This window comes from Bacillus cereus group sp. MYBK14-1 (assembly GCF_051916885.1).
GTDB classification, from domain to species: Bacteria; Bacillota; Bacilli; order Bacillales; family Bacillaceae_G; genus Bacillus_A; species Bacillus_A cereus.
Genome location: NZ_JBQAHM010000006.1, coordinates 1 through 57,671 on the forward strand (window position 1 = coordinate 1; position 57,671 = coordinate 57,671).

Here is a 57,671-nt window from a genome sequence, read left to right on the forward strand (position 1 = left end):
CGGTTCTTTCGGATCTTCCGGTTTCACTTCTGGTTCCTTCGGTTCTTTCGGATCTTCCGGTTTCACTTCTGGCTCCTTCGGTTCTTTCGGATCTTCCGGTTTCACTTCTGGTTCCTTCGGTTCTTTCGGATCTTCTGGTATCTTAAAATCTTCTTTTGTTTTCGGTAAAATTGTAACTGTAGGCTCAAGTGGCGGATTTATTTTATCGTCCACTACTGCTTTATTTGTTATCCCTTTACTCGGCGCTTCTTTTACCTTCGCTTTAAAAATAATATTACGTTCTTTCGTATCTGTAATTTCTAGATACTTGGCGATTACTTTTCCAAACTCCATTTTTAACTCTATTGGATTTGGCTCAGCCCCTTCAAATCTAATACTACCTTGCACGTATTCTAAACCGGCTGGAATTTCATCTTCTATTGTAACTACATCTAGTTTTCCGTTTTCCACCGTATTTTTGAAGCTAATTCGGTATTCTACTTCTTCTCCTAGCTTTGGCTCTTTATTACTTACTGTCTTCGCTGCTGTTAACTTACCATCTTTATATTCTGGCTTTATTTTCGCTGTCGGTTCTATAACTGGATGTTTCGGATCATCCACTTCAATAATCGCTTTATTTGTTATTTCTCCTCCAACTTTTGCTGTTTCTTTTACCTTTACTTTAAAGATGACACTTCTTTCTTTCGTATCCGTAATTTCTGGATACTTCACTGTTACTTTTCCATTCTCTACTTTAAGTTCTGTAGGCACAGGCTTATCACCTACGGCCTCCAGACTATCTTTCACATACTCTAAACCAGACGGAATTTCATCTTCAATCTTTACATCAACTAACTTCCCGCCATCTACTGTGCCGTTAAAAGTAATTCGATATTCAATTTCTTCCCCTAGCTTTGGTTCATGATTACTTACTTCTTTCCTTGCCTCTAGTTTCCCATCTTTATATTGCGGTGTGATTGGTATAAGTGACTCAACTGGCGGAGTCGTCGGATTATTATCATCAACAATCGCCTTGTTTACAATCTCTTTTCCTACTTGTACCGTCTCTTGTACTCTCACTTTAAAGATGATACTTCTTTTTTTCGTATCCGTAATTTCTGGATACTTTGCTGTTACTTTTCCATTCTCTACTTTAAGTTCCACCGGATATGGTTCCGGCCCATCAGACTTTATACTATCTTGTACGTATTCTAAACCGGCTGGAATTTCATCTTCTACCTTTACCTCAGTTAGTTTTCCGTTCTCTACCGTATTTTCAAAGCTAATTCGATATTCTACTTCTTCTCCTAACTTTGGTTCATGATTACTTACTGTTTTTTCTGCTTGTAATGCACCATCTTTATATTGAGGCTGAATAGAGATATTCGGTTGCTCTGGTGGATTTATTGTATCTTCCACAATCGCCTTGTTCACAATCTCTTCGCCTACTTTAGCTTTTTCTTTCACTTTCACTTTAAAGACGATACTTCTTTCTTTCATATCCGTAATTTCTGGATATTCCGCAAGGACGATTCCGTTTTTCACTTTCACATACAACGGTTTCGGATTCTCTCCCTCGGCTCTTTCACTACCTTCTACAAACTCTAAGCCAGTTGGTAATTCATCCTTAATCTTCACCTTCGCTACTTTTCCATGCTCTACTACGTTACGGAAAGTAATTCGATACTCTACTTCTTCTCCTAATTTTGGAGCTGGATTATTTACTGTTTTCTCAGCTTTTAGTTTTCCGTCCTTATACTCCGGCGTAATAATCGCTTCTGGTTTTTGCGGTGGATTCTTCGGATTGTCATCATCCACAATTGCCGTATTCACGATTTTCTTACCGACTTTTGCTACTTCCGTTACTTTCACTTTAAAGATAATACTACGCTCAGCTGTATCAGTAATATTTTCATACTTCGCTGTAATTTTCCCAGCTTCTTCTTTTAACTCTACTGGCGCTGGCTCATTACCTTCTGATTTTAAACTATCCTTCACATACTCTAAACCAGTTGGTAATTGATCCTCAATTTTCACTTCTGCTAGTTTTCCGTTTTCTACCGTATTTTTAAAACTAATTCGGTACTCTACTTCTTCTCCTAGCTTTGGATCTTTTTTATTTACCTTTTTATCAGCTTTAACTTTACCGTCTTTATGCTGCGGGGTAATTTCTACTTCTGGTCGCTCTGGTGGATTTTTTGTATCATCAACAATTGCTTTATTTACAATTGCTTTGTCCACTTCAACAGAATCTTTCACCTTCACTTTAAAGATAATACTTCTTTCTTTCATGTCAGTGATATTTTCATACTTCGCACTAACCTTACCAGCTTCTTCTTTCAACTCTACTGGTGCTGGCTTATCACCTTCTGCTTTTAGACTATCTTTCACATACTCTAAACCAGACGGAATTTCATCCTCAATTTTCACCTCTGCCAGTTTTCCATCTTTCACCGTATTATTAAATGAAATTCGGTATTCGATTTCTTCCCCTAGCTTCGTTTTATGATTATTCACCTTTTTATGAGCAGCAATTTTACCGTCTTTATATTGCGGTGTAATTTTTGCTGTCGGATCAATTACTGGATGGTTCGGATCATCAACATGGATAATCGCTTTATTTGTGATGTCTTTACCTATTGCAACTGAATCTTTCACCTTCACTTTAAAGACGATACTTCTTTCTTTCGTATCCATAATCTCTGAATACTTTGCCATTACCTTACCATTTTCTACTTTCAACTCCACTGGTTTTGGCTCTTCACCTTCAGCCTTTTCGCTTCCTTCTACAAACTCTAATCCAGCTGGAATTTCATCTTCTATTTTTACCTCTGCTAGTTTTCCATCTTTCACCGTATTATTAAAAATAATTCGATATTCGATTTCCTCACCTAACTTCGGTTCATGATTACTTACTTCTTTTCTTGCCTCAATTTTCCCATCTTTATATTGTGGTGTAATCGGTACATAAGGCTCTTCTGGCAGATTCTTTGTATCATCTACAATTGCCTCATTTACGATTTCTTCTCCCACTTTTACGCTTTCTTTTACCTTCGCTTTAAAGACAATACTTCTTTCCTCTGTATCTGTAATTTCTGGATACTTTGCCATTACCTTATTATTTTTCACCTGTAGCTCTACTGGTTTCGGTTTAGAACCTTCTGCTGTGATGCTGCCTTCTACATACTCTAAACCATTTGGTAATGTATCCTTTATATTTACCTCTACTAGTTTTCCGTTTTCTACCGTGTTTTTAAAACTAATTCGGTATTCTACTTCTTCTCCTAGTTTCGGTTTATGATTATTTGCTACTTTCTGCGCAGCAATTTTACCATCTTTATATTGCGGAGTAATTTCCACACGAGGCTCTTCTGGCTCATTTTTTGTATCTACTACGATTGCTTTATTAACAATCTCCTTGCCTATTTCTGCCTCTTCTTTTACTTTCACTTTAAAAATAATACTTCTTTCTTTTGTATCCGCAATTTCTAGATACTTTGCCATTACCTTGCCGTTTTCAAATTTCAATTCTACCGGACTTGGTTTAGAACCTTCTGCTTGTAAACTGTTCTCCACGTACTCTAATCCAGCTGGAATTTCATCTTCTACTGTAACCTCTACTAGTTTTCCGTTTTCTACCGTGTTTTTAAAACTAATTCGGTATTCTACTTCTTCTCCTAATTTCGGTTTTTTATTGTTTACAAATTTCTCTGCTTTAAGCTTACCGTCTTTATATTCTGGCGTAATTGTTACTTCTGAAGTTGTTGGATCTTTTGTATCATCAACAACTACTTTATTGACAATGCCTTCACCAACCTTAAATTCTTCTTTTACTTTTGCTTTAAAGACGATACTTCTTTCTTCTGTATCCATAATTTCTGGATATTTTGCGATTACTTTTCCATCTTTCACTTTCAGTTCTACCGGATCTGGCTTAGAACCTTCTGCTCGTAAACTATCTTTCACATACTCTAATCCATTTGGTAAATCATCTTTTATTGTTACCTCTGCTAGCTTTCCGTTTTCTACCGTATTTTTAAAACTAATTCGGTATTCCACTTCTTCTCCTAACTTCGGTGTTTCATTATTTACCGTTTTCTTCGCTTCCACTTTTCCGTCTTTATGCTGTGGAGTAATTTCTGCCGTCGGTGTTTCTGGCTCATTTTTCGTATCATCAATAATTGCTTTATTGACGATTTTTTTACCGACTTTCACTTCATCTTTTACTTTCACTTTAAAAGTGATACTTCTTTCTTCTGTATCCGTAATCTCTGGATACTTCGCCATTACCTTACCATTTTCAAATTTCAATTCTACTGGATCCGGCTTAGAACCTTCTGCTTTCACACTGTTTTCTACGTACTCTAAACCTTCGGGTAAAGTATCTTCTATTTTCACCTCTGCTAGTTTTCCGTCTTCTACCGTGTTTTTCATACTAATTCGGTATTCTACTTCTTCTCCTAACTTCGGCGTTTCATTATTTACCGTCTTCTTCGCTTTCACTTTTCCGTCTTTATGTTGCGGAATAATTTCTGCTGTCGGTGTTTCTGGCGGATGTTTCGTATCGCTCACAATCGCTTCATTAACAATTGAATCGCTCACTTTACCTTTTACTTTCACTTTAAAGGTAATACTTCTCTCTTTTGTATCTGTAATCTCAGGATACTTTGCCATTACCTTACCGTTTTCAAATTTCAATTCCACTGGATCTGGCTTAGAACCTTCTACTTTTACACTATCTTTCACATACTCTAATCCATTTGGTAAATCATCTTCTATCTTTACCTCTGTTAGCTTTCCATGTTCTACCGTATTTTTAAAGCTGATTCGGTATTCCACTTCTTCTCCTAACTTCGGCGTTTCATTATTTACCATCTTTTTCGCTTCAAGTTTTCCATCTTTATACTGAGGAATAATTTCCGCAGTCGGATTAACTGGCTTATTTTGCGAATCATCAATAGTTGCTTTATTAATGATTTTTTTACCGACTGTTACTCCTTCTTTTACTTTCACTTTAAAAACGATACTTCTTTCTTCTGTATCCATAATTTCTGGATATTTTGCCATTACCCTACCGTTTTCAAATTTCAGCTCTACTGAATCTGTTCCGACACCTTCTGCTTTCAAACTATTTTCTACATACTCTAAACCTTCTGGTAAAGCATCCTCTATTATCACGTCTGTTAGCTTTCCGTACTTAACCGTGTTTTTCATACTAATTCGGTATTCTACTTCTTCTCCTAACTTCGGTGTTTCATTATTTACGCTTTTCTTCGCTTTAATTTTTCCATCTTTGTGTAATGGTGTGATTTTTGCTTCTGGTTCTTTCGGATGTTTCATATCATCCACAATTGCCTTATTGATGATTTCCTTACCTACTTCCGCTTCTTCCTTCACCTTTACCTTAAAGACAATACTTCTTTCTTTCATATCCGTAATATTTTCGTATTCAGCAATGACTTTTCCATCTTTCACACTTAACTTTAATGGAGCTGGTTTATCACCTTCAGCCTTTTCACTGCCTTTTACATACTCTAAACCGTTAGGAATTGTATCCTCTATTATTACCTTTTCTAGTTTTCCGTTTTCTACCGTGTTCTTAAAGCTAATTCGGTATTCTACTTCTTCTCCTAGTTTTGGTGATGGATTATCTACTGTCTTCTTCGAATCAATTATTCCATCCTTATGTTGCGGAGTAATTCTTTCCTCCGGCTCAATCGGTGGATTTTTCGTATCATCAACAATTGCTTTATTGACAATCTCTTTATCTACTTTTGCTTCTTCCTTCACCTTTACTTTAAAGACGATACTTCTTTCTTTCATATCCATAATATCGATATACTTAGCTTTGACTATCCCATTTTCAACAGCTAATTCTACTGGTCCAGGTGCTTCTCCTTCGGCCTTGATGCTATTTTCTACATATTCAAGACCTTTTGGAATTGTATCTTCCACTCGCACCTCTTCAAGTTTTCCGTTCTCAACCGTATTATGAAAACTAATACGGTACTCGATTTCTTCGCCTAACTTTGGCTTCTTATTATTAACTACCTTTGTAGCAGCAATTTCACCTTTTTTACTTTGCGGTGTAATAACAACCTTTGATTCAACAGGCTCATTTTTCGGATCTTTTGCAATTGCTTTATTTACGATTGCCTCCCCTACTTTTGCCGAATCTTTTACTTTCACTTTAAAAACAATACTTCTTTTTTCTGTATCCGTAATTTCTGGATACTTTGCCATTACTTTGCCGTCTTCCACTTTTAGTTCTACTGGCTCTGGTTTTATACCTTCAGCTTTCAAACTATCTTTCACGTATTCAACACCTTTAGGTAGTGTATCTTCTACTAGCACCTTTTCTAGTTTTCCGTTTTCTACCGTGTTCTTAAAGCTAATTCGGTATTCTACTTCTTCTCCTAGTTTTGGTGTTTGATTCGTTACACTTTTTTCAACATCCACTTTACCGTATTTATAATCCGGCGTAATCTTTTCTTCTGGATGCTCAGTTTGTCCATTCGGCTCACTCACAACCGCTTTATTAACAATCGTTTCTCCGGCTTTTGCCTCTTCTTTTACTTTCACTTTAAAGGCAATGCTTCGCTCTTTTGTATCCGTAATCTCTGGATATTTTGCGATTACCTTACCATTTTCTACTTTTAACTCTACTGGATTTGGTTCAGCACCTTCAGCTCTCTCACTGCCTTGAACAAATTCTAAGTTAGCTGGAATTTCATCTTCTATTGTAACTGCATCTAGTTTTCCGTTTTCCACCGTATTTTGGAAGCTAATTTGATATTCAAATTCTTCTCCTAGCTTTGGCTTCTTATTTGTTGCTTTTTTCTTTGCAGCAATTTTACCGGCCTTATGCTGTGGTGTAATCTTCTCTTCTAGATTCTTTGGTGGATTTGTTTTATCACTAACGGTTGCTTTATTAACAATTTCTTCACCAATTTTTGCAGTTTCTTTTACTTTTGTTTTAAAGACGATACTTCTTTCTTCTATATCCATAATTTCTGGATACTTTGCAATTACTTTTCCATTTTCAAACTTCAGCTCTACTGGCTCTGGTTTTGCACCTTCTGCTTTCAAACTATCTTTCACGTATTCAAGATTGCTTGGTAATTCATCTTCAATGGTCAATACATCTAGACGTCCATCTTTTGTCTTATTTTTAAATGTAATACGATACTCTACCTCGTCACCTAGCTTCGGTGTTTTATTAGATGCTATTTTTTTAGCTTCTATTTCTCCAGGGATCTCTTTTGGAGTCGTAACCGTAATATCTGCATCATCTGCAGTTTCATAATTTACCTCGCTACTATCTTGTCCCTTTACAACAACGATATTTTTTACTGTTGTATCTGATTGTACAGAAGCTTTCACTTTTACTTTGAATGTAATAACAGCACTTTCACCAGGCTTTAAAACACCGCCGTCTTTAGCATTTGCACCTTCACCAATACGGAAATCAATTTGATTATTTACAAACTCTGCTTCATCATCGCTTGCATTATCTGTTTTATTTCCTTTATTACTTCCAGACACATATTGAATAGATCCCGGAACATACTCTAAACGATCATCTAATTTATCAAAACCTTTTACATTAGATACAGGGGCTTGGTTATTTTTCGTATCATTTTTCACTTCAATTTGATACGTAAACTCTTCACCAGCTTTAACGTCCTTAATTTCTTTCCCAGCACTATCTAACGCCTTTTTATCAACTTGTAAGTTTGGCGCATTATGTTCTGTAACAAATGTAGCGTTATTTAATACGTAAATATCACCGCCACCACCATATGCTCTAAAACGCATTTTTGCTTCTTTTAAATCATTTTTCACTTGAGTAGGTCCTTCAAGGTGATACGTATGAATATCTGTACTGAAAGAATTTGTCCAATCTGGATTATATCCTGGGTATTTTTTCGTAACAAATTCGTTAGTGCCATCTACTTGTACTTCTGTCATAGATGAGTCATTAACATCATTATCTTTACCTTTAATATTTTTAAACTTTTGATACCCTAACCCAAAATCATACTCTCCATAATCATAGGCATATCCATCATTATCAGCTGGATCACCTTGCGATGAAAAATAACTAAATTTCGCCTTAAAAGCGCCTTCTTTTGGTGTGTTTATTTTATTAACACTAATATCTGTCCAGGCTGTACTTTTTTGAGAGACTAGCCCTTCCCAAATCTTCATGTCTTTTACTGTTTCTTTATAGTTTTCATAAACTAATATAAGATTCCAGTTGCCCCAGTAGTAGCCACTGCCTTTTTCAAATTTAATTTGTGGTACATTCGCAACTGTCACCGTTTGAGAAATACTTTGTTTTGCAATCACATTTGTTACGTCAGCATATGCAACATATCCTGCGCCACTGCTATAGTGATTTGCAATATACGGTAAATAATCCGCTTTTCGTATACTATCAGCACTTATTTCAGCATATTGCTTATTTCCCATCTTCATTTTAACGGGTTCTCTTACATCTTCATCGCTAACTCTATAATCTGTCCTTGCATCACTTGGAGTCCCCATAGCTGCTGTCCAAAATAAATATGCCTTTTTCACTTTACTTCCAGCAGGAATGTTAGGAAATGCACCTGTTGATGAATTAAATGTAGTATCATCATTATCAACATCTACAGCTTTTTTATTGGTTTTGCCACCAACACTTTGCCTAGTATAATGATTATCTGTCAAACCAAGCGTCACATTACCAGTCTGTACTAAATTACCAGGAGCAATTATAGAATACAACGGGTCTCCAAATCCTTGTTTATCTCCTGTTTGGATTTGAACCTTCGAAGCATTTTCTGACGCAGCTTGTACTTCTGCAACACTCTGCTTTACTGCCTCTTTTTCTGGCTGTTTCTCAGCTTCGGTTACTGGTTGTTCTGGTAGTTCTGTTTTTGATGTAGGGTTATTTTTATCTTCTACAGATACTTTTAGCTTTTCATCAACTTTTTTAATTGTATTATTAGCTGATGGGCCAACTTCTTTCTTACTACTGTCAGCCTCCTCATCGGCATTAGCTGCTACCTTTTCTTCAGAAGGGATTCCCTCAACATCTACAGACATGTTCCCTATTTGTAGTTGATCCTTTTGCACACTAATTTTTTGCTTATACTCATTATTAAAATGTTGTGCACGACGAGCTTTTATTAACACAGTCATTTTTTCATGTGATTTTAAATCTTTAATTTTAAGATTAGAAGAAAGAACCTTTCCTCCCTTATCTTTTTCTTCTACATAGAAATCCGCTACCTTATTTTCAGGTAACTTCTCTCCGTTTACTTTCACAGATTGCGAAGGGAACGTAATTTCATTTTCATTATTTTGTTTAAGCACCAATTCTTGAATTGGTGTAGCTCCCGTATTTTCAATCGTATATTGAAATACGTGCTCCCTCTCTGCTACTTCTCCCTTATATATTTCAGCATTTACTTGCTCTGCCTTAATTTTCACATCATTTCCTTGTAGCTCATCCCAGCTTTTTTTATTTATCTCTGTAGCAAAAGCACTGGGTGAAGGCAATATGATGGATAGGAGAAGTGTGATCATCGTTACGACATTAAAACACTTCAATACTTGCTTCATATTTTCTACCTTTCTCCTTTCTATATACTTGCTATCCGTCTACTTAATTTCGTAGCCGTATACATAGCAATATATATCCACTCGCAACAATCCGACCTACGAAAATGTATCGTTGAAATCCCAATGTCAACAATATAAATCTCATAGAATATTACTATTTTAATTTATCAAAAATAGCATATATATATCGGACACTTATACAAACCTTCACCATTTTTTAACATAGTAAAAAATGCCCTATTGTATAGGTTTATATAACAGTTTAAGGATACATAAAAAGCTTAACATATCTCTTAATCTATTCATACATACAATAGAAATTTTACCATTTTTAGTCATTTCAGTTTGTTATTTATGATTAAAATTTTCAAAAAACAATAACCGTTACATGTAAAAATATGTTATATTATTAAGGAACATATGTTCTTATTTTAAAGGAGGAATTTGTAATGATAAACGAACCCATTATCGTAAAAAAAGAAGCTTTCCAAGCAATCGGCGTTTCGATTACGACGACTAACGAAATAGAGGCATCTACTGAAGGAAAAATTCCCGAGCTCTGGAACCGATACTTTCAAGAACAAATGATGCATCACATCCCAAATCAAAAAACGAAAGAAACATTCGCATTCTACTCCAACTATGAATCAGATGAAACTGGTACATATACATTTACAATCGGTACGACCGTTTCTTCATTAGAAGACGTTCCTGAAAATATGACAACTTTAACAATACCTGCTGCTACATATGCGGTATTTACAACGAGAAAGGGACCAGTTGCTGAAGTCGTTTGCGAAGCTTGGGAATATATTTGGCAATGGTCGAAAGAAAATAAACGTGCCTTCACAACAGACTTCGAGCTTTACGACGAAAGAGCATTAGACCCAAATCATGCACAATTGGGTATTTATATTGCGTTAGCCTAAAAAAAGATGCCCATTCGGCATCTTTTTTTGTCGTTAAATAGCTACTGGGCAAATTCATTATTATTGTCTACAATGAGAAAGTGCAGTATAGAAATATTAGAAACTGTATAAAGTGAAACTATAATTAGTGGGGGCATCTCCCATTAAGTATTAGCCCTCACCAATCGGACGTTTACTGGTTTTTTAGTTTAAATTTGTCACATAGAAAGGAAGCAATATGGAGGAACTACAACAAAATAAAACTGCTTTAGAAGGAAGCGGAAAACCGTTATTAAAAAATACAAATTTCCTTTTTCTTTGGGCAGCTACTCTTTTTTCAAGCTTTGCTTTAGCCTTTTTTACTTTTTCACAAACGTGGTACATAGCAAAAACATTAAACCTTGAAGCTTCACTCGGTGTTGTTTTCGTAGCCCTTAGTGTTCCAAGGCTTATTTTTATGATTGTCGGCGGCGCTGTAGCTGATAAATTCCCGAAAAAAAATATTATGTTTTACTCCAATATCATTCGAGCGATTCTTGTCGCAACCATTCTCACATGGTTTATCGTTGGTGATGTAACGCTATATACATTTGCTTTATTCGCTTTATTCTTTGGACTTGCTGATGCTTTCTTCTGGTCAGCAGATGGATCTATCTTACCGGAATTGGTAGAAAAAAGCCGGTTAACACAAGCGAATTCACTCACACAAATGACGAACCAAGCATCGGTCATCTTAGGCCCTGTACTTGGCGGAATTCTCATTAAATTTACGAACTATGAGACAATCTTTTCCATTACGATTTTATTACTGATTGTCGCGGCCATACTCGTTCAAAAAATACAATTTACGATGCCAGAACAAAAAGATACAGATAAAGGTATGTTCACTTCCATTAAAGAAGGAATCTTATATGTAAAGGAATCGCCATTCCTTTCAACTTTCCTTATTTGTAGCGCTTTTTTAAACTTATTTTTAATCGGTCCGATGCAAGTTGGTTTCCCGCTTTTTGTTAAAAACGTGCTGCATGGTGATTCGCTCCAGTTTAGTTACTTAGAAGCATCTGTAGGCGGCGGAATGGCAATCGGTGCTGTCATTGTCGGTTTAAAAAATATTAATCGTAGACGCGGTCTATTTTGTATTATCATGATGCTACTGTCTGGTGTATTCTTCTTATCCATCAACTTTAGCACCGTACTTTGGCAAGCATTATTAGCCGGCATGTTTTATGGTATTACAATCGCAATGGCTATCGTTCCGCTTATGGCGATGATTCAATCGACAGTAAAAGAGGAAATGATGGGACGCGTAATGAGCTTACTTATGCTATCATCAATGGGCTTTATCCCGCTCTCTTATGCATTCACATCCATTGCACTTGCAATAGGAATTCCAATCGTAACCGTTATGAAAAGTGGTGCAATCGCCGTTATTGTCTTCGTACTCTTTGTAGCGATTCGTGTTCCAGTTGTAAGAAAGTTTGATTAACTACTTGGAGTCATGCATTTACGCATGGCTCCTTTTTAAAAGGATCAAATAACGGTATCCCCTTACTTCTTCTCACAGCTGCTCCCCATTCTAATCCAATCTCTAAAAATAAATCCCGCACTGTACTATATAAAAGTGCCTTCACATTTTTACGGATTTCCCCGTATTTATACGCCCTCACAACACTTTTCACGCGCCAAATGAAATTCCCATACACTTCTTCATCAGCTAATATTTGCTCTAGTAAAACACCTTGTTCTAGTAACCCGCTCTTTTTATATGCAAGCTCGACCTTACTCCAAAATATATTAATTTTCTTCGGATTACTCGTCATCGGCACCAGTGCGTATATAAAAGGCTTTGGTATATCGTGACGGCAATACGTCTCATCAAGCTCGTACGTTTCTTTTCTATTCTCTTTTATTTGTGGAATGTTTTTAGAAAGAATTGTTTCACCCTCATTTTTTTGCACATTTTTACTACAGCCAGATGCACGATCCTCACTTTCACATGCGGACATTTTCATACGGTCATCCATGCGGTCAATTGCAGATGTAAGAAATACATATAAGTTCGCACTATATCCGCCGCGCCTATGTCTTTCTTTTGTCGCAACACGCTTTATAATTCCTAGTTCCTCTAACTTTGCAATAGAGCGGCGTACTGTACGAATACTCTTTCCAACATTTGTAGCAATCGTCTCCATTAATGGACAAGCAACCCCCACTGTTTTCTGTTTCTCATTCACTGCATACTTTCCTAAAAAATGAATAATGGTAGCATCCGTTTTATTTAATTGAAATCGATAATGTTTCAAAACTTGTTTTTGATATGTATTAAACTCTTCTTTACTTTGAAATTCACTATATGGTTTCATTAAATTATATAAGCTTCCCATTTTTATCACCTCACTTATAAATAAGAGGCAGGAAGAAAAATTGGCGTGATAGTTAATATTTTTTTATTGGAGATGAAAATATGATCGTAATTAGTGCTTGTTTAGGTGGTATCGCTTGTCGGTATGATGGAAATGACAATCTCGTTTCAAAAATAGAGGAGCTTTTGCAAAAAGAAGATACAGTCCTCATTTGTCCTGAAGTATTAGGGGGATTACCAACACCTCGCCCCTCAGCTGACATTATTGGCGGGAATGGCGACGACGTTTTAGACGGAAAAGCGAAAGTGATGACGAAAGATGGTGAAGATGTTACAGAAGCTTTCGTAAATGGCGCTTATAAAGCATTAGAACAAATTAAAAATTTACACCCAGAATATATTATTTTAAAGGAACGCAGCCCATCTTGTGGTAGTTCTACGATTTACACTGGAGAATTTAACGGCAATAAGCAAACTGGTTTCGGAGTGACAACTGCTTTATTTAAAAGACACGGATTTAAAGTCATTTCAGAAGAAGAATTTGAAAGCAAAAAAAGGAATTGACCCTGTTCGTCAATTCCTTTTCTATCTGTCTTATTTCACGCCTAATTTTTCTTTCACTTTCGCTGGAAGCTCGTCTTTCTTTACTTCTTCCCAAGCTGATACACCTTTTTTATCTGAGTGATATACGCGTAGGAATGCTTCTTTACGAAGATTTTTTTGAGCTGTAAATTCTAATTCTTTCTCTTTACCGTCTTTATCAAAGCCAGTCAACTTATATTCATAATCTTTAAATTTTTGACCATTATCAGCTTTACTATGAACTTCTTTTCCATCTACTGTAATTTGAACGTAGTACTCATCTTTACCCATACGGTTTAAATCACAACCAACTAACAAGCTTGCGAATACAACTAAAATACTAAATAGTGCAATGTATCTTTTCATTTCCTTCACCTCATATGTTTTTTCTTATATTCTTATCTTAAAGCCCAGAGCTTAAAGAAGAAATTCAAAAACATGACATGAACATTACACTTTTGTAAGATAATAATTATTTCTTCACTTTAGAAATTGTCATTCCATCACCAATTGGAACGAGTACAGATTGTAAATGCGGGTCGATTTCTATCATTTCATTAAACTTCTGTATAATGTTTTTGTTTCGCACGCTTCTCAGCTACACTACCGCCAATAACGTCTTTCACGCCAATTTCGCCACTTATCACGTAATTTCCTTATACCGTTTATTACGCCTTCTATTATACCCTCAATTATAATCTCTATTACAAGGTATCTTATTAAACTAATAATAGGTTTAATTACGTATTTCCTTATGAATTCAAGAATATCCTCCATCATATTTCCCTCCTTTTTTCAAAAGGAAGCTGCTACTCCTCCGCGTCCTTTTACGTCCAATTACAATTGCTGCCCTACTGCGGCATATATCAACAAAACTAATACGTCAACAACATCCACAATAACGCTATTGAATTTGGAAGAAACTTCGGTAAATACTAATACTATAACATGGCTAAGAGAATTATTTTTTCATCTATATTTGGGGATGCTCCCAAAAACTTTATAAAATCAAAGACAACTTTACTACAACTCTTCCCGTAACTAATTTATTATCGTGGTAAACCGTCTTCCACTACATCCGTAACAGTTCCATTCGGTTCAAAGATTACACGTAATGATCCTTCTCCACCATAACCAGTATAGTCATATACTGAATAAGATTTATATTTCTCAATCACATGTGGCTGTCCAATTGCAGCTTTTACCTGATTCGCGGGCATACCTTTTTTGATTTTCAAATAGTGATTGTAACTTACTGCTGCCGAATTGTTATTTACATCTTTATACCACGGTACACGATCGTTTTTTTCTTCATATTCCTTTACAGGCTCTTCAATACGTTTCATAGATACCTCATTCTCTTTATCTGTACCCTTTATAGCAGTACGTTCAATATTCACAACGTAACCATATGTATTTAATTCAACCATAATTTCATATGTACCATCCGTATCTTTTTCAGTATAAAATACGCGTTTTTCATTATTATTATAATGTTTTATATTCTCACCACCGTAGTCAATCGTATTAAGAATATCCGTATACGTCATACCTTCCTCAATCTTTTGAGATTCGTCATGAGAAATATAACGCTTCTTTGATGATGGAGCATCCTCATTTTTAATACTTTCACGTTTACTCGTGGTCATAGGTGTTTTCTTCTGATCTTTTAATACTTCTTCACCTTCGGCCTTCGCTGGTTGCTTTGCTCCTACTTTTGTTAATACGTCTGTATCGCTAGAACAAGCCCCCAAAATCGATACTGTAGTCAACGCCACCCCTACTATAAGTACTTTCTTAAATAACTTCATTCTAATCCCCCCGGTGTTTTTTAATATCTAGTAATCAACGTATTTTAATGAATACGGAACTATTCAGTTCTATACAATTTGCTATAGCCTTCTCCCTCATACACCTTTTTTATATAAAGTGAAACTTTAATCAGCCCTCACCAATCGGGCTTTTATGGGATAAATCTACCTATTAGTAATAACCGGTGAAACTACAGCTAGTTCGAACACGATCGCCAATCATCTTCGTTACAAATATTAACATTAAATACAACTAATAAATAGTATATTTCTTCTATTTATTTACATTTCCGTTACGAAATCTTATCTTAAAACGAGCAATATGAAACTGGAATTCACAATATAAATCACATATCCTATATATAATAACATTTAAATTAAATTCCAAAGTAACTTTACATGCATTTTCTGTTTTAATGCCAAAAGAAAAGACCTTTCTAACGATTTTATTCCATCGCTAAAAAGGCCTTTTCTATTTCGTCTAAAAACTTAGCACTCTTCTGGTTTACCAGCATTCGTCGCTGTACGGAAAGATGATCCACATCCGCATGATGCGATTGCGTTTGGATTGTCGATTGTGAATCCACCGCCAAGCATAGATTGTTTATAGTCAATTTTTACTCCTTTAACAATTGGAGCACTTTCTGTATCGATAACAAATTCAACACCGAAAAACTCAAGAACTGTGTCGTCTTCTTTTGGTTCTACTTCAAATCCTAAGCCGTAAGAAAGACCGCTACATCCGCCGCCGTGTACAGCAAGGCGCACATACTTCTCTCCATCTTCAGCATCTTTTAACATATCTTTAATTTGAAAAGCTGCTTGTTCTGTTACTTCAATCATGAAATACACCTTCCTTTCTGTTCTTAGTCCATTATACATCTTTACGCTTCTATCTTGTACTCATACACTCCGCGGCAAATTACTTCCGCAGGTCCTTTCATCAACACATTTCCTTCTTCAGTCCACGCAATCATTAAATCGCCACCAGCTAAATGAACAGTAATTTCCTTACCGCGTTCCATCTTTCCATTTAAAATAGCAGCTACAACTGCAGCGCACGCTCCTGTTCCGCAAGCTTGCGTTACACCAGATCCACGTTCCCAAACGCGGAAGTTCATCTCGTCATCATTCAAAATTTCGATAAACTCAACATTTACTCGCTCTGGAAACATTTCATGTGTCTCGAGGACTGGTCCAAGTGTTGTAAGAGGTGCTTTTTCTACATCATCAACCAAAATAACCGCATGCGGATTTCCCATTGAAACAGCTGTAAATGCATAACGATGATTATTATATAAGAAGTTTTCACGAATAAATGGCGTTTCACCTTCACCAAGCATCGGTATTTCTGCACGTGTTAGACGCGGTGCCCCCATATCAATTTTCGCTAATGTCACGACACCATCTTCTACTGTTACTTCAGCCGTTACAATACCAGCTAACGTTTCAATTGTGAAAACTGTTTCTTCTACTAGTTTATGCTCATACGCATATTTCGCTACGCAGCGCAAACCATTACCACAGCTCTTTCCTTCAGAACCATCATTATTAAACATGCGCATTTTCACCGGAGCTACGTCTGAAGGGCAAATTAAAATCATCCCGTCTGCTCCAATACCAGTATTAATATTTGAAACCTTTCCCGCCACAAGAGCTAAATCTTCTTCAGGAATTTGCTCTTCAAACATATTTACATATATATAACTATTGCCAAGACCATGCATTTTTGTAAAAGAAAATTGGCTCATTTGTATTCACTCCAAAAATAATTTGTTATTTTAAGTATAGAATGCATGCTTTTAGAACACAATATGAATGTCCCCCGTTTCTCATATTTGACAACGTTTGGCGATGAGCCACTCTTACACAATTTGTGTAAGAAAAAAGCCCTTCTAAAAAGGGCCTTTTTTTATTTATCCCACTATTTTCAATTGGGGAAGGCTAATAATCAGCATTAGTCTTCCCCACAAAATAAAGTTTTATCTAATGGAAAAGGTGCTGCTAATTCGCAACACCTTAAAACATTGGATTTTCATCCAAATACTCATATACATTATTAACAAGCTCTTCTACTGTTGCACCTTGTACAACTTCACCATTTACAAGTGCAAACGGTCCTTCAAAACAAATACCACAATACCCTAGACAACCGTACTCCATTACATCTAAATTCGGATCTTTTTCTAATTTTTCTAGAGCTGCTTGTGAACCACTTGCAAGGTTACCTACACAAAATTCAATTAATGGTTTAATCAAAATTCTCCCCCCTGTACTACAAAACAAATTACCTTTTCACTTTATCTATAAGAAGAAAACTAAGCTGTTTCTTGTTGTTTTCGTTACACAGTCTAAACTATTTAGTTACTTCATTACTTCACTTCAAAGTAGATGACTTCTTCTATATAACATGCTACTTCCAATGAAATAGTAACTACAAAGGAAAAACAGTTTATTTTACTTTTCTTCTTATTGTACAACAGAGTATTCATTCATGCATTGTTATTTGTTCACAAATTCGATATAATTTGATTGAGTAAAGTCAAAATATTTTATTAATATAAAATTTTATGATTAGGGGATATTTCAACAGAAAAGGGGTAATCCATCATGAAACACCTCGTAATACTAGGTGGCGGCTACGGTGGAATGAGAATTCTGCAAAGGCTACTTCCAAGCAACCAACTTCCAGATGATGTACAAGTGACATTAATCGACAAAGTACCATATCATTGCTTCAAAACTGAATATTATGCATTAGTTGCGGGTACTATTTCAGAAACGCATATTCGTATACCGTTTCCTGAACACCCACGCCTCAATATTCAATACGGCACAATAACAAATATTGACCTCGAAGAAAAAGCTGTTCATCTCGATGGCGGCGAAGTAATCCAATATGATGACTTAATTATCGGACTTGGCTGTGAAGATAAATATCATAACGTTCCTGGGGCTAGGGAATATACACATAGTCTACAATCAATTGAACAAACACGTAAAACATATGAACAATTAAATAGTCTAGAACCAAATGCAACAGTAGCTGTTGTTGGTGCTGGCTTAAGTGGCGTTGAAGTAGCAAGTGAACTTCGTGAAAGCCGTTCTGATTTAAAAATCTATTTATTTGATCGAAAAGATAGAATTTTATTCCCGTATCCAGAGAAATTAAGTAGATACGTAGAAGAATGGTTCGTAAAACATAAAGTTAATATTATAAGAAACTCTAACATTACAAAAGTGGAACCAAATATTGTGTATAATCACGATGAACCACTTGAATGTGATGCAATTGTCTGGACAGCTGGTATTCAAGCAAATGAAGTTGTTCGAAACCTTCCAGTTGAACAAGATGGTAGCGGACGGGTTGTCTTAACGAAATATCACAATATTCCAAACAACGAGCATGTTTACGTTGTAGGAGATTGCGCAGCACTTCCACATGCACCATCTGCCCAACTTGCTGAAGGTCAAGGAGAACAAATTGTCCAAATATTATTAAAACGTTGGAATAATGAACCACTCCCTGATGAACTACCTGTTATTAAATTAAAAGGTGTTCTAGGATCTCTTGGTAAAAAACACGGATTTGGTTTACTCGCAAACCAACCGTTAATGGGACGTGTACCGAGATTATTAAAATCTGGTCTTCTTTGGATGTACAAATATCATAAGGGTTAATACTTTACAGGCTGTCTACTATGTAGGCAGCCTCTTTGCATCAGTTTTTAAAAATTATCAGACACATCTTTCTCAATATTTATAATGATTTATTTTTCATTTTTATATTAAAAACTACGGATAAACAGTGTATGCTATTTGTAAGTTGTTTTATTATTTCCTTGAAGACCGAATTCATTCGGTCTTATTTTTTATGTGATAAATACTTTTGTAGGAGGCATTACATTCCACTTATGAACTTATCGAAACTAAACAATCGAATAGAAGCGAAAAAGAAAGAGTTAATCTATCTCGTTGAACGATACGGATTGACTCATGATAAAGTGATTTCTTTCAGCCAAGAATTAGATCGTTTACTTAACTTATTAATAAAACTCAAGACGAAGAAAAAACGTTGCTCTTTATAACCGTTATCTTCTCTTTTTTGATACGATATAACTAGAATCAGAAAGGAGCGATTTATGTTTACATTAAAAAACGTTATATATAAAGATATACTACACATTCCTTATTTACAGATTCAAAAAGAAAAGATTACTTGCATTATCGGTGAAAGCGGAAGCGGAAAAAGCACGTTGCTTCGCATGTTAAACGATTTACAATCTCCAACATCCGGCACAATTGAATATAACGGAAAATTAATTTCTGATTATCATCCTATTCAATTACGTCGTGACGTAGTTATGCTTGGGCAAACTCCACCTATTTTTGATGGAACCGTTAAAGACAACCTATTAATGGGACTTCGTCTTTCTGAAAAACCATTTCCAAATGATGATGCCCTGCGGAGTGCATTACAAACCGTTAGCTTAGACAAGCAATTAGAAGATAGCGCCTCCTCACTATCTGGCGGTGAAAAACAAAGACTTGCCTTTGCACGTATCGTACTTATGGATCCGCCTGTCTATTTATTAGATGAACCTACTTCAGCATTAGACAGTGATACAGAACGCCGCGTTATGAAACAATTTACTGAACTAGCACGAAAAAAGAAAAAAACAATTATCTTCATCACACACTCACAACAACTTCCAGAAGAAATTGCAGACGACATTATTGAGATTAGTAAAGCAAACGGTGCAACTAGAAAGGAAGTGCTCTCTGTTGAAGGGCGTTATTGAACTCCAAATTTGGCAACTTGCAGCTGCCTATATTTTCATTCTTATTTTAATTGGACTTGTAAAATTAAAAGGAATACCTCGCGAAAAACAAATCGCTCTCGCAACATTCCGTATGACGATTCAGCTCGTACTTGTTGCATATGTCCTTACATACGTATTTGAAAACAGTAATCCATTTTATACAATTGCTCTCATTACTTCTATTACTACCTTTGCAATTTTTAATATTTATAAACGAGTTAACATCCCAATGTCTAAAGAATTAAAACGAGTAGCCGCCCTTTCCATGGTCGCTGGATCAATTGGGCCACTTCTACTATTTATCTTTGTTATTATCGGACATGATCCGTGGTATGCTCCGCAATATATCGTCCCTATTACAGGAATGTTAGTTGGGAATGCCATGACTGGTGTTTCTCTCGGCGCAAATACGTTCTTAAACAATATGAAATCGCAAAGAGGTCAAATTGAAGGTGCACTTATGCTCGGCGCAACACCGAAAGAAGCAGCTGCTCCGCTCATTCGAGACGCTTTTGACTCTGCTATTTTACCAACAATTAATTCTATGGTCGGAATGGGAATTATAAGCTTACCAGGCATGATGACTGGTCAAATATTATCCGGTGTATCACCATTCACAGCCATTCAATATCAAATCGCCATCATACTCGGTATTTCTGGAAGTACTGCCTTTGCTGTCATTATCTTTTTACAGCTTGGATATAAAACGTTCTTTAATAAGCGATGTCAATTGAAAGAAATTGACTATGGTACGAGGTGAATGGTGCGTAGTTCACGATGAATGAAATTATATTAACGATTTTTTCAATATATCTATCATAACTTGCAATATATCAACGATTTTTCAAATATATCTATCATAACTCAGAATATATCAACAATTTTGTACGAAATATCGATTTACCGACAAAAAGTGACATAATAAAAAGAGGAGGCTATTCGCCTCCTCTTCTATTTACTTACGCCTTCTTAACGAACTGTGATTTTAACTTCATAGCTCCGAAGCCGTCGATTTTGCAATCGATATCGTGATCGCCATCAACTAGACGGATACTCTTTACTTTCGTACCGATCTTCACAACTGAAGAAGTTCCTTTTACTTTTAAATCTTTAATAACAGTAACTGCATCGCCGTCTTGAAGAACGTTTCCGTTCGCATCTTTTACAACTTTCGCACCATCATTATTTTCAGCTTCTGCTTCTTGGCCCCACTCATGAGCACATTCTGGACATACGAAAAGAACGCCATCCTCATACGTATATTCTGAATTACATTTTGGACAATTTGGTAAAGTAGCCATAAATTCATTTCCTCCGTTCATTATTTATACGTAAAAATCAAAATTGATGTTTACATCTCGATAAATAAAATTTGTATAGCATTTCTTTATAGTGCCATAGTCTCACGTTATTGACAAGCCTACCTCAAATTCTCATTTTTTATTGTATTTTACAAAATTTCAATTTGTATGCCGTTTTTCTATTTGCTCTTCTACTAATTTTAAAAATCTTCGTTGTGCATTTTTATTTTTTACAAGCAATCGAACTCTTAGCTTACTTTGTAAATATGAGCGAACTTTGTAGTTCGTAATAAATAACTTTCGATACTTTTCGTCTTCATATATCATTCGAAACCATTCATACTGCTGCAAGTAACGTATGTTAGCATCAATCTTTTTCGTGTGTAAACCCGTACTTAAACTAATCGATCCTATTAGAGCTTCTATTAATACTGAAATCATTTCTCTCCCCCTAATAAACAAAAGAAGAACCTTCACAAGATTCTTCTTTTCAAAATGAACGAGTTCCCTCTAGAAACCCCAATTATTTTCTTCAATGTAAATTTGATATTCTTCTACTTCTTCTTCACTTAACTTCTTATTATTTTCATATACCTCTTGCCACTCGAAATAATCTTCATCGAAATAAACAGCAAATTTAATTTTCACGTTTTTCTTCTCTGTATAATCATAACCAGTAAACTCTACTACGTCATAATCTTTTTCTTTCTTCACAAACTTCCAAGTTGGATTATCAGTCATAATCTCTAAAGTAACCCCTTCGCCACTTGAACGAACAACGTTTTTAATATTCGGCTCAGTTGGTAAAAAGGACAGCCCGAACGCAGCTAATCCATACACAATCCCGACTATAATCTGTAAACCAATCATACCAGCAATACTCACGCCGCCCTTTGATTGTAAGAAATACGCCTTCTCATGATCAGACGCATCTTCTCCCTTACGAAAAACACGAACAGCCTGCTTATAATATAAACGGTTTCCTTGCCATCCAGTAAATATCATCATTCCTAATTGAAGAGCTAAACTAAATGTTACATAAATCCCATCTGGAATATCTATAAAAGGGGGTATAACTATACTAGGTATAGCCAATAACGCAAATATAATAAATAACTTATACATTTTACGATAAGCTAACCAAAAAGTTGGGAAGAAAAAGGCTACCCAATTCCATGTATTCCCTTGCGCTGGATTTTCTACTTTACCCCACTTAAAGTCATAATAAGCTGTATTCTTTTGAACAACTTTATGTAATTCTTGTGGAGAAATCGTTTCTTGTAAAACCGTGTCCTTCACGTACATCATCCTTTTCTTATTTCTATATACATTTATTGTATATGGACAAAATGAAGGAATCTAACAAAAAGTACACATATTTCATAAAAGTGAACGGAAATCGAATATATTCCGACAATTATCCGTTTCTTATTTCATTTTACTTTTAAATATATTAAAATAATCGTGTATCATACCTTTAATACACTAAGTTAATTATTTTATATATTCACTAAAAAGGATGCATCAAAATCATTTTTATACATCCTTTTTAGTGAATATATACTACATTTCCTCCCTCTTAATCACATTGAAATACTATTTTATTTCCCCCACATTCCCCTTCACTTTCTCAATAATATCTTCTATACGTTCCGCTATACATTCCAGCTCCCATTCTCCCTCACCGTGCATAGCTGTATAAACTGGACAATTCTCATCATTACTATCTACAAAAATCGGGTCTCCAAGATATGAATCTATCCCTATTACAATCCATCCTTCTTTCCAATCTCCTTCTTCATTCCCGACTAAGCTTTGTCCTTCTTCATCAAAACTATAACCAAGTTGCCCTTCTTCTATTTCTTCACTATTAAACAATTCTATCGTCATAGGTTCAGATTCATACTCTAGCTCAATTTCATTATCCTCAGCACGATCTACATGTGCTAAAAGTTGTTTAATTTTATTATGGTTAATCATGATATCTTCTCCATTCTATCTTTTAAAAATCTAATTTTATTCATAATGAGCTGCCGCAAGTAACATTTGAGCAATAAACTTCCATGAAATATTTTCTGGAAACTTCTCTCCTTGATTTATATAAACCGATTCACAAGAACCTAACCAACTATTTAATGCCTCTAAATAAGTCTCTACCTCTACATTCTCCCATTCATCTTTATTCACTTTAAAATCCTTTTGGAGGTATACAAGAAATTTTAATAAATCTTCTTTAGAATTTACGTGATCGAGGTATTCATACACATCCATACTCCGTCCCTCCCTCTATTGCGTGTTATCTAAACTAACTATAATATATGACATAAGATTCTTAAAACTATTATTTGAGGTGACCGAATATGAAGAGTACAATTTGGGCAGACGATGACTATTTAAAACTAGCACCCATTAACGATGAACTAATCAAAAAAGCAGAAGAAGTACTGAACGTAAAGCTTCCAGAATCATATATAACCCTTCTAAAAGAACAAAATGGGGGAACTCTTCGTCTCGATGTTCACCCTACTTCAAAGCCAAATTCTTGGGCAGACGATCACGTTAATGTATCTGGTTTATATGGTATTTCTTTTAATGAAAATGAATCTAGTATTTTAGAGAGCCGCTATTTAATTCGAGAATGGGAAATGCCTGAGAATATCGTACTTTTATCTGGTGATGGACATACATGGATTGCATTAGACTATCGAAATGTAGCTGAAAATCCTCCAGTTATATTTATCGATAATGAGTTTGAGGAAATTATTGAATTAGCACCTAACTTTGAAAGTTTCTTACAAAACTTAACTACTTATGAATATGACGAAGAATAAGCCTGGCTCTAAAAAGGAGCAAGATTTTATTACAAATTTACACGCCACTTTAAAACCACTCGGCTTTAAGAAAAAAAGACATACATTTTTCAAAGCTGAAAACGGATTTTATAAGCTCATTAACATACAAAAAAGCCAGTTTGGAGATGATTTTTATATAAATATAGGAGTTCACCCTATCGGTCTCCCGCAGCTTATTACGAACCAATTACAAATAAAAGAAAACATTTCAATATTCGCTTGCATTCTACAAACAAGAATAGAGCCTATACATATCAAACAGAACCAGCTATTGCACAATGTTTCACATGAAACTATCAACATTCCGAATTACCTTTCTACTATTTTCGACTGGTTTCAAACGTGGGCATCTTATGAAAATTTAGTGGAAATAAATATACATTCCATTACTCCGGTACTAGCTGTCGTTCCAATATTAGAAGAAAAAGCGTTTCTACTTCTTACCTGTTTTTCTTTCTACAAATTAAAACAGTACGAACAAGCTAATCGCTACTTACAGCAATATTTACATTGCACCGTGCATCTGAATACCGAGGAAAAAGAGCCCATATTCTTTCACGAAGTTGATATGTATATGAAAAAACTAGTAGAAAGTACAATGTAATTTCACATTGTACTTTCTACTAGTGCTTTATATTCCTCTTGTAACTTTTTAAATCGGAAACATGTTATCCCCCTACAACTCCCAAGTAATATTCATTTCTTCAAATGAATCCTTACTAACTTCCAATCCTTCGCTATCTTCCGTTCCAATCATTGCTACTTCTTCTTTAGACAACTTAATTTCCTCATTTGGACTTTGGATTTTTTTCTTATACACGAGTTGTAAAAGCTCTATTTGTTCCTCTGTCAGTTCATACTCTTCTTCTAGTCTTTCTATTGCTGATTCTGTATCAAGTAATGGAATTTCTAATAAGAATCCGCCGTGCTCTTCCATCTCTTCAAATGAATCAATTTAATACGCACCGCTATCCTCAATCCAAAATGCAGTTGTAATAAAAGGAACTGTTTCGCCTTCTACTTCTTCTAATACGTATTGAAGTGCTTCTTCTTTCGCAATATCTATTACTTCCGAAGGTGCCCCTTCAAAATAATTTTTCGCATCAATCCACTCATCAATTCTCTCGCTATTCACATCTTGAAGACATACAATCGTGTAATTCGGATGAAACGTAATTGTCCCTTGTCCGCCTTGGCTATCTTGCATACTATAGTTAAATCCATCCCATGAACTTTCATGTGAGAAATCTGGACAATGCGCTACATTAATTGCATGGGCAATCGAATTTAAAACGCATCCTTTCCATAATTGTTCTCTATCTATATGTAATTTATATTTACTCATCATCTTCCCCCATGCGCATATTTTTTTCTATTATCTTTCCTCTACACAATACTTGTAAATACTTTTCTATCTACTACAAAATAAAAAAGACAATACCCCCCACTGTATTGTCCATTTTCTTCCCTACCATTTCTCTCTACACGTCTCAATTAAATGCAGTAAATACCTCTTCGTCATATCTGCTCTTCTCCACCTTGAGAGCATTCTCTTTTCTTTTGGATTGTGCCGTATTCTCGCTACTTCTTTTAATAAAAGCTCCCATTCTTCCGCTGAACGTTCTGACAAGTATTGCAATCCTCTATCTTTTGAAACGATTGTTTTATGATCTAGTGTATATAAAATACGTCCCATCGTAACGACAGCTGATTCTACCCACTCTTCTATAAAAAATAAATATGGCTTCTTCGCCTTTTCACTCCAGTACTGTTCTACGTTGTATTTCATCGTATTTACTACATCATTCCATTGTATTTGCAGCGGAAGATCTTCTGCTTCTTTTCCTGTAACTGTAATGCCTTGATTTTTCAACGTCCACCATGTGACCGCATTAATGTCCCAATGACCAACATTAGCTTTACCATCTGCACAATACACGTACTCGTTCATTTCATCATTGTATTTCCCTAAGTCAGCAAGCGGAATATACATACCGTCCATTCTTTTACCTAGCGTATTGTCACTAAGTTTCTTATGTAGTTCCACAAGCTGCTGTTTTTCAGCTTCATTCACGGAATCATTTATCACTGTAACAAAATCAACATCGCTCGTTTCCTTATGAAATGCACCTAGTGCGATGGATCCGTAAATATATACCCCGACTATTTTTTCATCCAAAAAAATTTCTTTTAATTCTACTGTGTACCGCTCCATTAACTGTTGTACTTCCGTTGGTAACGCATGCTTCACTCCATTTTTCATATCTATCCCTCCAATAAAAAAGCCTTTGCAAATTCGCAAAGACTTCTTGTTTTATAAATATTTCTCGATTTCTTCATAAACATCCTTCAAACGAGGATTTCCTTCTCCAACAATTTCTCCATTTACAAGAACGACCGGATAAAATAAATCTTCTTCCACTACGCGCTCAGCGAATGCTTTTTTATCTGCATCTTCTTGTTCTTCTTGGAAATCAATATACTCGAAATTAAATTTATTTTCTTGTCCTTCATATTTACGACCAATTGCCGCTTGTAACCATTCAAACGTTTCTGTTGAAGATGGCATTCCGACGCAGCTCGCACAAATTACTTTCGTCCCATACACTTGAACATTAACCATTTCTTCTCCCCCACTTCTTGTCCCAACAGTATATTCAGATGTCTTATTACATAAGCACATCATTTTACAAACTTATTCCATACCCCTATACTGAAAAAACACGATACAATATTTCGACAATAAAACAAGAAGAGAAAAAATAGATTTTCCCCTCTATCTTGATTATAATAAAACTGATGAAAGGAGTCGATAAAAATGGAAAACCCACATATGCAAGAACAAGTATTAGAAGTATTAGATAAATTACGTCCATTCTTACTTCGCGATGGCGGAGACGTTGAATTAGTAGACATTGAAGAAGGTATCGTAAAACTACGCCTTATGGGTGCATGCGGAAGCTGCCCAAGTTCTACAATCACACTAAAAGCTGGTATCGAGCGCGCGTTACTTGAAGAAGTACCAGGCGTTATCGAAGTAGAACAAGTATTTTAATTAAAAGCGGAAGCGGCTCGTTCAGAACAGGAGGTCATTGGAGCTCCTGACGAAGAGGCGCTTTTTGCCTCACAGGAAGGCGCGAAATGGCCGACTGTTCTAGCCGCTGGAGCTAGATATTAATCTAAAAGCGGAAGCGGCTCGTTCAGAATCGCCTTCTAAAAGGAGACCAAATTTGGTCTCCTTTTTTTATTCAAATCACATTTATCCGTTAACATCATAAAACAAAATTGGAAATCCTTCTCAAAAAATGCGATAATTAATACTATATAGTGAATCGTTCACACATATACAGTAAAAAAACATAGGGGGGACGACAGATACCAAAAATGGGGAACACTTTTGTAACAATCCAAGAACTAGAAAAGAAAAAAGAGTATTTATTAGGCCTTTCATCCGTTATACCAACATGGAATACAAGCTATCAATTTTTATTTAAAGAAATCCAGCAAGAATTATTGGGTAAAGTAAATGAAAAGCTCGAAAGGCATCAATTCGTTTTAAATATATGTACAGATCAGCAGGTAGGGGCATAATGTATTACATAAAATTGTGGTATATAAAAAAGAGACCTCACTCGGTCTCTTTTTTATATTTTTAAGATAACCAATCTAATTTTCTAATCCCAAGCTTATCTACTGGTAAACGAAGTGAGCCATAAAAGTGCTTCATAAATTGCTCTGAGCGGTTTACATCGTGTAAAATGGCTTCTAAGCGATCTCTATATATGCTTTTTTGTTCTTCGTTTCCAGTTTGATAATATCGTTCGACCGTTTCAAAATAGTGAAGCGGGAACAGGAGCCTTGCAAATAATAAACGCCAACCAAATGAGGACAGCGAGTAATTCCGTTCATAATCTGTAACAAATTGAACGATTGTTTGATCCCAGTCTTTCTTTTTTTCAATCATCATATAGCGAATCCATTCTGCTATATCTCGAGTTGGGTGATCATACACCCAATCAAAAGGGAGTTTGAGACGCTTCGTTTGATGCCATAATAAAGGTGTGAATCGTTCTTGGCAAATTGTCGCTGCATCCGTTAGTTGCGGCGTATCATCCATTTCTGTATCAACAACATATTGAATGGCATTTTCTGCAACTCCTAAGTAATACGGGAAGGATTCAATAAACAATTGATCGAATACGTCTGTAGGGTGGTTCATCACTTGTGATTGCCAAAACTTTTCTAACTGATCGAGTCTCTTTTCCCATAACGCTTTCCATTCACCAATGCGGCTTAATTGCTCGATTTCTTCTGGAAAGAATGCACCTCGTTTATGGAATATAGAAAGTTCACTTCCTAATGACGTAGCATGTCGTTCTAACGCTCGCATACCTTTTAATAAGCAGTAATTTTGTTCTTCTATCTCACTTACATAGTAGCCGTGTATAGTTGGAACGAAAGTCGCTACAGTTATATCCCCTTGCTGGTTCATATAGTCACTGAGCTTTTTCATCTCTACAAGTACTTCTTCCTCCATTTCTCCAATTGGAACAAGTACATAAATTTTGTTGCGAATCCAAAAGCTTTTATAGGGGCCAAGGGGGATTAATTCTTTAACATGCATGTGATAATGCTCATAAATATGCTGAATCATCGCAGTCGCCACCTATGGTTTTTCTATATATATATGAGCTTGTGCTCGCCTTTCATTCCTATGCACAGGATAAAGCAACGAAACGTATACAAATACTAAAAAGAAAAAAAGGTGATAAACATGAAAGAATCAAATCAACTACAAGAAAGAGCATTACAACTATTACAAGAACGTGGTGTAACAATTGACGATATTGCTGAACTTGTTCATTTTCTTCAAAAAAAATATCATCCAAATTTAGAGATGTCAGAATGCCGTTACAATGTAGAACGTGTACTATCAAAACGTGAAGTACAAAACGCACTGATTACTGGTATCGAACTCGATGTCCTTGCTGAAAAGGGAATGCTAAGTGAACCGTTACAAGATATTGTAAAACGTGATGAAGGCCTATACGGAATTGATGAAGTTATCGCACTTTCTATCGTAAACGTGTACGGCTCTATCGGTTTCACGAACTTTGGATATATTGATAAATTAAAACCTGGTATTTTAGAATACTTAAATGATAAATCAACTGGAAAAGTACACACATTCCTTGACGATATCGTTGGCGGAATTGCTGCCGCAGCTTCAAGCCGTTTAGCGCACCGAGCTGAGCACTCAGAATAATAATGTTTTCTAGGCCGTCAGTTTCATGCTGACGGCCTTTCGTATTCCATAAGCATAAATTCTCTTCCGCGACTCAAAAAAATAGTCCCTTGTTTAAATCCGATATTTTTATATAACGTAATCGCTCTTGTATTAAATGTTGCTACGCTTAATCGAAACATTTTTGCATTAAGCTCTTTCGTGGCAAACGCTATTCCAGCTTGGAAGAATTCTTTCCCTATTCCCTTCCCAGTTAACGCCGGCTTCATGCCAAGTCCGATATCAATCACATCTTCTCCACCATATAAATTAGCATCTCTTCCACCTGGCACTTGTGCATTTGCTCCAAAACAAAAATAACCGATGAGGTCTCCTTGATCGTCACAACAGCCATAATACGTTCCATCTAATAGCTCTTCTATTACTTCTTTCTCGCCTGAAAAACTATATAAACTATAAGGTTCCTCGTACGTCCACGTATTTATCTTCTTTGCTTCTTCTATCGTTAACTTATGTATATCCACTTTCTCTTTCCCCCTATTATATTTCTATTAACAATATTCGATATTCATCTTATAATTCATCTTTCTCAATATATTTTTTAAATTTATCGCTTCATTTTTATGGAAGATTTTTCTTATTATGTTACGATTAAACAGAATCATTACAAATAAGGTGGTGACAATTTGAATTACTTTTCTTATCTCTCCTCGGAAGAACGGCAAAATTTTTTCTATAAAGAACCTCTTAGTTTTTCAAAAAATATAGGGAAAGAACAACTAGCTTACGCACTAGGCGCCACACTATATACTCCTGGCACGAAAGAAACGATTGCGGAAGATATAATTAGAAAGAAACATGTGGATGCTACCTCAATTATTCTTTGTCTAGAGGACGCTATCAGCGATGAGGAAGTAAAACTTGCAGAGCAAAACATCGTCGTTCAAATACAGCAAATCGCTAACTTAGTCAGTGCCAACATACTAAATCAAGCAGACATCCCGCTTCTTTTTATTAGAGTTCGACAGCCAAGTCAACTGAAGACAATTGTTACTGAATTAGGTAGTGCTGTTCATTGTTTATGTGGTTTTGTCTTTCCAAAATTCACACCGATTAACGGAAAGACTTATATCGATCAGCTTGCATATATAAACGAGTTATACTCATTATCGCTATATGGCATGCCGATTTTAGAATCCCCCGAAATTATGTATAAGGAAACACGGGCAGAATCATTATTACAAATAAAGGATTTACTAGATTCTTATCACGATTACATCTTAAATGTACGTATTGGTGCTACTGATTTTTCAAGTCTATTTAGTATTCGGCGCAATAAATACACACCTATCTATCATATTACCGTTGTCCGTGATTGTATTTCAGACATTATTAACGTTTTCTCAAGGGCAACAAATGAATATATTATTTCAGGATGTGTATGGGAATATTTTTCTAATGATCATGAAGAAGGGCTTATTCAAGAGGTATCACTTGACCATGCAAATGGCTTAATCGGAAAGACAGTTATTCACCCATCTCATATTAAAGTTGTACAGGCAATGCACATTGTCACAATGGAAGATTATTTAGATGCGAGATCAATTTTACAAAATGCAGATACGTATAATGGAGTGCTAAAAAGCAGTTTTTCTAACAAAATGAATGAAGTAAAACCTCATTATGGCTGGGCTCGCAAAACCATTTTAAAATCTAATATTTACGGGGTGCTACATGAAAACAAACAATTCACCGATCTCCTTATTACAAACGCAAAGCAACACGTATAACGTTTTAAATAATATACAAGTCCATGTAGAAGTACGTGATAATCCATATAATTTAGCGCTAGACAATCTTTTTCAAATGGCTGCGAGAATAAATAAGAAACGTAGTTTTTTATTTGTGAGTACAATCCTTGGAAAGCATCTTCCTATTAAACCTGCAGTCTCTCTATCAAGTGGAGTTGCTCTCGCTGCAAGATATTTGGAAATACTACATAATATTTCTCATCCATTTCAAAAAGAAATTTTAAATCTCATTTCATTAGAAATTGATGAAATCCCAGAGGAAGTATTTCGTTATCAATATCCTCTGCAAGAAGAAGTTGTGTTCATCGGATTCGCTGAAACAGCGACAGCACTTGGTCATTCTATGTTTCAATGCTTTCAAAATGCAAAGTATGTGCATACAACTAGGGAATCGATACCCCACCTAGAATCTGTCATTACATTTGAGGAAGAACATTCTCATGCAACATCGCACCGTTGTTATGTAGATGAAAGCTTTTTTCAAAACAACAACCCGATTGTTCTCGTAGATGATGAGATGACAACAGGAAAAACAGCATTAAATATTATTAGATCTATTCAAAATAAATTCCCACGAGAAGAATATATAATTGCTTCTTTATTAGACTGGCGTTCTCATACTAATAGAAAACAATTTAAACAATTAGAAGAAGAACTTCAAATTAAGATTCATGTTATTTCTTTATTAGAAGGCAGTATTCATAAAACTGGTCAACCATTAAATATTGCAAAAACAGATATTCAAATTAAAGAAACAAAACCTGATTTCAAAAAGCATACCCTTACCTGTCCAAAATCACCCTATACATCAAATTATATAAAATATACTGGGCGATTTGGCATTTCAGCATATGAACAAAAGCACATTCATTCTTTCGCTCAAGAAGCAGGAAAAACTTTAAAAAGAGAAAGAATGGGAAAACGAACACTCTGTCTCGGAACGGGTGAATTTATGTATATCCCAATGAAAATTGCTGCTGAAATGGGTGAAAATATTTTATATCAATCTACAACAAGAAGCCCTATCCATCCTGTTTCAAATGATGTAAACTACGCCATTCATAATCATTTCTCATATCCAAGTCCTGAAAATTCTACTATTACAAATTACTTTTATAATATTTCACCTCATGATTACGATGAAGTATTTGTTTTTATTGAGCGTGATTTAGGAGAAGAAGCCCTGTTTCCTCTTCTACAGCAGTTACAAACAGTTATTCCTTTTATTCATATCGTCTCATTTTCAAATAGCATAGAAAAGGAATGTTGATAATTATGGTAAAAGTAAATTCTCATATTAGTAGTTACAATCCAAATGATGCTATTTTTCTATTAAAAGATATTAGTGATTTAATGAAAGAAAGTTCCACGGAAACTAGAGAACAAGCAATTCAAGCTGGCACACATTATTCCGAAATGTTACCAATGGAATATAAACCATCTAAAGCGTATATGGATTTATTCTTTTCTTCCCTGCAACAATATAAACACAAACTAGCCATCGCTGTTGGAGTTGTCGCCGAACAGATTATACAAACTAAAGGAACTAACCTTGTCCTCGTTTCATTAGCTCGTGCTGGTACACCTATTGGCATTCTTATCAAACGCTACATACGCTATCAATACAACCTTGATGTACCTCACTATTGTATTTCTATTGTTCGCGGACGCGGTATTGATGAAAATGCACTCCATTATATTTTGGAACATCACCCTAAAGAAACAATTCAATTCATTGATGGGTGGACTGGAAAAGGTGCAATAAAAAAAGAATTAGAATATGCAGTACACACATTTAACGAACGAAATAATACACACATTTCTCATTGTATGGCTGTGCTTGCTGATCCCGGTTACTGTACTTCAATTTACGGTACACGTGAAGATTTTCTTATTCCTAGCGCTTGCTTAAATGCAACAGTCTCTGGACTAATTAGTCGCACTGTACTAAATGACACCTATATCGGTCCAAATGATTTTCATGGTGTTAAATATTATAAAGATCTAGAACAAGAAGACTTATCAAATTTCTTCGTTGATGAGGTAACAGAGTTATTCCCTTCTGTTCATTCTCATATAGATAATCAATTACGTTATATTACTTCAACTTACACTGATCCCTCTTGGCAAGGATTAAAAGATATACAGTCTATCCAAAATCACTTTGAAATTGACGATATTAACTTAATTAAACCAGGAGTCGGTGAAACAACTCGTGTATTACTCCGGAGAATACCGTGGAAAATTTTAATACGTAAGCAAAACAATCCCGATTTAAAGCATATTTTACTTCTCGCTAAAGAAAAGAATGTTCCAATTGAAATCTATGAGAATATGGCTTATTCATGTTGCGGGCTCATTAAGCCTCTTAGGAAGGAAACAAGATGATTTTCGCCAGTGATCTTGATCAGACGCTTATTTATTCCCGGAAATCGTTTCGTGCCCCTATAGAAGATGAATCAATTCAACTCATTGAAACTATAGATGGGAAAGAAATTTCTTTCATATCACATAAAACCATTTCACTACTAAAAAAATTACAACTGCACTCACATTTCATCCCAGTTACAACAAGAACTATTAAGCAGTTTCAGCGTATTGCTTTATTCCAAAACGAAATCATTCCCGAATACGCCATTACAAGTAACGGCGGCAATATCCTTCATAACGGGAAACAAGATGGTACTTGGAACAGGAAAGTAAAAGAAAGACTATCGGTTGAATGTATAGAGAGAAACGACATACTAAAGGAATTTGGACAAATAGCTCATAAGGATTGGGTTATATCGCAAAAAACAGCTGATGATCTATTCCATTATTGCATTATTAAACGGGAGAACATTCCTTATGATGAATTATCATCCTTCACTTCCTGGTTAGACAAACAAGGCTGGAATCATTCACTTCAAGGTAGAAAGCTATACTTTGTACCAAAACCAATTAATAAATGGGACGCCGTGCAATATATAAAAGAAATTTTGCAAATAGATACGATTATTACAGCTGGGGATTCTTTACTTGATTTATGCATGCTTGAAAAGGCGAACCATGCCTTCGCACCACTTCATGGTGAGTTAGGGGCAATGCATGATAACTTACAACCCCATATTTTAAAAACAGACGCAATCGGCATATATGCCGCAGAAGAAATCGTAAATAAATCACTTCAAATTATTCACAGTTCATTACCTACCTCATGATCATCATATGCACAATTGCATACGCACCGCGGTTAAACAGATGGTACAATTTATTTGAATCGCTGTTGCTACACTTCTTGATTAGAGAAAAGGCGTTAAAACGGAAATTAGCGTCTTATCAACCTCAAGCAATTGGCACATTTTGTCATCTTAAAAGACACTCGAACGAGTGTCTTTTTTTCTATATCCAACAAGGACTTACTCATTTCAAAGTATAAATACATAAAATAATGTAAATCATGACACGCATGAATCACTTTCTAAAAGTTATAAAGTAGATTCAAAATAAAAAAGCACTCTTAACTAGAGTGCTTTTTACTTTCAAACAAGGAGGCTACATATATGGATAGTACTCTCGTATTTAACTTTGGCATTGGTATTGTTATCATTTTATTCGTCTTCTTTGTACTTTGTATGAGCGGGGTATAAAAAGGCGATTTTCGAGCGTCTTTTTATACATACATATGTATTACTTGACTTCTATAAAAGTAGTAACCATAATAGTTACAGAAATACAAATAGCTATTCACATATCCACAAATAGGAGGAAGAAAAATGAAACATGTAATCGTTTATGCACACCCGAATACAGAAAGCTTCAACCATGCGATTTTAGAAACGGTAAAAAGTGAATTAGAAGGAAAAGGTCACGAAGTACGCGTTCGCGATCTATACGAATTAAACTTTAATCCAGTATTAGGCGCTTCCGATTTCATCTCATTTTCTCAAGGAAATACACCAGAAGATATTAAAGAAGAACAAGAACATATCTCTTGGGCTGACAGCATTACATTCATTTATCCAGTGTGGTGGGCGGGACTTCCTGCTATTTTAAAAGGATACGTTGACCGTGTATTTAGCCATGGATTTGCTTATGCTTACGGTGAAAACGGCATTGAAAAGTTATTAAGCGGTAAAAAAGGATTGTTATTATCTACAATGGGCAATACGAAAGAGGCATACACAGCAGGCGGCATGTTTGATGCAATGAAGAAAACAGCGGATGTTGGTATTTTTGAATTTACAGGTATTGAAACACTTGAGCATACATTCTATACAAGTGTCCCTTCTGTGGATGACAGTGTGCGTAAGCAATATCTTGAAGAGGTTAAAAACGTTGTGAATCGTGCATTCTAATAAAAAAACTCCGGCTTTAACAACCGGAGTTTTTTTATTTCATCATTAATTTCGGAATATATCTTTGAAGAATGCTTTCTAATTCATTCATATCTTCCTGTCTAATAAGTAAATTCACATTGTCATTCATTTTTTCTCGCCCGCGATATAAAAATATATTTTCTTTTGGATTTTCCCATGTTGATGTTTTATAGCCTTTCAATTCTTCATATGAATAAAAGTTTAATCCATCTATTACACCTTTTTCATATATTTGTACACTTTTAATAAGATGTATAGCTATTAAAGTCATAAAACAACTTGCTACAGCATGAATACCTAGCTGAATAAAAAACTGTTCAACTGTATCAATATCGCCACTTACGTACTGAGCATATATATACATACATTGTCCAATGAAATATGCTGGTCCAAGTAATGCAATCCAACGTCTTTTCACCCGAGGATACATTGCAATAAGTTTTCCTGCGCTTTTTTTCATTTCATTTATTTTATATATTTTCCATAGAACAAAGAACAAAACGCATAATGTAAAAACAAGCATAATACATGACATCCAGTACATTCTTATTCCTCCCTTATATCAATACATTTGAATTTTACATTCCGTATACCTATAGTACATATGCAATTATGCATAGAAAATGCAGGTAACCTCTTCCGGCTACCTGCATTTCATTACATCTTCTCAATCCACTCCGTCAAGTTATGCACAACCTGCGTTGGTTGTACTTCGTATTCTGTTAACTTCTCCACAGTTGTGACTCCAGTGTGGACAAGAAGGGTATGCATACCAGCATTTATTCCTGCTAAAATGTCTGTATCGTAGTTATCCCCAACCATTAATGCTTCATTCTTTTCTATGCCAAGCACTTTCAAAGCTTGTTCCATAATGATTGATTCTGGTTTTCCGATAAAGATTGGATCCACACCTGTTGATACTGCTACAACTGATGTTAATGAACCATTACCTGGTAATAATCCTCGCTCAGTTGGGATGGCAATATCCCCATTTGTAGAAATAAACGTCGCGCCATTACGCACAGCAAGACACGCTTTTGCTAATTTTTCATATGTGATGTCACGATCTAAACCCACAACAACGAAATCAGGATTTTCATCCACAAGTTCAAATCCTTTTTCCACAAGTGCATCGTGTAAGCCTTCTTCACCAATCATATATACAGTTGCGTCTTGTTTACGTTCATAAATGAAGTTCGCAGTCGCCATACTCGTTGTGAATACTTGCTCTGCTTTCGCTGGAATATCGAAACGAACAAGCTTTTCTGCTACCTGTTCCGGTTTGCGAGTTGAGTTATTCGTAACGAATAAATATGGAATGCCGCGCTCTCCTAATGCTTTTACGAAGTCGCTTGCTTCTTCAATTTGTTCTTCTCCACGATACATCGTACCGTCTAAGTCAATTAAGTAACCTTTATACATCGATTATGTCTCTCCTTCTATGCTAACGTTCTCACCTTATCATACCACTCTTATATTACCCGCTCTTCCAAAAGAAAAAAACGCTTTACCTTAAAGCGCCCCATAACGTTCATTTTTTCTCTTTTATTTGGTAAGAACAACTACAATCGCCCTCGCACATATTTGCTAGCGTTTTCACTTCTGCGTTCGTAAATAAACGCTTATACATTTCTTTTTCATCTTCACACACTTGCGGGAATCTCTCGGCAATTTCCTTTAACGGACAGTTTTGTTTTTCAATTACGAAAGATTTCTCTCCATCTCTCTTTATTTGAACCATATAACCATTTTTCTCTTGCATAGCTGCTATCTCTTGCACTTTATATGCTAAATTCTTTTGATTACTCACTCTCTTTTGTAACTGTTCTTCCATTCGCTTCGTTCTCTCTTTTAAAACGTAACGAAGTATTTTTTCATCGCCCATTCGAGCTAAATCTTCTAGCATATCAATCGCAAATTGCTTATACTCTTTCGGGAATGTATCTTCTCCCTTTTCGCTTAATCCATACAAATAAGTTGGTCTTCCGACATGTTGCCTTACCATCTTAGAATAAATGAGTCCGTCTTTCTCAAGATTACTTAAATGTCTTCGAATCGCCATTTCTGTAATCTCTAAAACGTCAGCTAGTTCCGCTACCGTGTGCTCTCCCTTTACTTTCAACAATTGTACAATCTCGTCTTTCGTAGTACGTGCTTCCCCCATACTTCACCCTTCTCCCTTTTCTTTCTCACATACAATATAAGATCCCCAAAAGGCATTCTCTGGGGATCTTATAAGCATAATTATTCTGGTACAAATGCAGATACAGGTCCTAATTCCTTTTCTAAATAACTGCGAATATTTGCTGGGTATTTCTCTACCACTGCAATATGTTTTTGAATCGTCTTATATAATTCATCATGATTCATTTGAATATAATCTTGCGTAAGCATTTTTCGAAGAAGGATAATTTCTTTCATCCCTTGTCCATCTTCTTCACTTATCACTCGCTCGTCCATTAAAATATCAATAATATCTTCATAGCTTCCTGGATCGCGCATAATAAATCCATCAATCATCGCATTTCCTACATCTAATACACAATCAATAATAAGATGGGCTATGCGCTCTAATGCGTAAAATTCAAACTCGGTTTCATATATCTTTTTCTCTTGAAATGTACTTGTTGCTCGTTCTAAACATACTAGCATTTGTTCTATTTTCTTTCTGTCTACAAAATACATGAATGTCACCTACCTGGAAATTAAAGCATTTACATTTTAATTGTAACGCTTTCTTCTGAAAAAATCGACAATTTTTCGAATTCACCTTTTCTCCGTTATTTGTTATAGTTATATTTGTATGATTTTTGAAATTGGAGGAATGGAATCTTGGAACGTGAACTCGCACTAGAAATTGTCCGTGTAACAGAAGCAGCAGCCTTAGCATCCGCACAGTGGATGGGCCGCGGAAAGAAAAATGAAGCAGATGATGCAGCAACTACAGCAATGCGTGATATGTTCGATTCAGTAAACATGGCAGGTACAGTTGTAATTGGTGAAGGAGAACTTGATGAAGCACCGATGTTGTATATTGGTGAAGAACTAGGAACAGGTAACGGTCCAGAAGTAGACATCGCCGTTGATCCATTAGAAGGTACAAACATCGTTGCAAAAGGTCTTGCAAATGCAATGGCAGTTATTGCAATCGCAGACAAAGGGAACCTTCTTCATGCTCCTGATATGTACATGGAAAAAATCGCGGTTGGTCCAAAAGCAGCTGGTAAAATTAGCTTAGATGATCCAATTGAAAAAACAATTGAAATTGTAGCAGAAGCTAACAATAAAAAGATTCGCGATCTAACAGTTATCGTTCAAGAACGTGAACGTCATCAAGATATTATTGACCGTGTTCGTGCAAAAGGTGCACGCGTAAAATTATTTGGTGACGGTGATGTTGGTGCGTCAATCGCAACAGCACTACCTGGAACGGGTATCGACTTATTCGTAGGTATTGGCGGAGCTCCAGAAGGTGTTATTTCTGCAGCAGCATTAAAGTGCCTTGAAGGTGAAATGCAAGCTCGCTTAGTTCCAATGAACGAAGAAGAAGAAGCTCGTTGTCGTGAAATGGGATTAGAAGATCCTCGTCAACTTCTTATGTTAGATGACTTAGTATCTGGGGATGATGCAATCTTCTCAGCAACTGGTGTATCTGCTGGTGAGTTATTAGACGGTGTTAAATTCCTTGGCGGAGACTTAGCTGAAACATACTCTATCGTAATGCGTTACAAAACAAGAACAGTACGATTCATTAAAACACATCACCATTTAGATCATAAACCACACTTAAACTTAGATATTTAATAAAGGAGCCATGTGTATGGAAGAACGTTTCTTTCTGTACGACGATACTGTCGCTACAAAAACTCGTTTCGTTAGCTTTATGGGAGAAAATGAGCGTCACGATTTAGCGCTATTATACTCCGATCGTCATTACGGTAAAACAATTGTCCTTGATATGCAACGCAATAAATTTGCAATCATCGGTGCTGACGATTTAAACGAACCAGGCTACTTAGAGCACGCATTTTCTATGACTGAAGAAATTGCAGAAGAATTACGCTCATTTTTATTTGAACTTATATAATTTATCGTATGCACCAGCTATTTTAGCTGGTGTTTTTTCATCACTATTATTTCGAATTTTCAATCTTTTGTGTTATAATTAAGAATAAATCTATTTGGATAGAAAGGACGTTATCTACGTATGCCAACAACTACTTTGTAATGGACCAGCAATTGGATAGCATTACTCTCAAAAAAGCACCGTGCTTTTTCAAGGGAGTAGTCTGCCCATTCCCATTACAAAGGAGCGTATTGCATCTGTAGTATGATGTTTACGGAGGTTCCTCTTTGGGGACCTCCTTTTATTCTTGTCTTTTTCTCATGCCTTCATACTACAAGACATCCAAATAGCTGTATTACGTTCCTTTACCACTACTATAAGAGGTGAAGGAAAATGCAGAAAGTACAACTTTCTTGGAGTTTATATGAAAACGAGCAAAACACAATCGAAAAATATTGTAAAAATTGCAGACGTACTACCCTATTTACCGACACAAATATTCGTAGGCATAACGCCAACGGAAAAAACATATACCGCTTTGCCATTTATAAATGTCCGAAAGACCATACGTGGAATCAAAAACTTCGTATTTATAAAGCATTTACTGATCACGTTGAAACAGTCGATATGACGCAGCAGGATCAGCCAGAAACAACTACTACCATTTCCATTACGCAACATCAAGAAAGCGGCATAACCGAAATCACGATCGTATTAGATATTGTTTTCGGTTCCCACCGCATCGATAAAGCCTTATCCACATATATTTCCGACTGGAGCCGTACACGCATTGTGGATAAAATTAAAAATGGGGATATTCAATTAAACGGACAACAAATGAAGCCAAATACAATACTTTCTGAAGGCGATCATATCTCGATTTGTTTGTAAGCAAAAATATGCAAAAAATCCTCTTACAATTGTAAGAGGATTTTTTTATTTCTTCACTTTTCGTAATACAAAATGTGCGCAACCGAAGTTACAGTACTCGTATAAATACTCCGTTAACGTACTAATTTTCGTATCATATGTCGCACGTTGGTTACTATCATCAAAGAATCCGCGCAATCTAAGTTGCTCATATCCCCAGTCCCCAACGATGTAATCATATTTATTTAAAATTTCTGCATAGCGCTCTTTAAATGCTTCTTCACTAAAACCGTCACGAAAGTTTTTAATTACTTCGTACTGAACATTATTAATGCTCACCGTAGCATGAATCTCTTGCTTTTGCTCCATCATTAACTTCCTCTCTAAGCATTCTTCTTTTTATCGTATCACAAAGCATAACAACCAACAATTTCAAATACAAAAAATTGCAAATTAGTACATGCTATGGAGAAGGAGGTGATACATCGTGAAAAAACAAATTTTACTTTCCCTTCTCACTCTTTCCTTATTTGCAGGCTGCCAATCAGCGAACAAAGCTGAAATGGAACGTGAAGAAGGAAGCCGTGTTCTTGTTTCCAATAAAAACGACATGTATCATACGGAAAATACAAATACAAGACTCACAAGAGTCGGTTATTCTTCTAAACAAAAGCATGAAGTATCTAACAAACAAGTAGGGGCCATTAATCGCGAGAAGGTCGCTGAAATGATTACAAGCATAACAGTCAAACTTCCTGACGTTACAAACGCTGCTACACTCGTTACTGATGATGAAGTGTTCGTTGTATACCGTGCAAACACAACGGATCCAAAACTCGTAGCGGATCAAGTATATAGAGCTGCTTTGTCCATCGTTCCTCGCTATTATAAAGCATATGTATCAACAGACCAAAAGTTGATTTCTCAAATTCAAGGGCTTCAATCTGGCGCATTAAATGATACAGAATATACACAAAGCCTCGATATGTTAAAACGAGAAATGAGTAAAAATCCTCATTTGAACAATACGGGAGATCAGACTTTGAATGATATGATTAAAAAGTAAAACAGGTGGAGAAAATCTCCACCTGTTTTACTTTTTATTTTTTATTACGATCCGCATAAACCTCCATCGCATCACACATAAACTGCGCTAACCCCTCACCAAACTTATCGATATTTTTCGTAAAGCGCTCATCAGCGACGTACATTTGACCGAGTCCTTTAAAAGCATCTAACGAATATTCACCGAAGTTTTGCAAGTAATCGTACCATACTTTAATAGCTGCCTGCGCCTCTTTAGAATCTGGTGCATCGTGTCTAAGCGTTGCTAAATTTCTATAAATAGCATTAAACTCCTCTTGGTTCTCTTTTGACATACCTTTTGCATATTCGTTCGCTTTATCTACAGCTGCGTCTCCCCATTTTTCACGTGCTTCTTCTTCATATGGGTTATGGCTGAAATCGAATCCTTCAAATTTCTCTTTATTCGTCATTTCAATCTCTCCTTTTGTATGCTGAATTGTTTTATCAATCGTCGCAATCACCTTATCTAATCTGGCACGCTTTTCAAGAAGCATCTTCTTATGAAGCTGTAGTGCCTCTTCGCGATCAAATGATGGACTCATGATAATCTCTTTAATTTTCTTCAAAGGGAAGCCAAGCTCTTTAAAAAACAAAATTTGCTGCAATGTCTCTAAATTTTCATTGGAATACAGACGATATCCAGACTCTGTCGTCTCGTCTGGGGTTAACAACCCAATTTCATCGTAATGATGCAGTGTGCGCACACTAATTCCAACTAAATCAGCTACTTCTTTTACTCTCATTGTCATTTGTATCTCCCCCTTAGTACATACGATAAAGTATGACGCAACGTTAGAGTCAATAAGTAAATTCATTTTCTTTCTAAAAGTTTCATCTCTCCCCTATTTCATGCATAATAGATATGTACATATATTAGAAAGCGGTGAAAGTATGGTTTCAAATACTGTAATTGCCAGCATCATTTTTCAACTCATTGTCTCGATTCTGGTCCCAATTATCGTACTCGTTTATTTCCGTAAAAAATATAATATGAATTGGAAAGTGGTCGGCGTTGGTGTTCTTATCTTTATCGGATTCACCCAAATTCTTGAAACACCATTCCACCTATTTATGCGCGGTAATCCAACAATCGCTCCATTTTTAGAAAATCCGTTTGTCTTCGCAATTTATGGCGGATTGACTGCTGGTATTTTTGAAGAATTAGGACGCTTCGTTGCCTTCTTCTTCTTACTAAAAAAATATCTAGAATATAAAGATGGCTTCGCTTATGGAATTGGTCACGGCGGAATTGAATCTATTTTAATTGGCGGTTTTTCTGCATTACAAGCATTAATCTTTGCTAATTCTATTAACGATGGTAGCTTCGCTCGACTGATTGAACAAAAACCCGAGCTTAGCATTTTACAGGACATGTTAATTCAGCAACCTGCCTACTTATACTTCCTTGGTAGCTTAGAAAGAATTATGGCACTCGTGCTTCAAATCGCCTTTACAATGCTTGTTTTATACGCAGTCAAACAGAAGAAATATATCTTCCTAGTATACGCTATACTATTCCACGCATTTGTAGACTTTTTCGCGGCACTTTACCAAACAAAAACAATCAATATCTTTGTTGCCGAAGGAATTACCCTTCTCTTCACAATTGGGGCTGTCGTTCTTATTCGCAAGATGAAAGCGAAATTAATGAGTGTGCCGGAGTAAAAAATAACCCACCGATTGGTGGGTTATTTTTTATGGATTGTCGCAATGGTGATAGCTTTTTCCTTCTTGCAGCTCCCTCTTTGTTTCTGCATCTATAACGATGTACTTATGAAACTCTTCTACTTCATTTTGAGAAAAGGAAGCGAAAAAATAAACTTGGCGATCAGGATGAACAAAAAAATCTTGAAGCATCACACTACTCCGACAACCCATGGTTGTTTTTTGTAGGAAAGAAAATTCCTCATCAGCCACTTCTTTAAATAAGATTTTTTTCCGAACACTATATGCTGCATTATTGTATTCTTTATAGATTTTCTTATCTAACTGTTTATAAAAAACATCCTCACTCACAAATGACTTATTTCGATTGCTTGGATAATTTAGTTTTTGATTCGACTCTGCATAAGTTGTGGACAAGTGTATAAAAAAACAAAGACTAAATACAATACATATCATTTTATTCATGATTGCACCTCAAATGTTCATTATCCACATTACTTTTCCACATATTTAAATCAATATGCTGTTTCCAATAAAAAGGAATTATTTCTACATTTGTCGAAGTATATAGCGTCAACTTGAAAGATGGGGATGAATTATGAAGAAAATTATTGTAATACGACATTGTTCAGCAATTGGGCAAAAACGTGATGATGAATTAACGACCGATGGAAAAGACCAAGCAAACACCCTTGCTACATTCCTCTTAGAAAATCATCTACAAATCGATCATATTATTTCAAGCCCATTTGTCCGAGCTATCGATTCCATTCGGCCCTATGCGCTCCAAGCTAACTTATCTATCCAAGAAGATGAACGATTAACTGAACGCATATTGAGCAACATTCCAATGGATGATTGGATGCAAAAACTAGAATCTACTTTTACAAATATAGATATTGCCTTTTCAGGCGGAGAGTCAACAAAACAAGCAACAGACCGGGCCCTATCGCTTATTCAAGACGTTTTACAATTAAACCATACGACAACACTACTTGTTACACATGGCAATTTACTTACGCTCATTTTAAAGCATTTTGATCATACGATTGGCTTTAATGAATGGAGAACTCTAACGAATCCTGATATTTACGAAATTACAATCGACGAACAATGTATCATAAAACGCTTATGGGAAGCATCGTCCAAGTAATATCCCTTTCCAAAACATTCAGTTGACGCCACGAGAAGAGACTGTTCTAACAATAGAAAGGGGTATCATTTCATATGTACGAAGACGTACTTGCTTTACTACATAAAACAAATGTTTCTTATGAAAAATTCGAACACGAACCAGTACTCGATTATGAGACCGATCGGATCGTACGCGAGAGACTTGGCTTACAAGGCACTCCAAGTAAAAGCTTATTTTTAAAATCAAAGTCTGGAGATTATTACGTATTTTTTACGTTAGAGGGCACAAGGCTCAACCGGGGAGAGATGAAAGAACTATCAGGAGAACGCTTATCTCTCTGTTCTCCTGATGAACTGCGAGACAAAACTGGTTGTACGCCGGGATGTGTGGCTCCTTTCGGATATTCACACGATGTAACAATTATTGTGGATAACGCTATTTATACGTACGATAAAATTTTAATTACACCTGGTGTTCCTGAATTTACAATTGAATTATCCACAGAAGAATTAAAAAAGATTTTATTAACATGTCCAAATACCGTTTTAGAGTACAAACAAAAAGAGAGCTAATCATTAGCTCTCTTTTTTTCATTATTTAGCTTCTGCTGTTTTTTCTTTTGCAGAACGTACTTGCTCGTCCGCATGGTAAGAAGAACGCACAAGTGGGCCAGCTTCACAGTGGCTAAATCCTTTGCTAAGTGCAATTTCTTTAAGCTCTGCAAATTCTGCTGGTGGGTAATATTTAAGAACTGGTAAATGCTTCTTAGATGGTTGTAGGTATTGCCCAAGAGTTAAAATATCCACATTGTTTGCACGTAAGTCATCCATTGCTTCAATTAAATCTTCTCTCGTTTCACCTAAGCCCACCATAATGCTCGATTTAGTTGGAATATCAGGCTGCATTTCTTTCGCTCGACGTAAAAACTCTAATGAACGTTCATATTTTGCTCTAGCGCGAACTCGGTCAGATAATCGACGTACTGTTTCAATGTTATGGTTTAAAATATCTGGTTTTGCATCCATTAACATTTTTAAGTTTTCTTCTACTCCACCCATATCAGATGGTAATACTTCGATAGACGTGAATGGGTTTTTACGACGTACTGCGCGTACTGTTTCAGCAAAAACAGCTGCTCCCCCGTCCTTTAAATCATCACGTGCAACCGCTGTTATAACAACGTGCTTTAAGCCCATTTGTACTACTGAATCTGCTACGCGTTCTGGTTCTTGTAAATCAAGCTCAGTTGGTAAGCCTGTTTTAACCGCACAAAAACGACAAGCACGTGTACAAACCGCACCTAAAATCATAAATGTTGCTGTTTTTCTTACAGCCCAGCATTCATGAATATTCGGACATTTTGCCTCTTCACAAACGGTATGAAGATTCTTAGAACGCATCATTTTTTTTAAGCCTGTATAGTTTTCATTCGTGTTTAACTTAATTTTCAACCATTCGGGCTTGCGCTTATATTCTGTTTGTTTTGTCATGGTTATCAACTCCGCACAATATGAAATAGTTTACCGTGTTCGCTTCTTTCAATGTAACATATCTATTCTAACGTATGAAAGCGATTTGCTCAAATGAAGATTCTAAGATTTTTTCCAATCGTTCCCTATAATGAAATACTCCGTATATCCCACACTAAAAAGAGTGATGTTGTGAAAGGAGTCTATTTCATGCTTCGAAAAATTTCTCTTTTGCTTTCTATTTGTTTTCTTCTCCACCAAAACATCGCTTACGGTGAAGATAATCAGCAAAGCATATACGAAAAGCGCATGGCACTATATAAAGAAACCGAGCAGTCTTCAGGCATTCCATGGTATTACTTAGCTGCAATGGATCAATATGAAAGAAATATACGGAGCGTAAGAAAAGATATTCCGAAAAAACCAGATGCCATCATTTCCCTTTATTTCAAACCAGAAATATGGGCTGGACCTATTAATAGTAACGATACTCTCCCCCATACAATTTCTCTATTTGGCGGAATAGGTTTAGATGGTGACAAAGATGGATTTGCAAATGCAAATAGCGACCGTGATCTTCTGCATACCGCAGCGACTATTTTAAGGAAACAAGGAACGTCAGAAGACCGTATTAAAATTATGCTCTGGGAATATTATAGACGTGCAAAAACAGTTGATTTAATTAGCGAATACGCCCAAATTTATAAACATTATGGACGTATTAATTTAGAAGGAAATGCTTTTCCTCTTCCGATCCGTAGTGACCATAGCTACCGTAGTACTTTCGGCGCTGGAAGAAGTTTTGGGGGTAGAAGGATTCATGAAGGAACCGATATTTTTGCCGGATATGGCGTGCCAGTAAGATCGACTTGCTATGGCATTATTGAAACGAAAGGTTGGAACCGCCTTGGTGGATGGCGCATTGGTATTCGCGACCTTCATAACAATTACCATTATTACGCTCATTTAGGCGGGTTCTCAAAAGAAATACAGCTTGGACAAATTGTTGAGCCAGGGAAAGTAATCGGATTTGTTGGTAGCACTGGTTATGGACCTCCTGGTACAGCCGGAAAATTTCCGCCCCACTTACATTTTGGCATATATAAAGACAATGGCTATACAGAATGGGCCTTCGATCCATACATGCATTTAAGCCTTTGGGAACGCAAAGAACGAGCAAATACAAAACGATAACCGTAGCTGCATTGCTACGGTTATTTTTTATCCATTAAAAGCCTGGCTGATCCGGGTTTCACTTTATTTACAACTAACTATCTGTTTTCTTTTTATCAGGTACAGCAACACTTCCACTTCCATAATACGTAGGCACTTCCCCTTGAACGATACGCGTCGCAATCGGAACATTTTGTTTCACCGTTATCTCTTTCGTATGAAATGGAATAATTACTTGCAATGTTACTTCCATTTCCATAACAATTTGAATCGCTGTAGTATTAATCCCATGCGGCTCAATTTTTTGTTTAATATCTGTATTCACATGCCCAATTGGCGTGAAATGAATCGGAATATCTGGTCCTATATTACCAAGAAGCGCATTATCAGTTACACGCCCAAAAGGAACTGCCATAGTCGCCCCGTTTTTTTCAGAAATACCTAGCTCCTTCAACTTCCCTTGTTCTACTTGCTGCAAATATTTTTCTATGTACGTGGTCGTTGACGTTACGATTTCATTTACTTGCTTTGTATTTAAATTAATTGTAGATACTTTTCCGTTTTTATCATTCTGTACTTTCATTAATGAATCTACATCGAATCCTTCATTAATTCGATCCTTTACCGCCTTCGTCATAATTGCCGTCGCCATTTTATGCGTCTCTACTTCCCCATATTTAATTAAGGTCGGCTGAATATTATTATTCACAATCCACAACCCTTGCGTAAGTAATATAACAAAAAGAATAAACGACATAAGCAGTATATACCGAAAGGCAATAGGTCCCCTTCGAAACCGCGAGTTTTTCGAGCGAAATATACTCATAAAAAAACCTCCTTCTTATATCATTTCTATGCAAGAAGGAGGGACGATATATGCTTATCTCATTTTTAATAATGCTTCTTTTCCAATCGTTCCTGCTGGAATGCCTAATGCTTCAGCTCCAGTCGTTACCGATTCTAGCGGCGCTTCAAGAAGTTGTTCAATCGTTCTTACACCAACCGCACGGCCAGCAATAATTCCTCGATCACCTAACTTCTCATTTAAAAGACCTACATCTAATGCACCACACATAATATATCCTTTATCGCTCATTACAGCTAGCAAATTTGTCTTTGGAAGTTTCACGCTAACCGCAATAAACGTATAATTATCAATTATAATTGGCTCCACATTAACCATAGTTCACACTCCTCTCTTTCTTATCTGTATGACAAGAGAAAAATGAGTGTTACAAGTTAACTAGCCTATAGTTTAACGGAAGAAGTATAAGTTATTAACATATCTGTTAACACATCTCTAAGTAGTTCTGGCATATAATATTGTTTGTCAGAAAGTGTGGATAGCTCTGGGTATAAGTAGCCAAATGTAAACATATCAATTGTTCCTACTGTATATATACGATCTAATTCCAGCGATTCCCCGTTAATTAATACATCTTCGAGTAAAATTTTATTCCCAGGAATCGTATCTGGAATTACTTCTACACCCGCGTAAATCATTTTCCCCATCACTTTCCCACGAAATCCGAATCCTTTCACCTCAAGATTCTCCATATTCGGCTTACGTGCTTTCAAAATAACTTCTCTTAATATCTTTCCTGGAACTTTCAAAGCACACGGATTAATTGGATGTGGACAAATTCTGTGAATATCTCCGCGCGTTACGACACCCTCTTCTAACCCTTCAAGAAGTACACCAGCATTCACCATGCCAATTTCTGCACCGCACCATGTTTTCAGCGCACTTGCTAACATATAAGAAAACGGCGTCTCATGAAACCAATCAACCTGTAATGACTCTTTTAAATGAACGACAGGCTCTGCCATTATATGCTTACTTTCTTCCTGCAGTATTTCAATTGTGGATAACGGCTCGCTATAAGCACCTAACCGTTCCGTCTTAATCGCTCTACCGTCCTTTTTCAACAGCTTCTTCGTCTCTTTATCCACAGTAAGCTGCACGTGCCCAACGTAACGTCCCCACTTTTCACAGCAACAAAGTAAAGTATTATTCATTAGAACACCACGCTCAAATAAATGATGCGTATGTGCCCCTAAAATAACATCTATATCATAATGCTCTGCCATATACTCATCCATACTTTTTCCAAGGTGAGAAAGGACAACTGTTATATGAGCTTCATCTCTCACTTCTTCTAAAATAGACTCTAAATGGATAAGCGGATCTTCAATATGCCAATCGAGCATTTGATAAAACTCTGGATACGCAACAGTTAACCCGATAAAAGCAATCGTAATCCCATCTGTCGTTGTATGTAATTTATAAGGCTTTGCCCATGATGGACGTACACCTTCTTTTTCAAATAAATTTGCGACAAGTACTTCAAATCCAGCATCATCATAGAGCCGATTTAAATGCTCTTTCGCTAACGTAATGCCTTCATTATTTCCGATCGTTATATAATCATATAACGCCTCATTTAAAAGCTTCGTATTCCCAATCCCATTTGTCGCTTCCGAAATACTATGAAAACGATCCACATGATCGCCGATATCAATCGTCAAAACCGTCTCTCCCGCTTCCTGTCTTCGCTTTTTCTCCCCTAGAACAAACCGAGAAATTTGCGGCCAATTTTCAAAATGACTATGTATATCGTTTGTATGATAAAGGTGGATGATTGTTTCTTTATTTGTATTCAGAGAAAAAACCTCCTCTCAGTTCCTTACTGCCATTTACGCTATGCGCACACAATAATCCTGTAAATACTTTTCGTCTTTTCTTGCTATTTTACATTGTACTCGCATTGTGAGAAAAAGCAAAAGATTGTCCTTTTTATATGAGAAACTTTTGCTAATGCAGGAAAGAATTCCAGATAGTGGAGGAAGGGGTGGATTTGTCAAAAAGTTTAATAGAGAATTCAGTGGGTGGTTGTTCAAGTGGATTTGTCAGTATCTTTGTCTTAAACCTAGTCGTTCTCTGTTCTTATAAAATATTTGGGGTATGTGAGGATTTTCTTTTGTCTTATCTTGTCGACAAATCGATATTCCTTGTCGTAACGTTGATATATTGAAATAATCGTTGATATATTCCCGTTTATGATCGATATATTTGAAAAATCGTTGATATATTTAGCTGAACACCCACCCGGGTATCCTCTCCCAAGCCAAGTCAAATCCGCAAAACAAAAAAGCGCCCTGCACAGCAGGACGCTTTCTTCATACATATATTATCCAGTTCCAGCGGCTAGAATGTTCGGTGGCTTCACTTCTTCCTTTGAGGCAAAAAGCGCCTCTACGTCAGAAGCTCCATCCCCCTCACATTCTGAACGAGCCGCTTCCACTTTAAATATGTCCAGCTTCGCCTCCTAGACCCTCATGTCTAAGAACTTTAGCCAACGGGTCTGAACAGTCGGCTCCGCATTTCTATTTAACCGATAGAACCTTCCATCTCAAACTTGATTAGGCGGTTCATTTCAACTGCGTATTCCATTGGAAGTTCGCGAGTGAATGGCTCGATGAAGCCCATTACGATCATTTCTGTAGCTTCTTGCTCAGAAATACCGCGGCTCATTAGGTAGAATAATTGTTCTTCTGATACTTTCGATACTTTCGCTTCGTGCTCAAGTGAAACGTAATCGTTTTTGATTTCGTTGTAAGGAATTGTATCAGATGTAGATTGGTTATCCATGATTAACGTGTCACACTCGATGTTAGAGCGAGAGTTTTTCGCTTTTGGTCCGAAGTGTACGATACCACGGTAAGTTACTTTACCACCATGCTTCGCAATCGATTTAGAAACGATTGTTGAAGACGTGTTTGGTGCTAAGTGAATCATTTTCGCACCAGCATCTTGGTGTTGGCCTTTACCAGCAATCGCGATAGATAATGTTAAACCACGAGCGCCTTCGCCTTTTAAGATAACTGCTGGGTATTTCATCGTTAATTTAGATCCGATGTTACCGTCAATCCATTCCATCGTTGCGTTTTCTTCACAAACCGCACGTTTTGTAACTAGGTTGTATACGTTGTTCGCCCAGTTTTGGATTGTTGTATAACGGCAATATGCATCTTTCTTAATGATGATTTCTACTACCGCACTGTGAAGTGAGTTAGTCGTGTAAACAGGTGCTGTACAACCTTCTACGTAGTGTACGTGTGCGCCTTCGTCTACGATGATAAGCGTACGCTCGAATTGTCCCATATTTTCAGAGTTAATACGGAAATACGCTTGAAGTGGTGTATCAACTTTAACACCTTTTGGAACGTAGATGAATGATCCACCAGACCAAACTGCAGAGTTTAATGCAGAGAATTTGTTGTCTGTTGGTGGGATTACTTTTCCGAAATGCTCACGGAAAATATCTTCGTTCTCTTTTAATGCGCTATCTGTATCTTTGAAGACGATTCCTAGAGCTTCTAGGTCTTCTTTCATGTTGTGGTATACAACTTCAGATTCGTACTGTGCAGATACACCAGCTAAATATTTTTGCTCAGCTTCTGGAATACCTAATTTATCAAATGTTGCTTTAATTTCATCAGGTACTTCATCCCAAGACTTCTCAGATTTCTCAGATGGTTTTACGTAGTACGTAATTTCATCGAAATCTAAGTCGTTTAAGTCGCCGCCCCATTGTGGCATTGGCATTTCGTAGAACTTATCCAGTGATTTTAAACGGAAGTCTAACATCCACTGTGGTTCTTCTTTCATACGTGAAATTTCTTCAACGATCTCTTTTGTTAAACCGCGTCCAGCACGGAAAATCGAAACGTCTTTGTCTTTGAAACCATATTTATAATCGCCGATATCTGGCAGTTGCTTCGCCATGTTGGTGTGTCCCTCCTTAGATAACCTCGTTTTTAGGAACCTTTAACATTACTTATCTTCGTTTAAGCCCTTTTCTAACGCTTTCCACGCTAATGTTGCACATTTAATACGTGCAGGGAACTTGCATACGCCTTGTAATGCTTCAATATCTCCTAAATCGATGCTGTCATCGTACTCTTTTCCTAGCATCATGTCAGAGAAAATTTTCGAAAGCTGAAGTGCTTCTTCAATTTTCTTACCTTTTACTGCTTGTGTCATCATTGAAGCTGAAGACATTGAGATTGAACATCCTTCACCTTCAAACTTCGCCTCTTGCACAATACCTTCTTCTACTTTCATCGTAAGTTGAATACGATCGCCGCAAGTTGGATTGTTCAAGTTAACGGTAACACTATCTTCTAACACGCCATGGTTACGAGGATTTTTGTAATGATCCATAATAACTTGACGATATAACGTATCTAAATTATTAAATGACATTTGTGAAATACTCCTTTGTCTTGATTAGCGATTCAACAAATGTATCAATTTCTTCTTTTGTATTATATAAATAGAAGCTCGCACGTGCTGTTGAAGAAGCTTTTAACCACTTCATAAGCGGTTGTGCACAGTGATGTCCTGCGCGAACTGCAATGCCTTCTACATCTAATACAGTCGCTACATCGTGAGGATGTACGTCTTCAATATTAAATGTAACAAGACCAGCGCGATGCTTTGGACCATAAATTGTAACGCCATCTACTTCTGATAGTCTTTCTAAAGCGTATTGCGCTAATTCATGCTCATGCTTTTCAATATTATCAAGACCGATTTCTTCTAGGAAATCAATTGCTGCACCAAGTCCGATTGCATTACCGATAATCGGTGTACCTGCTTCAAACTTCCACGGAAGCTCTTTCCACGTAGATTCTTGTAAATCTACGAAATCAATCATTTCACCGCCAAATTCAATTGGCTCCATATTGTTCAGCAATTCTTTTTTACCATATAATACGCCGATACCTGTAGGTCCGCACATCTTATGAGCAGATAATGCGTAGAAATCACAGTTTAAATCTTGTACATCCACTTTCATGTGAGGTGTACTTTGTGCACCATCAACGACCATAATTGCGCCATTTTCGTGTGCGATTGCTCCGATTTCTTTTACAGGGTTAATCGTTCCAAGTACGTTTGATACTTGCATAATAGAAACGATTTTTGTATTCGGTGTAACTGTTTGACGAACATCTTCTAAAGAAATTGTACCGTCTGGTTGAAGCGGAAGATATTTTAAAGTTGCACCAGTTTTCTTCGCAACTTGTTGCCACGGAATGATATTACTATGGTGCTCCATGTAAGAAATAACGATTTCATCGCCCTCTTTTACATTTTCAAGACCATAGCTAGCTGCTACTGTATTTAATGCAGTTGTCGTTCCGCGTGTGAAAATAATCTCTTCCATTGATTTCGCGTTAATAAACTTGCGAACTTTCTCACGTGCACCTTCATACGCGTCGGTAGCTTTCGTACCGAGCGTATGAACACCGCGATGCACGTTAGAATTATATTCTTTATAGTAACGTTCTAACGTTTCAATGACTTGAATTGGTTTTTGAGAAGTTGCTGCACTATCGAAATAAACAAGTTGTTTGCCGTTCACTTTTTGATCAAGAATTGGAAACTGTTTGCGTATTTCATGAATATTCATTAGCGAACTTTCCTTTCAATTACCTCAACAAGCTGTGCCTTTACTCCTTCAATTGGAAGCTCATTAACTACAGGTGCTAAGAATCCATGGATGACTAAACGTTCTGCTTCGCGTTTTGGAATACCACGGCTCATCAAGTAGTATAGTTGGACTGGATCTACGCGACCTACTGAAGCTGCGTGACCTGCCATTACATCATCTTCGTCGATTAAAAGAATTGGGTTTGCATCACCGCGTGCTTTTTCATCTAACATAAGAACGCGAGAAGATTGTTGTGCATTTGATTTAGATGCACCGTGTTCAATCTTACCAATTCCGTTAAAGATAGATGTTGCACTATCTTTTTGTACACCGTGTTTTAAAATCCAACCTTCAGAGTGTTTACCGAAGTGAACAACTTTAGTTGTAAAGTTTTGTGTTTGGTTACCACGGCCAATTGTTACTGTTTTCGTATCAGCATATGAACCGTCGCCCATTAAGTTGGTAACATTCTCTGAAATTGTGTTTCCGTCATTCATAAGGCCTAGAGCCCAATCAATACGGCCGTCGCGTCCTACAACGCCGCGGCGGTTAACGTAAGTTGTTACGTCTTTTGCTAATAGATCAACCGCACCGAATTTCACTTGTGCGCCTTGTTCCACGATTACTTCTGCCACGATATTTGCAATACCTTTAGCATTTTCATTTGCAACATAGTTTTCTACATAAGTTGCAGTACTGTTCGCATCAGCTACGAATAATACGTGGTTATATACGTTAGCTTCTTCGCCGTCTACTAAGAATACAGCTTGAAGTGGAGTTTCAAGAACAACGTTTTTCGGAACATATACGAATGCACCGCCGTTGATTAATGCAGCATGAAGTGCAGTTAGACGATGCTCGTCTACTTTCACGCCGTCTTTCATTAAGTACTTTTGTACTAGTTCAGCATGCTCAGTTGCAGCTGTTACGATGTCTGTGAAAATAACACCTTTTTCTTTTGCTTCGTCTGCTAAAGAAACGAACGCAGTTGTACCAGTGCGTTGTACTAATACGCTGTTATTTTCATCGATTAAGTTTTTCACTGCTTCTGGAAGTTCAGTTAAAGAACTTACAGGCTCTTGCTTAGCAGCGTCGCCTTTTCCGATAAAGTCCCATTTGTCAATTTTCGTTTTATCAGGCGTTGGCATTGGAAGTTCAGTTGCTTGTGCAAGAGCTTGTAAGCGGAACTCAGTCAACCAAGCTGCTTCGTTTACTTCGCTTGCGCGTTGACGGATTGTTTCTTGATCGAAAGGTAATGTACCGATTGTCATGTTTATGCTCCTCTCTTACGCTTCTTGCTCTGTTGTTTCGTCTTCAATACCTAATTCTTTTTTAATCCAGTCGTAACCTTCAGCTTCTAGACGTTGTGCAAGCTCAGGGCCACCAGATTTAACGATACGACCGTTCATCATAACGTGAACGAAGTCTGGAGTGATGTAGTTTAATAAACGTTGGTAATGCGTAATCATTAGGCAACCGAACTCTTCGCCGCGCATTTCGTTAATACCTTTAGATACAACTTTTAATGCATCGATATCAAGACCTGAGTCAATTTCATCTAAGATTGCGATTTTTGGCTCAATCATCATTAATTGAAGAATTTCGTTACGTTTTTTCTCTCCACCAGAGAAACCTTCGTTTAAGTAACGTTGTGCCATTTCTGGATCCATTTCTAGGAATTCCATGTTTTTATCTAATGTACGGATAAATTTCATAAGAGAAATTTCATCGCCTTCTTCACGACGTGCATTAATTGCAGAACGTAAGAAGTCAGCGTTTGTTACTCCGCTAATTTCACTTGGATATTGCATTGCTAGGAATAGACCCGCTTGTGCGCGCTCGTCTACTTCCATTTCTAATACATCTTCACCGTCGATGATGATGCTACCTTCTGTTACTTCATACTTTGGGTGACCCATAATTGCAGAAGATAAAGTTGATTTACCTGTTCCGTTAGGTCCCATAATTGCGTGGATTTCTCCACCTTTTACTTCAAGGTTTACACCCTTTAAAATTTCTTTGCCATCAATTGATACGTGTAAGTCTTTAACCGTTAATGTAGAACCAGCCATCTCAATACCTCCATTAATCCTATATATACATTTTAAAAATTCCTAAAACGTTCATATTCTCATTTTATTCTCATTCTAATTTTATATCAAATAAAATGATATCGCAAACGACGAAAAAAAGTAACCGTTTTTTCACAAATGTATATAAGTATTTCCTTCACATCTTTCTATGATACACCTTTCTTCTTATTTATATAAAGAAAAAAGGACTGGTAATTTTCCAGCCCTTTCCTTATATTTATTCACTTACCGGAAGTACAGCACCTTTATATTCTTTATTAATAAAATCTTGAATTTCTTTTGAATGTAGCACTTCTACTAGCTCTTTAATTTCTTTTTTCTTCTCATCACCTTTACGAACTGCAATGATGTTTGCATACGGAGAGTCTGATCCTTCAATCGCAATTGCATCCTTTGTTGGATTTAATTTTGCATCAATTGCATAGTTTGAATTAATAAATAAAGCATCTCCCTCATTATTTTCATACAATTTCGGTGAAAGTCCAGGTTCAACATCTGTTTTAAATTTTAAGTTTTTCGGGTTTTCTACAACATCTTTTACTGTTGCTTTAACAACATCTACTCCGTCTTTTAATTTAATAACGCCACCTTTTTGTAACAATGCTAACATACGGCCTCGCTCCGCTACGTTATTACTCATAATCACTGTTCCGCCATCTGGTAGGTCTTTTAAGCTTTTATATTTCTTAGAATAAATGCCCATAGGTTCTAAATGGATTTTTCCTGCGTTTACAATTTTATATCTCTTTTCTTGAATTTCTTTATCTAAGTAAGGAATGTGCTGGAAGTAGTTCGCATCAATTTCTTTATCCGCTAAAGCCTTATTCGGCAACACATAATCTTGGAATTTTTTAATTTCTAATTTAATACCCTTTTTCTCTAAAATCGGCTGTGCCTTTTCTAAAATAACAGCGTGTGGCACGTTAGAAGCTCCCACAACAAGCTTATTCTCCTCTTTTCCTCCGCAAGCAGCTAATGTAAATACAGACAACGCTGTAACAACTGACAGTAGAACCTTTTTCATATGATTTCCCCTTCTCCCCAATGGTTATGTAGTTATAAAAAGAGCCGGCATACACCAGCCCTTTTCAGCAATTATTCTTTTACAGGAACAACTGCCCCTTTATATTCTTTATTAATGAAGTCTTCAATTTCTTTAGAATGCAATACTTCTACAAGAGCTTTAATCTCTTTCTTATCTTTATCGCCTTTACGAACAGCTACTATGTTTGCGTATGGTGAATCATTTCCTTCAATTGCAATTGCATCTTTTTCCGGATTTAACTTTGCATCAATTGCATAGTTAGAGTTAATTAAAACAGCGTCGCCTTCTTTATTGTTATACACTTGTGGCAATAAACCAGGCTCGATATCCGTTTTGAATTTTAGATTTTTCGGATTATCTGCAATATCTTTTGGAGTTGCTTTAACTGGATCTATTCCGTCTTTAATTTTTAAAATACCTTCTTTTTGTAAAATTGCTAAACCACGTCCATGGTCAGCAACTGAATTACTCATAATAATTGTCGCTCCGTCCGGAAGCTCTTTTAAGCTCTTATACTTTTGAGAGTACACACCAATTGGTTCTAAATGAATTTTTCCTGCTACTTCAAAGTCATATTTTTTATCTTTAATTTCTTTTTCTAAATACGGAATGTGCTGGAAGTAGTTTGCATCTAAATCCTTATCCGCTAACGATTTATTTGGTAATACGTAGTCTTGGAATTTTTTAATTTCTAACTCAATTCCTTTTTTCTCAAGTAACGGTTTTGCCTTTTCTAAAATAACAGCGTGCGGTACGTTAGAAGCACCCACAACAAGTTTCTTTTCATCTTTATCTTTCCCGCCACAAGCAGCTAATCCAAAAATTGAAGTTGAAATAAGTGCCGTAAGTAACAATTTTTTCATTTGAAACATCCTCCCGTTTTTCATTATCGTTTATCTATTCGAGTCGTTAAACTATCACCAAT

General features: G+C 36.3%; 60 protein-coding genes and 2 pseudogenes (1 of these 62 running past the window's edge). 25 read left to right on the forward strand and 37 right to left on the reverse strand.

All coding sequences use genetic code 11. From position 1 onward, the window contains the following. A partial coding sequence (locus tag ACTFR3_RS16750; protein ID WP_440044607.1) for an isopeptide-forming domain-containing fimbrial protein occupies window positions 1-9,591 on the reverse strand: 9,591 nt, incomplete at its 3' end. Between the two features lie 449 nt (window positions 9,592-10,040). Here ACTFR3_RS16750 and ACTFR3_RS16755 point away from each other — a divergent pair. Together ACTFR3_RS16755 and ACTFR3_RS16760 are read left to right on the forward strand one after the other, a co-directional pair. Continuing rightward, window positions 10,041-10,520 carry a GyrI-like domain-containing protein gene (locus ACTFR3_RS16755; RefSeq protein WP_071730789.1) on the forward strand — a complete coding sequence of 160 codons (480 nt, stop codon included), beginning with the start codon at window positions 10,041-10,043 and terminating at the stop codon, window positions 10,518-10,520. 217 nt (window positions 10,521-10,737) lie between these two features. Next, entirely contained in the window at window positions 10,738-11,985 is a 1,248-nt protein-coding gene (locus ACTFR3_RS16760) for an MFS transporter (protein WP_048656031.1), read from the forward strand. 10 nt (window positions 11,986-11,995) lie between these two features. Here ACTFR3_RS16760 and ACTFR3_RS16765 read toward each other — a convergent pair whose 3' ends face one another. Next, on the reverse strand, window positions 11,996-12,883 hold the full coding sequence (locus ACTFR3_RS16765) for a helix-turn-helix domain-containing protein (RefSeq protein WP_440044608.1): 888 nt from the start codon (window positions 12,881-12,883) through the stop codon (window positions 11,996-11,998). Between the two features lie 80 nt (window positions 12,884-12,963). Between ACTFR3_RS16765 and ACTFR3_RS16770 the strand changes: the two genes are divergently transcribed. After that, a complete protein-coding gene (locus tag ACTFR3_RS16770) occupies window positions 12,964-13,425 on the forward strand; it encodes a DUF523 domain-containing protein (protein WP_440044609.1) in 462 nt (153 codons plus the stop codon). Between the two features lie 30 nt (window positions 13,426-13,455). Here ACTFR3_RS16770 and ACTFR3_RS16775 read toward each other — a convergent pair whose 3' ends face one another. The 6 genes and pseudogenes from ACTFR3_RS16775 to ACTFR3_RS16800 form a co-directional block, all read right to left on the reverse strand. After that, on the reverse strand, window positions 13,456-13,809 hold the full coding sequence (locus ACTFR3_RS16775) for a YxeA family protein (protein ID WP_000833148.1): 354 nt from the start codon (window positions 13,807-13,809) through the stop codon (window positions 13,456-13,458). A 106-nt stretch (window positions 13,810-13,915) separates the two neighbouring features. After that, window positions 13,916-14,090: pseudogene (locus tag ACTFR3_RS16780) on the reverse strand (methyltransferase). Between the two features lie 402 nt (window positions 14,091-14,492). Further along, window positions 14,493-15,254: a hypothetical protein gene (locus ACTFR3_RS16785; protein WP_000765218.1), complete on the reverse strand. Its 762-nt coding sequence runs from the start codon at window positions 15,252-15,254 to the stop codon at window positions 14,493-14,495. Between the two features lie 489 nt (window positions 15,255-15,743). Continuing rightward, window positions 15,744-16,097 carry a HesB/IscA family protein gene (locus tag ACTFR3_RS16790; protein WP_000573826.1) on the reverse strand — a complete coding sequence of 118 codons (354 nt, stop codon included), beginning with the start codon at window positions 16,095-16,097 and terminating at the stop codon, window positions 15,744-15,746. A 41-nt stretch (window positions 16,098-16,138) separates the two neighbouring features. Then, window positions 16,139-17,005: a diaminopimelate epimerase gene (gene dapF / locus ACTFR3_RS16795; protein ID WP_000077405.1), complete on the reverse strand. Its 867-nt coding sequence runs from the start codon at window positions 17,003-17,005 to the stop codon at window positions 16,139-16,141. Between the two features lie 268 nt (window positions 17,006-17,273). Beyond that, window positions 17,274-17,513 carry a YuzB family protein gene (locus tag ACTFR3_RS16800; protein ID WP_000595026.1) on the reverse strand — a complete coding sequence of 80 codons (240 nt, stop codon included), beginning with the start codon at window positions 17,511-17,513 and terminating at the stop codon, window positions 17,274-17,276. Window positions 17,514-17,864: 351 nt separating this feature from the next. Between ACTFR3_RS16800 and ACTFR3_RS16805 the strand changes: the two genes are divergently transcribed. From ACTFR3_RS16805 to ACTFR3_RS16820, 4 genes are all read left to right on the forward strand, one after another. Continuing rightward, complete coding sequence (locus tag ACTFR3_RS16805) at window positions 17,865-18,935, forward strand: NAD(P)/FAD-dependent oxidoreductase (protein WP_440044610.1); 1,071 nt, start codon at window positions 17,865-17,867, stop codon at window positions 18,933-18,935. Between the two features lie 233 nt (window positions 18,936-19,168). After that, window positions 19,169-19,342 carry an aspartyl-phosphate phosphatase Spo0E family protein gene (locus tag ACTFR3_RS16810; RefSeq protein WP_001054091.1) on the forward strand — a complete coding sequence of 58 codons (174 nt, stop codon included), beginning with the start codon at window positions 19,169-19,171 and terminating at the stop codon, window positions 19,340-19,342. A 54-nt stretch (window positions 19,343-19,396) separates the two neighbouring features. Continuing rightward, window positions 19,397-20,056, forward strand: a complete 660-nt coding sequence (locus ACTFR3_RS16815; protein ID WP_078421540.1) for an ABC transporter ATP-binding protein — start codon at window positions 19,397-19,399, stop codon at window positions 20,054-20,056. Beyond that, entirely contained in the window at window positions 20,040-20,837 is a 798-nt protein-coding gene (locus ACTFR3_RS16820; protein WP_000679256.1) for an ABC transporter permease, read from the forward strand. Before ACTFR3_RS16815 ends, ACTFR3_RS16820 begins: the two co-directional genes overlap by 17 nt. Window positions 20,838-21,036: 199 nt before the next feature. Here ACTFR3_RS16820 and phnA read toward each other — a convergent pair whose 3' ends face one another. The 5 genes from phnA to ACTFR3_RS16845 all read right to left on the reverse strand — a co-directional run bounded on the left by phnA (window position 21,037) and on the right by ACTFR3_RS16845 (window position 23,649). Next, window positions 21,037-21,378 carry an alkylphosphonate utilization operon protein PhnA gene (gene phnA, locus ACTFR3_RS16825; protein ID WP_000212737.1) on the reverse strand — a complete coding sequence of 114 codons (342 nt, stop codon included), beginning with the start codon at window positions 21,376-21,378 and terminating at the stop codon, window positions 21,037-21,039. A 159-nt stretch (window positions 21,379-21,537) separates the two neighbouring features. Beyond that, the gene (locus ACTFR3_RS16830; protein WP_000626489.1) at window positions 21,538-21,819 is read right to left on the reverse strand and encodes a hypothetical protein; all 282 of its coding nucleotides are present in this window, start codon (window positions 21,817-21,819) and stop codon (window positions 21,538-21,540) included. A 69-nt stretch (window positions 21,820-21,888) separates the two neighbouring features. Then, window positions 21,889-22,686: a DUF2628 domain-containing protein gene (locus ACTFR3_RS16835; RefSeq protein ID WP_002026505.1), complete on the reverse strand. Its 798-nt coding sequence runs from the start codon at window positions 22,684-22,686 to the stop codon at window positions 21,889-21,891. 288 nt (window positions 22,687-22,974) lie between these two features. Beyond that, the gene (locus ACTFR3_RS16840) at window positions 22,975-23,358 is read right to left on the reverse strand and encodes a hypothetical protein (RefSeq protein ID WP_000607083.1); all 384 of its coding nucleotides are present in this window, start codon (window positions 23,356-23,358) and stop codon (window positions 22,975-22,977) included. Between the two features lie 36 nt (window positions 23,359-23,394). Beyond that, complete coding sequence (locus tag ACTFR3_RS16845; RefSeq protein ID WP_000383680.1) at window positions 23,395-23,649, reverse strand: DUF7660 family protein; 255 nt, start codon at window positions 23,647-23,649, stop codon at window positions 23,395-23,397. 89 nt (window positions 23,650-23,738) lie between these two features. Here ACTFR3_RS16845 and ACTFR3_RS16850 point away from each other — a divergent pair, with 89 nt between their 5' ends. Both ACTFR3_RS16850 and ACTFR3_RS16855 read left to right on the forward strand, forming a co-directional pair. After that, a complete protein-coding gene (locus tag ACTFR3_RS16850; RefSeq protein WP_002025033.1) occupies window positions 23,739-24,209 on the forward strand; it encodes an SMI1/KNR4 family protein in 471 nt (156 codons plus the stop codon). After that, on the forward strand, window positions 24,196-24,834 hold the full coding sequence (locus tag ACTFR3_RS16855; RefSeq protein ID WP_006918875.1) for a DUF4304 domain-containing protein: 639 nt from the start codon (window positions 24,196-24,198) through the stop codon (window positions 24,832-24,834). The genes ACTFR3_RS16850 and ACTFR3_RS16855 overlap by 14 nt, the downstream gene beginning before the upstream one ends. A gap of 72 nt (window positions 24,835-24,906) precedes the next feature. Here ACTFR3_RS16855 and ACTFR3_RS16860 read toward each other — a convergent pair. The 3 genes and pseudogenes from ACTFR3_RS16860 to ACTFR3_RS16870 all read right to left on the reverse strand — a co-directional run bounded on the left by ACTFR3_RS16860 (window position 24,907) and on the right by ACTFR3_RS16870 (window position 26,853). Further along, window positions 24,907-25,575: pseudogene (locus ACTFR3_RS16860) on the reverse strand (hypothetical protein). A 123-nt stretch (window positions 25,576-25,698) separates the two neighbouring features. Continuing rightward, the gene (locus ACTFR3_RS16865) at window positions 25,699-26,493 is read right to left on the reverse strand and encodes a nucleotidyltransferase domain-containing protein (protein ID WP_000788485.1); all 795 of its coding nucleotides are present in this window, start codon (window positions 26,491-26,493) and stop codon (window positions 25,699-25,701) included. Window positions 26,494-26,544: 51 nt separating this feature from the next. Next, window positions 26,545-26,853: a YuzD family protein gene (locus tag ACTFR3_RS16870; RefSeq protein ID WP_000248588.1), complete on the reverse strand. Its 309-nt coding sequence runs from the start codon at window positions 26,851-26,853 to the stop codon at window positions 26,545-26,547. A gap of 195 nt (window positions 26,854-27,048) precedes the next feature. Between ACTFR3_RS16870 and ACTFR3_RS16875 the strand changes: the two genes are divergently transcribed. Both ACTFR3_RS16875 and ACTFR3_RS16880 read left to right on the forward strand, forming a co-directional pair. After that, window positions 27,049-27,285, forward strand: coding sequence for a NifU family protein (locus ACTFR3_RS16875; RefSeq protein WP_000431159.1), 237 nt, complete (start codon window positions 27,049-27,051; stop codon window positions 27,283-27,285). 320 nt (window positions 27,286-27,605) lie between these two features. Continuing rightward, a complete protein-coding gene (locus ACTFR3_RS16880) occupies window positions 27,606-27,821 on the forward strand; it encodes a hypothetical protein (RefSeq protein WP_001125507.1) in 216 nt (71 codons plus the stop codon). Between the two features lie 61 nt (window positions 27,822-27,882). Here ACTFR3_RS16880 and yutH read toward each other — a convergent pair whose 3' ends face one another. Next, on the reverse strand, window positions 27,883-28,884 hold the full coding sequence (gene yutH, locus ACTFR3_RS16885) for a spore coat putative kinase YutH (protein ID WP_000614215.1): 1,002 nt from the start codon (window positions 28,882-28,884) through the stop codon (window positions 27,883-27,885). Window positions 28,885-29,004: 120 nt separating this feature from the next. Here yutH and ACTFR3_RS16890 point away from each other — a divergent pair, with 120 nt between their 5' ends. Continuing rightward, the gene (locus ACTFR3_RS16890; RefSeq protein WP_000665103.1) at window positions 29,005-29,496 is read left to right on the forward strand and encodes a phosphatidylglycerophosphatase A family protein; all 492 of its coding nucleotides are present in this window, start codon (window positions 29,005-29,007) and stop codon (window positions 29,494-29,496) included. 23 nt (window positions 29,497-29,519) lie between these two features. Here ACTFR3_RS16890 and ACTFR3_RS16895 read toward each other — a convergent pair whose 3' ends face one another. Next, window positions 29,520-29,999 carry a GNAT family N-acetyltransferase gene (locus ACTFR3_RS16895; RefSeq protein WP_098771901.1) on the reverse strand — a complete coding sequence of 160 codons (480 nt, stop codon included), beginning with the start codon at window positions 29,997-29,999 and terminating at the stop codon, window positions 29,520-29,522. Window positions 30,000-30,161: 162 nt separating this feature from the next. Here ACTFR3_RS16895 and ACTFR3_RS16900 point away from each other — a divergent pair, with 162 nt between their 5' ends. From ACTFR3_RS16900 to ACTFR3_RS16920, 5 genes are all read left to right on the forward strand, one after another. Next, entirely contained in the window at window positions 30,162-31,265 is a 1,104-nt protein-coding gene (locus ACTFR3_RS16900) for an HpcH/HpaI aldolase/citrate lyase family protein (protein WP_025686784.1), read from the forward strand. Then, complete coding sequence (locus ACTFR3_RS16905; protein ID WP_440044612.1) at window positions 31,210-32,556, forward strand: phosphoribosyltransferase family protein; 1,347 nt, start codon at window positions 31,210-31,212, stop codon at window positions 32,554-32,556. The genes ACTFR3_RS16900 and ACTFR3_RS16905 overlap by 56 nt, the downstream gene beginning before the upstream one ends. 5 nt (window positions 32,557-32,561) lie before the next feature. Next, the gene (locus ACTFR3_RS16910; protein ID WP_033696598.1) at window positions 32,562-33,674 is read left to right on the forward strand and encodes a cysteine protease StiP family protein; all 1,113 of its coding nucleotides are present in this window, start codon (window positions 32,562-32,564) and stop codon (window positions 33,672-33,674) included. Continuing rightward, the gene (locus ACTFR3_RS16915) at window positions 33,671-34,486 is read left to right on the forward strand and encodes an HAD family hydrolase (RefSeq protein WP_025686787.1); all 816 of its coding nucleotides are present in this window, start codon (window positions 33,671-33,673) and stop codon (window positions 34,484-34,486) included. Before ACTFR3_RS16910 ends, ACTFR3_RS16915 begins: the two co-directional genes overlap by 4 nt. A gap of 555 nt (window positions 34,487-35,041) precedes the next feature. Beyond that, entirely contained in the window at window positions 35,042-35,623 is a 582-nt protein-coding gene (locus ACTFR3_RS16920) for an NAD(P)H-dependent oxidoreductase (protein WP_000683442.1), read from the forward strand. Between the two features lie 34 nt (window positions 35,624-35,657). On the opposite strand, the gene ACTFR3_RS16925 is transcribed toward ACTFR3_RS16920, so the two are convergent. The 4 genes from ACTFR3_RS16925 to ACTFR3_RS16940 form a co-directional block, all read right to left on the reverse strand. After that, complete coding sequence (locus tag ACTFR3_RS16925) at window positions 35,658-36,188, reverse strand: hypothetical protein (RefSeq protein WP_000289910.1); 531 nt, start codon at window positions 36,186-36,188, stop codon at window positions 35,658-35,660. Between the two features lie 113 nt (window positions 36,189-36,301). Beyond that, window positions 36,302-37,066 carry a TIGR01457 family HAD-type hydrolase gene (locus ACTFR3_RS16930; RefSeq protein ID WP_000276467.1) on the reverse strand — a complete coding sequence of 255 codons (765 nt, stop codon included), beginning with the start codon at window positions 37,064-37,066 and terminating at the stop codon, window positions 36,302-36,304. 109 nt (window positions 37,067-37,175) lie between these two features. Further along, window positions 37,176-37,808 carry a helix-turn-helix transcriptional regulator gene (locus tag ACTFR3_RS16935; RefSeq protein WP_000503345.1) on the reverse strand — a complete coding sequence of 211 codons (633 nt, stop codon included), beginning with the start codon at window positions 37,806-37,808 and terminating at the stop codon, window positions 37,176-37,178. Window positions 37,809-37,888: 80 nt separating this feature from the next. Beyond that, window positions 37,889-38,329: a DUF86 domain-containing protein gene (locus ACTFR3_RS16940; protein WP_000274006.1), complete on the reverse strand. Its 441-nt coding sequence runs from the start codon at window positions 38,327-38,329 to the stop codon at window positions 37,889-37,891. A 147-nt stretch (window positions 38,330-38,476) separates the two neighbouring features. Here ACTFR3_RS16940 and glpX point away from each other — a divergent pair, with 147 nt between their 5' ends. The 3 genes from glpX (at window position 38,477) to ACTFR3_RS16955 (ending at window position 40,601) form a co-directional block, all read left to right on the forward strand. Next, window positions 38,477-39,448, forward strand: coding sequence for a class II fructose-bisphosphatase (gene glpX, locus ACTFR3_RS16945; RefSeq protein WP_000439090.1), 972 nt, complete (start codon window positions 38,477-38,479; stop codon window positions 39,446-39,448). Window positions 39,449-39,464: 16 nt separating this feature from the next. Further along, window positions 39,465-39,731, forward strand: coding sequence for a DUF3055 domain-containing protein (locus tag ACTFR3_RS16950; protein ID WP_000392606.1), 267 nt, complete (start codon window positions 39,465-39,467; stop codon window positions 39,729-39,731). Window positions 39,732-40,103: 372 nt separating this feature from the next. Beyond that, on the forward strand, window positions 40,104-40,601 hold the full coding sequence (locus ACTFR3_RS16955; protein ID WP_001174567.1) for a hypothetical protein: 498 nt from the start codon (window positions 40,104-40,106) through the stop codon (window positions 40,599-40,601). 45 nt (window positions 40,602-40,646) lie between these two features. Here ACTFR3_RS16955 and ACTFR3_RS16960 read toward each other — a convergent pair whose 3' ends face one another. Continuing rightward, window positions 40,647-40,949: a YutD family protein gene (locus ACTFR3_RS16960; RefSeq protein WP_000435943.1), complete on the reverse strand. Its 303-nt coding sequence runs from the start codon at window positions 40,947-40,949 to the stop codon at window positions 40,647-40,649. A 118-nt stretch (window positions 40,950-41,067) separates the two neighbouring features. Between ACTFR3_RS16960 and ACTFR3_RS16965 the strand changes: the two genes are divergently transcribed. Next, entirely contained in the window at window positions 41,068-41,646 is a 579-nt protein-coding gene (locus tag ACTFR3_RS16965) for a YhcN/YlaJ family sporulation lipoprotein (RefSeq protein WP_440044613.1), read from the forward strand. 34 nt (window positions 41,647-41,680) lie between these two features. Here the strand turns inward: ACTFR3_RS16965 and ACTFR3_RS16970 are convergent, their stop codons facing one another. After that, a complete protein-coding gene (locus tag ACTFR3_RS16970) occupies window positions 41,681-42,415 on the reverse strand; it encodes a MerR family transcriptional regulator (RefSeq protein WP_000178775.1) in 735 nt (244 codons plus the stop codon). Between the two features lie 100 nt (window positions 42,416-42,515). On the opposite strand from ACTFR3_RS16970, the gene ACTFR3_RS16975 reads away from it, so the two are divergent. Further along, a complete protein-coding gene (locus ACTFR3_RS16975; protein WP_002164635.1) occupies window positions 42,516-43,331 on the forward strand; it encodes a YhfC family intramembrane metalloprotease in 816 nt (271 codons plus the stop codon). 30 nt (window positions 43,332-43,361) lie between these two features. Here the strand turns inward: ACTFR3_RS16975 and ACTFR3_RS16980 are convergent, their stop codons facing one another. After that, window positions 43,362-43,796 (reverse strand): hypothetical protein, encoded by a 435-nt coding sequence (locus ACTFR3_RS16980; RefSeq protein WP_001038433.1) that lies wholly within the window; start codon window positions 43,794-43,796, stop codon window positions 43,362-43,364. Between the two features lie 133 nt (window positions 43,797-43,929). Here ACTFR3_RS16980 and ACTFR3_RS16985 point away from each other — a divergent pair, with 133 nt between their 5' ends. Further along, window positions 43,930-44,484: a histidine phosphatase family protein gene (locus ACTFR3_RS16985; RefSeq protein ID WP_000721022.1), complete on the forward strand. Its 555-nt coding sequence runs from the start codon at window positions 43,930-43,932 to the stop codon at window positions 44,482-44,484. 74 nt (window positions 44,485-44,558) lie between these two features. Next, window positions 44,559-45,038 carry a YbaK/EbsC family protein gene (locus ACTFR3_RS16990; RefSeq protein ID WP_000272746.1) on the forward strand — a complete coding sequence of 160 codons (480 nt, stop codon included), beginning with the start codon at window positions 44,559-44,561 and terminating at the stop codon, window positions 45,036-45,038. 21 nt (window positions 45,039-45,059) lie between these two features. Here the strand turns inward: ACTFR3_RS16990 and lipA are convergent, their stop codons facing one another. Further along, complete coding sequence (lipA, locus tag ACTFR3_RS16995) at window positions 45,060-45,956, reverse strand: lipoyl synthase (protein ID WP_000166372.1); 897 nt, start codon at window positions 45,954-45,956, stop codon at window positions 45,060-45,062. A gap of 189 nt (window positions 45,957-46,145) precedes the next feature. Here lipA and ACTFR3_RS17000 point away from each other — a divergent pair, with 189 nt between their 5' ends. Further along, entirely contained in the window at window positions 46,146-47,129 is a 984-nt protein-coding gene (locus ACTFR3_RS17000) for a M23 family metallopeptidase (protein ID WP_000944663.1), read from the forward strand. A 73-nt stretch (window positions 47,130-47,202) separates the two neighbouring features. On the opposite strand, the gene yunB is transcribed toward ACTFR3_RS17000, so the two are convergent. From yunB to ACTFR3_RS17055, 11 genes are all read right to left on the reverse strand, one after another. Further along, the gene (yunB, locus tag ACTFR3_RS17005; protein ID WP_000021803.1) at window positions 47,203-47,934 is read right to left on the reverse strand and encodes a sporulation protein YunB; all 732 of its coding nucleotides are present in this window, start codon (window positions 47,932-47,934) and stop codon (window positions 47,203-47,205) included. A 54-nt stretch (window positions 47,935-47,988) separates the two neighbouring features. Next, the gene (locus tag ACTFR3_RS17010; protein ID WP_000248466.1) at window positions 47,989-48,291 is read right to left on the reverse strand and encodes a YunC family protein; all 303 of its coding nucleotides are present in this window, start codon (window positions 48,289-48,291) and stop codon (window positions 47,989-47,991) included. Window positions 48,292-48,356: 65 nt separating this feature from the next. Further along, the gene (locus ACTFR3_RS17015) at window positions 48,357-49,772 is read right to left on the reverse strand and encodes a bifunctional metallophosphatase/5'-nucleotidase (protein WP_310796499.1); all 1,416 of its coding nucleotides are present in this window, start codon (window positions 49,770-49,772) and stop codon (window positions 48,357-48,359) included. Between the two features lie 727 nt (window positions 49,773-50,499). Beyond that, window positions 50,500-51,897 (reverse strand): Fe-S cluster assembly protein SufB, encoded by a 1,398-nt coding sequence (gene sufB, locus ACTFR3_RS17020; protein WP_001118827.1) that lies wholly within the window; start codon window positions 51,895-51,897, stop codon window positions 50,500-50,502. A gap of 48 nt (window positions 51,898-51,945) precedes the next feature. Then, window positions 51,946-52,377 (reverse strand): Fe-S cluster assembly sulfur transfer protein SufU, encoded by a 432-nt coding sequence (gene sufU / locus ACTFR3_RS17025; RefSeq protein WP_000009523.1) that lies wholly within the window; start codon window positions 52,375-52,377, stop codon window positions 51,946-51,948. Next, on the reverse strand, window positions 52,367-53,587 hold the full coding sequence (sufS, locus tag ACTFR3_RS17030; protein WP_001020767.1) for a cysteine desulfurase SufS: 1,221 nt from the start codon (window positions 53,585-53,587) through the stop codon (window positions 52,367-52,369). The genes sufU and sufS overlap by 11 nt, the downstream gene beginning before the upstream one ends. Continuing rightward, window positions 53,587-54,879, reverse strand: coding sequence for a Fe-S cluster assembly protein SufD (gene sufD / locus ACTFR3_RS17035; RefSeq protein ID WP_000152167.1), 1,293 nt, complete (start codon window positions 54,877-54,879; stop codon window positions 53,587-53,589). The genes sufS and sufD overlap by 1 nt, the downstream gene beginning before the upstream one ends. Window positions 54,880-54,894: 15 nt before the next feature. Further along, on the reverse strand, window positions 54,895-55,680 hold the full coding sequence (gene sufC, locus ACTFR3_RS17040; protein ID WP_000929160.1) for a Fe-S cluster assembly ATPase SufC: 786 nt from the start codon (window positions 55,678-55,680) through the stop codon (window positions 54,895-54,897). A 238-nt stretch (window positions 55,681-55,918) separates the two neighbouring features. Continuing rightward, window positions 55,919-56,725, reverse strand: coding sequence for a methionine ABC transporter substrate-binding lipoprotein MetQ (metQ, locus tag ACTFR3_RS17045; RefSeq protein WP_440044614.1), 807 nt, complete (start codon window positions 56,723-56,725; stop codon window positions 55,919-55,921). 71 nt (window positions 56,726-56,796) lie between these two features. Then, the gene (gene metQ / locus ACTFR3_RS17050; protein ID WP_000735099.1) at window positions 56,797-57,609 is read right to left on the reverse strand and encodes a methionine ABC transporter substrate-binding lipoprotein MetQ; all 813 of its coding nucleotides are present in this window, start codon (window positions 57,607-57,609) and stop codon (window positions 56,797-56,799) included. 23 nt (window positions 57,610-57,632) lie between these two features. After that, a protein-coding gene (locus tag ACTFR3_RS17055; protein WP_000359401.1) for a methionine ABC transporter permease crosses the window boundary here: on the reverse strand, window positions 57,633-57,671 show its end. 627 nt of this gene lie beyond the right edge of the window; only the last 39 of its 666 coding nucleotides appear in the window; the start codon falls outside the window, past its right edge; the stop codon is at window positions 57,633-57,635.

Coding starts and splice junctions, on each gene's coding strand:
- ACTFR3_RS17000 (WP_000944663.1), top strand. CDS start 46,146: ATGCTTCGAAAAATTTCTCTTTTGCTTTCTATTTGTTTTCTTCTCCAC.
- ACTFR3_RS16960 (WP_000435943.1), bottom strand. CDS start 40,949: ATGGAGCAAAAGCAAGAGATTCATGCTACGGTGAGCATTAATAATGTT.
- ACTFR3_RS16785 (WP_000765218.1), bottom strand. CDS start 15,254: ATGAAGTTATTTAAGAAAGTACTTATAGTAGGGGTGGCGTTGACTACA.
- ACTFR3_RS16790 (WP_000573826.1), bottom strand. CDS start 16,097: ATGATTGAAGTAACAGAACAAGCAGCTTTTCAAATTAAAGATATGTTA.
- ACTFR3_RS16890 (WP_000665103.1), top strand. CDS start 29,005: ATGAAAGAATCAAATCAACTACAAGAAAGAGCATTACAACTATTACAA.
- ACTFR3_RS16840 (WP_000607083.1), bottom strand. CDS start 23,358: ATGATTAACCATAATAAAATTAAACAACTTTTAGCACATGTAGATCGT.
- metQ (WP_000735099.1), bottom strand. CDS start 57,609: ATGAAAAAATTGTTACTTACGGCACTTATTTCAACTTCAATTTTTGGA.
- ACTFR3_RS16930 (WP_000276467.1), bottom strand. CDS start 37,066: ATGTATAAAGGTTACTTAATTGACTTAGACGGTACGATGTATCGTGGA.
- ACTFR3_RS16875 (WP_000431159.1), top strand. CDS start 27,049: ATGGAAAACCCACATATGCAAGAACAAGTATTAGAAGTATTAGATAAA.
- yutH (WP_000614215.1), bottom strand. CDS start 28,884: ATGATTCAGCATATTTATGAGCATTATCACATGCATGTTAAAGAATTA.
- ACTFR3_RS16805 (WP_440044610.1), top strand. CDS start 17,865: ATGAAACACCTCGTAATACTAGGTGGCGGCTACGGTGGAATGAGAATT.
- phnA (WP_000212737.1), bottom strand. CDS start 21,378: ATGGCTACTTTACCAAATTGTCCAAAATGTAATTCAGAATATACGTAT.
- ACTFR3_RS16815 (WP_078421540.1), top strand. CDS start 19,397: ATGTTTACATTAAAAAACGTTATATATAAAGATATACTACACATTCCT.
- ACTFR3_RS16850 (WP_002025033.1), top strand. CDS start 23,739: ATGAAGAGTACAATTTGGGCAGACGATGACTATTTAAAACTAGCACCC.
- dapF (WP_000077405.1), bottom strand. CDS start 17,005: ATGAGCCAATTTTCTTTTACAAAAATGCATGGTCTTGGCAATAGTTAT.
- ACTFR3_RS16955 (WP_001174567.1), top strand. CDS start 40,104: ATGCAGAAAGTACAACTTTCTTGGAGTTTATATGAAAACGAGCAAAAC.
- ACTFR3_RS16940 (WP_000274006.1), bottom strand. CDS start 38,329: ATGTATTTTGTAGACAGAAAGAAAATAGAACAAATGCTAGTATGTTTA.
- sufS (WP_001020767.1), bottom strand. CDS start 53,587: ATGAATATTCATGAAATACGCAAACAGTTTCCAATTCTTGATCAAAAA.
- ACTFR3_RS16765 (WP_440044608.1), bottom strand. CDS start 12,883: ATGGGAAGCTTATATAATTTAATGAAACCATATAGTGAATTTCAAAGT.
- ACTFR3_RS16970 (WP_000178775.1), bottom strand. CDS start 42,415: ATGACAATGAGAGTAAAAGAAGTAGCTGATTTAGTTGGAATTAGTGTG.
- sufU (WP_000009523.1), bottom strand. CDS start 52,377: ATGTCATTTAATAATTTAGATACGTTATATCGTCAAGTTATTATGGAT.
- ACTFR3_RS16870 (WP_000248588.1), bottom strand. CDS start 26,853: ATGGTTAATGTTCAAGTGTATGGGACGAAAGTAATTTGTGCGAGCTGC.
- ACTFR3_RS16865 (WP_000788485.1), bottom strand. CDS start 26,493: ATGAAAAATGGAGTGAAGCATGCGTTACCAACGGAAGTACAACAGTTA.
- sufB (WP_001118827.1), bottom strand. CDS start 51,897: ATGGCGAAGCAACTGCCAGATATCGGCGATTATAAATATGGTTTCAAA.
- ACTFR3_RS16985 (WP_000721022.1), top strand. CDS start 43,930: ATGAAGAAAATTATTGTAATACGACATTGTTCAGCAATTGGGCAAAAA.
- ACTFR3_RS16920 (WP_000683442.1), top strand. CDS start 35,042: ATGAAACATGTAATCGTTTATGCACACCCGAATACAGAAAGCTTCAAC.
- ACTFR3_RS16980 (WP_001038433.1), bottom strand. CDS start 43,796: ATGAATAAAATGATATGTATTGTATTTAGTCTTTGTTTTTTTATACAC.
- yunB (WP_000021803.1), bottom strand. CDS start 47,934: ATGAGTATATTTCGCTCGAAAAACTCGCGGTTTCGAAGGGGACCTATT.
- ACTFR3_RS16855 (WP_006918875.1), top strand. CDS start 24,196: ATGACGAAGAATAAGCCTGGCTCTAAAAAGGAGCAAGATTTTATTACA.
- ACTFR3_RS16845 (WP_000383680.1), bottom strand. CDS start 23,649: ATGGATGTGTATGAATACCTCGATCACGTAAATTCTAAAGAAGATTTA.
- ACTFR3_RS16760 (WP_048656031.1), top strand. CDS start 10,738: ATGGAGGAACTACAACAAAATAAAACTGCTTTAGAAGGAAGCGGAAAA.
- ACTFR3_RS16950 (WP_000392606.1), top strand. CDS start 39,465: ATGGAAGAACGTTTCTTTCTGTACGACGATACTGTCGCTACAAAAACT.
- ACTFR3_RS16910 (WP_033696598.1), top strand. CDS start 32,562: ATGGTAAAAGTAAATTCTCATATTAGTAGTTACAATCCAAATGATGCT.
- ACTFR3_RS16775 (WP_000833148.1), bottom strand. CDS start 13,809: ATGAAAAGATACATTGCACTATTTAGTATTTTAGTTGTATTCGCAAGC.
- ACTFR3_RS16935 (WP_000503345.1), bottom strand. CDS start 37,808: ATGGGGGAAGCACGTACTACGAAAGACGAGATTGTACAATTGTTGAAA.
- ACTFR3_RS16810 (WP_001054091.1), top strand. CDS start 19,169: ATGAACTTATCGAAACTAAACAATCGAATAGAAGCGAAAAAGAAAGAG.
- metQ (WP_440044614.1), bottom strand. CDS start 56,725: ATGAAAAAGGTTCTACTGTCAGTTGTTACAGCGTTGTCTGTATTTACA.
- ACTFR3_RS16770 (WP_440044609.1), top strand. CDS start 12,964: ATGATCGTAATTAGTGCTTGTTTAGGTGGTATCGCTTGTCGGTATGAT.
- ACTFR3_RS16755 (WP_071730789.1), top strand. CDS start 10,041: ATGATAAACGAACCCATTATCGTAAAAAAAGAAGCTTTCCAAGCAATC.
- ACTFR3_RS16835 (WP_002026505.1), bottom strand. CDS start 22,686: ATGATGTACGTGAAGGACACGGTTTTACAAGAAACGATTTCTCCACAA.
- lipA (WP_000166372.1), bottom strand. CDS start 45,956: ATGACAAAACAAACAGAATATAAGCGCAAGCCCGAATGGTTGAAAATT.
- ACTFR3_RS16915 (WP_025686787.1), top strand. CDS start 33,671: ATGATTTTCGCCAGTGATCTTGATCAGACGCTTATTTATTCCCGGAAA.
- ACTFR3_RS16830 (WP_000626489.1), bottom strand. CDS start 21,819: ATGATTTCAGTATTAATAGAAGCTCTAATAGGATCGATTAGTTTAAGT.
- ACTFR3_RS16975 (WP_002164635.1), top strand. CDS start 42,516: ATGCATAATAGATATGTACATATATTAGAAAGCGGTGAAAGTATGGTT.
- ACTFR3_RS16925 (WP_000289910.1), bottom strand. CDS start 36,188: ATGTACTGGATGTCATGTATTATGCTTGTTTTTACATTATGCGTTTTG.
- ACTFR3_RS17010 (WP_000248466.1), bottom strand. CDS start 48,291: ATGGTTAATGTGGAGCCAATTATAATTGATAATTATACGTTTATTGCG.
- ACTFR3_RS16905 (WP_440044612.1), top strand. CDS start 31,210: ATGAAAACAAACAATTCACCGATCTCCTTATTACAAACGCAAAGCAAC.
- ACTFR3_RS16990 (WP_000272746.1), top strand. CDS start 44,559: ATGTACGAAGACGTACTTGCTTTACTACATAAAACAAATGTTTCTTAT.
- sufC (WP_000929160.1), bottom strand. CDS start 55,680: ATGGCTGGTTCTACATTAACGGTTAAAGACTTACACGTATCAATTGAT.
- sufD (WP_000152167.1), bottom strand. CDS start 54,879: ATGACAATCGGTACATTACCTTTCGATCAAGAAACAATCCGTCAACGC.